47 protein-coding genes (2 of these 47 running past the window's edge) are annotated in these 57,104 nt (G+C 68.6%); 24 read left to right on the top strand and 23 right to left on the bottom strand.

Annotated elements, in window-relative coordinates; all coding sequences use genetic code 11:
- Nucleotides 1-556: the 5' portion of a DUF3667 domain-containing protein gene (locus AC1DW0_RS21045; RefSeq protein ID WP_056193418.1), read on the bottom strand. It extends 395 nt beyond the left edge of the window; only the first 556 of its 951 coding nucleotides appear in the window; it begins with the start codon at nt 554-556; its stop codon lies off the left edge, out of view.
- Nucleotides 553-1,107 carry a helix-turn-helix transcriptional regulator gene (locus AC1DW0_RS21040; RefSeq protein ID WP_477947779.1) on the bottom strand — a complete coding sequence of 185 codons (555 nt, stop codon included), beginning with the start codon at nt 1,105-1,107 and terminating at the stop codon, nt 553-555. Before AC1DW0_RS21040 ends, AC1DW0_RS21045 begins: the two co-directional genes overlap by 4 nt.
- 78 nt (nt 1,108-1,185) lie before the next feature.
- Between AC1DW0_RS21040 and AC1DW0_RS21035 the strand changes: the two genes are divergently transcribed.
- The 8 genes from AC1DW0_RS21035 (at nt 1,186) to paoC (ending at nt 11,447) form a co-directional block, all read left to right on the top strand.
- A complete protein-coding gene (locus AC1DW0_RS21035) occupies nt 1,186-1,947 on the top strand; it encodes a CoA transferase subunit A (protein ID WP_477947777.1) in 762 nt (253 codons plus the stop codon).
- A 1-nt stretch (nt 1,948) separates the two neighbouring features.
- The gene (locus tag AC1DW0_RS21030) at nt 1,949-2,587 is read left to right on the top strand and encodes a 3-oxoacid CoA-transferase subunit B (RefSeq protein ID WP_477947775.1); all 639 of its coding nucleotides are present in this window, start codon (nt 1,949-1,951) and stop codon (nt 2,585-2,587) included.
- 104 nt (nt 2,588-2,691) lie between these two features.
- Nucleotides 2,692-4,410 (top strand): DUF1800 domain-containing protein, encoded by a 1,719-nt coding sequence (locus AC1DW0_RS21025; protein ID WP_477947773.1) that lies wholly within the window; start codon nt 2,692-2,694, stop codon nt 4,408-4,410.
- A gap of 10 nt (nt 4,411-4,420) precedes the next feature.
- Complete coding sequence (locus AC1DW0_RS21020) at nt 4,421-5,797, top strand: DUF1501 domain-containing protein (RefSeq protein ID WP_477947771.1); 1,377 nt, start codon at nt 4,421-4,423, stop codon at nt 5,795-5,797.
- A gap of 27 nt (nt 5,798-5,824) precedes the next feature.
- Nucleotides 5,825-7,585, top strand: coding sequence for a gamma-glutamyltransferase family protein (locus tag AC1DW0_RS21015; RefSeq protein ID WP_477947769.1), 1,761 nt, complete (start codon nt 5,825-5,827; stop codon nt 7,583-7,585).
- Nucleotides 7,586-7,675: 90 nt separating this feature from the next.
- Nucleotides 7,676-8,305: an aldehyde dehydrogenase iron-sulfur subunit PaoA gene (gene paoA / locus AC1DW0_RS21010; RefSeq protein ID WP_056193435.1), complete on the top strand. Its 630-nt coding sequence runs from the start codon at nt 7,676-7,678 to the stop codon at nt 8,303-8,305.
- On the top strand, nt 8,302-9,255 hold the full coding sequence (locus AC1DW0_RS21005; RefSeq protein ID WP_477947767.1) for an FAD binding domain-containing protein: 954 nt from the start codon (nt 8,302-8,304) through the stop codon (nt 9,253-9,255). Before paoA ends, AC1DW0_RS21005 begins: the two co-directional genes overlap by 4 nt.
- Complete coding sequence (gene paoC / locus AC1DW0_RS21000; RefSeq protein WP_477947765.1) at nt 9,255-11,447, top strand: aldehyde oxidoreductase molybdenum-binding subunit PaoC; 2,193 nt, start codon at nt 9,255-9,257, stop codon at nt 11,445-11,447. Before AC1DW0_RS21005 ends, paoC begins: the two co-directional genes overlap by 1 nt.
- Here paoC and AC1DW0_RS20995 read toward each other — a convergent pair.
- Nucleotides 11,444-11,938, bottom strand: a complete 495-nt coding sequence (locus AC1DW0_RS20995; protein WP_457353210.1) for a disulfide bond formation protein B — start codon at nt 11,936-11,938, stop codon at nt 11,444-11,446. The genes paoC and AC1DW0_RS20995 overlap by 4 nt on opposite strands.
- Nucleotides 11,938-12,405 carry a RidA family protein gene (locus tag AC1DW0_RS20990; RefSeq protein ID WP_457353208.1) on the bottom strand — a complete coding sequence of 156 codons (468 nt, stop codon included), beginning with the start codon at nt 12,403-12,405 and terminating at the stop codon, nt 11,938-11,940. The genes AC1DW0_RS20995 and AC1DW0_RS20990 overlap by 1 nt, the downstream gene beginning before the upstream one ends.
- Before the next feature lie 81 nt (nt 12,406-12,486).
- Here AC1DW0_RS20990 and AC1DW0_RS20985 point away from each other — a divergent pair, with 81 nt between their 5' ends.
- Nucleotides 12,487-14,889, top strand: coding sequence for a DNA internalization-related competence protein ComEC/Rec2 (locus tag AC1DW0_RS20985; protein WP_477947762.1), 2,403 nt, complete (start codon nt 12,487-12,489; stop codon nt 14,887-14,889).
- 45 nt (nt 14,890-14,934) lie between these two features.
- The gene (locus AC1DW0_RS20980; protein WP_457353204.1) at nt 14,935-16,002 is read left to right on the top strand and encodes a cyanophycinase; all 1,068 of its coding nucleotides are present in this window, start codon (nt 14,935-14,937) and stop codon (nt 16,000-16,002) included.
- On the opposite strand, the gene mltB is transcribed toward AC1DW0_RS20980, so the two are convergent.
- The 8 genes from mltB to AC1DW0_RS20940 all read right to left on the bottom strand — a co-directional run bounded on the left by mltB (nt 15,996) and on the right by AC1DW0_RS20940 (nt 26,890).
- The gene (gene mltB / locus AC1DW0_RS20975) at nt 15,996-17,060 is read right to left on the bottom strand and encodes a lytic murein transglycosylase B (protein ID WP_477947760.1); all 1,065 of its coding nucleotides are present in this window, start codon (nt 17,058-17,060) and stop codon (nt 15,996-15,998) included. The genes AC1DW0_RS20980 and mltB overlap by 7 nt on opposite strands.
- Nucleotides 17,057-19,078 (bottom strand): transglutaminase TgpA family protein, encoded by a 2,022-nt coding sequence (locus tag AC1DW0_RS20970; protein ID WP_477947758.1) that lies wholly within the window; start codon nt 19,076-19,078, stop codon nt 17,057-17,059. Before AC1DW0_RS20970 ends, mltB begins: the two co-directional genes overlap by 4 nt.
- Nucleotides 19,075-20,058, bottom strand: a complete 984-nt coding sequence (locus tag AC1DW0_RS20965) for a DUF58 domain-containing protein (protein ID WP_056193455.1) — start codon at nt 20,056-20,058, stop codon at nt 19,075-19,077. Before AC1DW0_RS20965 ends, AC1DW0_RS20970 begins: the two co-directional genes overlap by 4 nt.
- A gap of 50 nt (nt 20,059-20,108) precedes the next feature.
- On the bottom strand, nt 20,109-20,936 hold the full coding sequence (locus AC1DW0_RS20960; protein WP_477947755.1) for a ParB N-terminal domain-containing protein: 828 nt from the start codon (nt 20,934-20,936) through the stop codon (nt 20,109-20,111).
- A gap of 92 nt (nt 20,937-21,028) precedes the next feature.
- Entirely contained in the window at nt 21,029-24,157 is a 3,129-nt protein-coding gene (locus AC1DW0_RS20955; protein WP_477947753.1) for an ATP-binding protein, read from the bottom strand.
- Nucleotides 24,154-25,215, bottom strand: coding sequence for a hypothetical protein (locus AC1DW0_RS20950; RefSeq protein ID WP_477947751.1), 1,062 nt, complete (start codon nt 25,213-25,215; stop codon nt 24,154-24,156). The genes AC1DW0_RS20955 and AC1DW0_RS20950 overlap by 4 nt, the downstream gene beginning before the upstream one ends.
- A gap of 21 nt (nt 25,216-25,236) precedes the next feature.
- Complete coding sequence (locus AC1DW0_RS20945; protein ID WP_477947749.1) at nt 25,237-26,334, bottom strand: trypsin-like peptidase domain-containing protein; 1,098 nt, start codon at nt 26,332-26,334, stop codon at nt 25,237-25,239.
- A 10-nt stretch (nt 26,335-26,344) separates the two neighbouring features.
- Nucleotides 26,345-26,890 (bottom strand): hypothetical protein, encoded by a 546-nt coding sequence (locus tag AC1DW0_RS20940; RefSeq protein ID WP_477947747.1) that lies wholly within the window; start codon nt 26,888-26,890, stop codon nt 26,345-26,347.
- A 234-nt stretch (nt 26,891-27,124) separates the two neighbouring features.
- Between AC1DW0_RS20940 and AC1DW0_RS20935 the strand changes: the two genes are divergently transcribed.
- From AC1DW0_RS20935 to AC1DW0_RS20915, 5 genes are all read left to right on the top strand, one after another.
- Nucleotides 27,125-27,655 (top strand): CbrC family protein, encoded by a 531-nt coding sequence (locus AC1DW0_RS20935; protein WP_477947745.1) that lies wholly within the window; start codon nt 27,125-27,127, stop codon nt 27,653-27,655.
- Between the two features lie 29 nt (nt 27,656-27,684).
- On the top strand, nt 27,685-28,101 hold the full coding sequence (locus tag AC1DW0_RS20930; RefSeq protein ID WP_477947743.1) for a DUF5990 family protein: 417 nt from the start codon (nt 27,685-27,687) through the stop codon (nt 28,099-28,101).
- A 290-nt stretch (nt 28,102-28,391) separates the two neighbouring features.
- A complete protein-coding gene (locus AC1DW0_RS20925) occupies nt 28,392-28,700 on the top strand; it encodes a luciferase domain-containing protein (RefSeq protein WP_235531859.1) in 309 nt (102 codons plus the stop codon).
- A 155-nt stretch (nt 28,701-28,855) separates the two neighbouring features.
- Entirely contained in the window at nt 28,856-29,011 is a 156-nt protein-coding gene (locus AC1DW0_RS20920; protein WP_082532451.1) for a DUF3096 domain-containing protein, read from the top strand.
- A gap of 189 nt (nt 29,012-29,200) precedes the next feature.
- Complete coding sequence (locus AC1DW0_RS20915) at nt 29,201-30,532, top strand: MBL fold metallo-hydrolase (protein ID WP_457353192.1); 1,332 nt, start codon at nt 29,201-29,203, stop codon at nt 30,530-30,532.
- Between the two features lie 143 nt (nt 30,533-30,675).
- Here AC1DW0_RS20915 and rsgA read toward each other — a convergent pair whose 3' ends face one another.
- The 4 genes from rsgA to AC1DW0_RS20895 all read right to left on the bottom strand — a co-directional run bounded on the left by rsgA (nt 30,676) and on the right by AC1DW0_RS20895 (nt 35,529).
- Nucleotides 30,676-31,746: a ribosome small subunit-dependent GTPase A gene (gene rsgA / locus AC1DW0_RS20910; RefSeq protein ID WP_056201371.1), complete on the bottom strand. Its 1,071-nt coding sequence runs from the start codon at nt 31,744-31,746 to the stop codon at nt 30,676-30,678.
- A gap of 322 nt (nt 31,747-32,068) precedes the next feature.
- Nucleotides 32,069-32,788: a general secretion pathway protein GspB gene (locus AC1DW0_RS20905; RefSeq protein ID WP_477947740.1), complete on the bottom strand. Its 720-nt coding sequence runs from the start codon at nt 32,786-32,788 to the stop codon at nt 32,069-32,071.
- A 26-nt stretch (nt 32,789-32,814) separates the two neighbouring features.
- Complete coding sequence (locus tag AC1DW0_RS20900; RefSeq protein WP_477947738.1) at nt 32,815-34,485, bottom strand: ExeA family protein; 1,671 nt, start codon at nt 34,483-34,485, stop codon at nt 32,815-32,817.
- Nucleotides 34,486-34,590: 105 nt separating this feature from the next.
- Nucleotides 34,591-35,529: an AAA family ATPase gene (locus AC1DW0_RS20895; RefSeq protein ID WP_056201379.1), complete on the bottom strand. Its 939-nt coding sequence runs from the start codon at nt 35,527-35,529 to the stop codon at nt 34,591-34,593.
- A 23-nt stretch (nt 35,530-35,552) separates the two neighbouring features.
- On the opposite strand from AC1DW0_RS20895, the gene AC1DW0_RS20890 reads away from it, so the two are divergent.
- On the top strand, nt 35,553-36,488 hold the full coding sequence (locus AC1DW0_RS20890; RefSeq protein WP_477947735.1) for a histone deacetylase family protein: 936 nt from the start codon (nt 35,553-35,555) through the stop codon (nt 36,486-36,488).
- A 121-nt stretch (nt 36,489-36,609) separates the two neighbouring features.
- Nucleotides 36,610-37,920 (top strand): mechanosensitive ion channel family protein, encoded by a 1,311-nt coding sequence (locus tag AC1DW0_RS20885; RefSeq protein WP_056201386.1) that lies wholly within the window; start codon nt 36,610-36,612, stop codon nt 37,918-37,920.
- On the opposite strand, the gene ahr is transcribed toward AC1DW0_RS20885, so the two are convergent.
- From ahr to AC1DW0_RS20865, 4 genes are read right to left on the bottom strand one after another with little or no spacing between them, the layout of a single operon-like run.
- A complete protein-coding gene (gene ahr, locus AC1DW0_RS20880) occupies nt 37,917-38,930 on the bottom strand; it encodes an NADPH-dependent aldehyde reductase Ahr (RefSeq protein WP_457390445.1) in 1,014 nt (337 codons plus the stop codon). The two genes, AC1DW0_RS20885 and ahr, sit on opposite strands and share 4 nt — an antisense overlap.
- A gap of 23 nt (nt 38,931-38,953) precedes the next feature.
- Nucleotides 38,954-39,799: a CE1 family esterase gene (locus AC1DW0_RS20875; RefSeq protein WP_477947733.1), complete on the bottom strand. Its 846-nt coding sequence runs from the start codon at nt 39,797-39,799 to the stop codon at nt 38,954-38,956.
- A 16-nt stretch (nt 39,800-39,815) separates the two neighbouring features.
- Nucleotides 39,816-40,274, bottom strand: coding sequence for a GNAT family N-acetyltransferase (locus tag AC1DW0_RS20870; RefSeq protein WP_457325365.1), 459 nt, complete (start codon nt 40,272-40,274; stop codon nt 39,816-39,818).
- Between the two features lie 38 nt (nt 40,275-40,312).
- Entirely contained in the window at nt 40,313-41,851 is a 1,539-nt protein-coding gene (locus AC1DW0_RS20865; RefSeq protein ID WP_477947731.1) for a fumarate hydratase, read from the bottom strand.
- Nucleotides 41,852-41,962: 111 nt separating this feature from the next.
- Here AC1DW0_RS20865 and fumC point away from each other — a divergent pair, with 111 nt between their 5' ends.
- A complete protein-coding gene (gene fumC / locus AC1DW0_RS20860) occupies nt 41,963-43,351 on the top strand; it encodes a class II fumarate hydratase (protein WP_457353174.1) in 1,389 nt (462 codons plus the stop codon).
- 8 nt (nt 43,352-43,359) lie between these two features.
- Here fumC and AC1DW0_RS20855 read toward each other — a convergent pair whose 3' ends face one another.
- Nucleotides 43,360-43,980: a TIGR00645 family protein gene (locus tag AC1DW0_RS20855; RefSeq protein WP_056201399.1), complete on the bottom strand. Its 621-nt coding sequence runs from the start codon at nt 43,978-43,980 to the stop codon at nt 43,360-43,362.
- Between the two features lie 49 nt (nt 43,981-44,029).
- Nucleotides 44,030-46,915, bottom strand: a complete 2,886-nt coding sequence (locus AC1DW0_RS20850) for a protein kinase domain-containing protein (protein ID WP_477947728.1) — start codon at nt 46,913-46,915, stop codon at nt 44,030-44,032.
- Between the two features lie 115 nt (nt 46,916-47,030).
- Here AC1DW0_RS20850 and AC1DW0_RS20845 point away from each other — a divergent pair, with 115 nt between their 5' ends.
- The 6 genes from AC1DW0_RS20845 to AC1DW0_RS20820 all read left to right on the top strand — a co-directional run bounded on the left by AC1DW0_RS20845 (nt 47,031) and on the right by AC1DW0_RS20820 (nt 54,536).
- Nucleotides 47,031-47,591 carry an ECF-type sigma factor gene (locus AC1DW0_RS20845; protein ID WP_457323246.1) on the top strand — a complete coding sequence of 187 codons (561 nt, stop codon included), beginning with the start codon at nt 47,031-47,033 and terminating at the stop codon, nt 47,589-47,591.
- A gap of 91 nt (nt 47,592-47,682) precedes the next feature.
- Entirely contained in the window at nt 47,683-48,492 is an 810-nt protein-coding gene (locus tag AC1DW0_RS20840) for a hypothetical protein (RefSeq protein ID WP_477947726.1), read from the top strand.
- Entirely contained in the window at nt 48,489-50,510 is a 2,022-nt protein-coding gene (locus AC1DW0_RS20835) for an amidohydrolase family protein (protein WP_477947724.1), read from the top strand. Before AC1DW0_RS20840 ends, AC1DW0_RS20835 begins: the two co-directional genes overlap by 4 nt.
- A 102-nt stretch (nt 50,511-50,612) precedes the next feature.
- A complete protein-coding gene (locus AC1DW0_RS20830; RefSeq protein ID WP_477947722.1) occupies nt 50,613-51,239 on the top strand; it encodes a PEP-CTERM sorting domain-containing protein in 627 nt (208 codons plus the stop codon).
- 93 nt (nt 51,240-51,332) lie between these two features.
- Nucleotides 51,333-53,294 (top strand): acetate--CoA ligase, encoded by a 1,962-nt coding sequence (acs, locus tag AC1DW0_RS20825; RefSeq protein WP_477947720.1) that lies wholly within the window; start codon nt 51,333-51,335, stop codon nt 53,292-53,294.
- Between the two features lie 291 nt (nt 53,295-53,585).
- Complete coding sequence (locus AC1DW0_RS20820) at nt 53,586-54,536, top strand: PEP-CTERM sorting domain-containing protein (RefSeq protein WP_457353160.1); 951 nt, start codon at nt 53,586-53,588, stop codon at nt 54,534-54,536.
- Nucleotides 54,537-54,553: 17 nt separating this feature from the next.
- Here the strand turns inward: AC1DW0_RS20820 and AC1DW0_RS20815 are convergent, their stop codons facing one another.
- On the bottom strand, nt 54,554-57,104 hold the 3' portion of the coding sequence (locus AC1DW0_RS20815; RefSeq protein ID WP_477947718.1) for a protein kinase domain-containing protein. It continues 221 nt past the right edge of the window; 2,551 of the gene's 2,772 nt are visible here — the last part of the coding sequence; its start codon lies beyond the right edge, outside the window — the gene reads right to left on this strand; it ends in the stop codon at nt 54,554-54,556.

The raw sequence follows: 57,104 nt of genomic DNA, 5'->3' as shown, positions 1-57,104 counted from the left end.
CCGTCACCAAAAGCTCGCTGCGGCTGCAGGCCTCGGGATGCTGCTCATCGCAGCCCAGCTTGGTGTTGACCGATTTCTTGCCCTGGCCGGCCGTGCTTGCCGCCTCGGCCTCAGCCTCGGCCGGCGTCTGCCCAGGCTTGACTTTCACCTTCACTGGCTTGCCGGGCGCGGCCGGTTGGCTGGACTCGACGTCTGCCTCCTGCTCCTCGTGTTTTCCGTGCTGCAGCAGGTGATAGCCGACGAAGAACAGGAAGCTGGCGGTCAGATAGACCCGCAGCGGCAGCACATAGCGCCGCCGCTGGCCGCGGAAATAGGCGTTGGTCAGATGACCCGGCAGGCAGACCAGCGCCCACAGCGTGCGCCACAGCGGCCCGTCGAAGGCGACGTAGTGCCCCAGGTACTCGGTGAACATCTCGCGCACCGAGGGCGGATGCAGGTCAGTCTCCTGGCCGCAATGGCCGCAGTAGACCGGGCGCGGCGTGGCCAGCGTGAAGTGGCAGTTGCGGCAGTAGGGCAGCTCGGGCGCGCCGTGGCTCTTGGGGCTCGTTGGGCTCATGCGGACAGCAGTTTGTTGATCAGCTCGGGCGTGCTGCCCGCCTGGTATTTCTTCATCAGCCGGCCGCGGTAGATGTCCACCGTGCGCGGGCTGACGCCCAGGCGTCGGCCGATCAGCTTGCTGGTCTGGCCCTCGACGAGCAGGGCGGCGATCTCGCGTTCGCGCGGCGTTAGCTCGGCCGTGATCTGGCGGCGCGCCGACAGGTCCTCAAAGCTCCAGATGCCGCGGGCATGCGGGTCGGACGGGTCCAGCGCGCGGCCGGTCACGTGGCACCAGAACAGCTCGCCGCTACCCAGGCGACGCATGACGCGGTCGTCGGCATAGTGGCCCTGGGCATCCAGGCTGGCGACGATGCGCGCGCCGGTGCGCTCGAACTCGACGGCGCTGGGGTACATGACGGCAAAGCTTTTGCCCAGGAGCTGCTCGCGCGTGGCCGCGAACATCTGCAGCACGCGCTGATTGCAGTCGACGATCTGGCGCTGGGCGGACAGCACCAGGCCGATCGGGGCGAGCTGGAAGGCGCTGCGGTAATCGAGGACGGCGGGTTCCACTTAGGCGAATTCGCTTAATCGACTTCGGAAGGCGCGCGATAGTACCCTTCGCGCTTCACCCGAAAGGCAGGAGACGGCATGAACAAGGTGTACCCGAGCGCTGAAGAAGCGCTGCGCGGCGTCGTGAAGGACGGGCAGATGCTCGCGGTCGGCGGCTTCGGCCTGTGTGGCATCCCCGAGGCGTTGATCACGGCCCTGCGCGACAGCGGCGTCAAGGACCTGACGGTCATCTCCAACAACGCCGGCGTCGACGGCTTTGGCCTCGGCGCGCTGCTCGTCACGCGCCAGATCAAGAAGATGATCTCCAGTTACGTGGGCGAGAACAAGGAGTTCGAGCGTCAGTACCTGGCCGGTGAGCTGGAGCTTGAATTCACGCCACAAGGCACCTTGGCCGAGAAGATGCGCGCTGGTGGCGCCGGCATCCCGGCCTTCTTTGTGCGCACCGGCGTGGGCACGCTGATCGCCGAGGGCAAGGAATCGCGCGAGTTTGACGGCGAGACCTACATCCTGGAGAAGGCCCTGGTGCCCGACGTCGCGCTGGTCAAGGCCTACAAGGCCGACAAGAGTGGCAACCTCGTGTTCCGCCGCACCGCGCGCAACTTCAACCCGGCTGCGGCCATGGCCGGCAAGCTGACGGTTGTCGAGGTCGAGCACCTCGTTGAGACGGGCGAGATCGACCCGGACGACGTGCATCTGCCGGGCATCTATGTGCACCGCATCGTTGTCAATGCCAACCCCGAGAAGCGCATCGAGAAGATGACTCTCTCGCCATCTAAGGTTTTGGGGACAGACCGCCCGAGCGAAGCGAGTAGCTCTGCGCCCCACACTTCAAAGGACTGACATGCCCTGGACCCAAGATCAGATGGCCGCGCGCGCGGCCCAGGAGCTGGAAGACGGCTTCTACGTCAACCTCGGCATCGGCATCCCGACGCTGGTGGCCAACCATGTGCCCGCGAGCAAGGAAGTCTGGCTGCAGAGCGAGAACGGCATGCTGGGCATCGGCCCCTTCCCGACCGAGGACGAGGTCGACGCCGACCTTATCAACGCCGGCAAGCAAACGGTGACCACGCTGCCCGGCAGCAGCATCTTTGGCAGCCACGACAGCTTCGCGATGATCCGCGCCGGCAAGATCAACTTGTCCATCCTGGGCGCCATGCAGGTCAGCGGCAGCGGTGACCTGGCCAACTGGATGATCCCCGGCAAGATGGTCAAGGGCATGGGCGGCGCGATGGACCTTGTCGCCGGCGTCAAGCGCGTCATCGTGCTGATGGAGCATGTGGCCAAGAAGAAGGACGGCAGCGAGGACATGAAGATCATCCCCAGCTGCACGCTGCCGCTGACAGGCGTGGGCGTCGTCGACCGCATCATCACGGACCTCGGCGTCTTCGACGTCGTGCCCGGCGGCATCAAGTTGGTCGAGCTGGCCGAGGGCGTCACGCGTGAACAAGCGCAAAGCAAGACAGGGGTTCCGTTGCTCTGAGGTAAATCAAGCCTCGCATCCCCAGTTCATGGGCCAGGACGGGTCAGCGCAAGCTGGCCCGTTTGCGTTGGGCGGAGCATTCTTCGAACAACAGCGAGGCCACCATGCGCGCACCACCGACGCCTGAAGTCGAGACCATCGCCCCCGCACTCGAGACAAGTGCAGACCTGAACCCCGGCGGCATCGCGGCCACCGCTACGGCAGCGGCTTTGCTGGCTGCCTGCGGTGGAGGAGGGGGAGGCGATGCGCCGACCCCATCGCCGTCACCACCGCCTCCGCCGCCACCTCCACCCCCGCCGCCACCCGGCATCACCGACGCCGAAGCCGCGCGTTTCCTGGCCCAGGCCGGCTTTGCCGCGAGCGCAGCCGACATCGCCACCGTCAAGGCCAATGGCTACGCCGCGTGGCTGGACGCGCAGTTCGCGCTGCCGGTCAGCGATGGCCATTTCGACTGGATGGTGGCCAATGGCTATGCCATCGTTGACCACCGCAACGACTTCGGCGGCGCCGACAACACGCTGTGGCGCAAGCTGCTGTCCGCGCCCGATTCGCTGCGCCAGCGCGTTGTGCTGGCCCTGAGCGAGATCTTCGTCATCTCCATGAGCGGCCTGCCCATGCCCTGGCGGGGCTTCGCCATCGCCTGCTATGTGGACATGCTGGAGCAGCGCTGCTTTGGCAGCTACCGCGATCTGCTGAACGCGGTGACGCTGTCCAATGGCATGGGCGTGTATCTCGCCACGCGCGGCAACCTCAAGGAAGACACCAACACTGGCCGCGTCCCCGACGAGAACTACGCCCGCGAGGTCATGCAACTGTTCAGCATCGGCCTCTACCAGCTCAATGCCGACGGCACGCTCAATCTCGACGGCAGCGGCAAGCCCATCGAAACCTACAGCCAGACCAATATCACCGACCTGGCGCGTGTCTTCACCGGCTGGGACTTCGACAGCTACAGCGGCAGCGACCCGGCTTTCATGAAAAAGCCCATGGTCAACATCGCCTCGCGCTTCTCGACCGGGGCCAAGAAGGTGCTGGACGTCGACATCCCGGCCTCGGCCGACGGCCCGGCCGCATTGAAGATCGCGCTGGACACACTGGCTGCCCATGCCAACGTCGGCCCCTTCATCGGCCGGCAACTGATCCAGCGCCTGGTGGCCTCCGACCCCAGCCCCGCCTATGTCGGCCGCGTCGCCGCCGTCTGGGCCGATAACGGCGCCGGCGTGCGTGGCGACCTCAAAGCCGCTATCAAGGCCATCCTGCTGGACACCGAAGCGCGCACCGCATCCGCCGCTCCGGGTGCCGGCAAGCTGCGCGAACCGTTGCAGCGCTTCATCCAGTGGGGGCGCAGCTTCGGCGTCACCTCACCCAATGGCCTCTGGAACATCGGCAACACGAGCGACTCCGGCACCCGCCTGGGCCAGAGCCCGCTGCGCAGCCCCTCGGTCTTCAATTTCTTCCGCCCCGGCTATGTGCCGCCCAACTCGCAGCTGGGTACGAACGACGTCACGGCGCCTGAGTTCCAGCTCTGCAACGAGAGCACGGTGGCCGGCTACATCAACTACATGCAGAAGGCCATTGCCGACGGCATCAACGATGTGAAGCCCAGCTACACGGCCGAGCTTGTGTTGGCCGGGGACGCGCCCGCCCTGGTTGCCAGCCTCGCGCTGCGCCTGGGCGGCGGCGACATCTCGACGACGACGCAAGCCACCATCGCGACCGCCGTGGCCACCATCTCCGCCGCCAGCGACACCGGCAAGGCCAACCGCGTGCAGGCCGCCATCCTGATGTTGATGGCCTGCCCCGAATACCAAGTGCAGAAGTAAGGGGACGACCATGAAGCTCAACCGACTCCCCGAACTGCAGCGCCGCGAGTTCCTTCGCCGTGCTGGCGCTCTTGGCATCGCGGGCAGCGCCGCGCCCTGGGCGCTGAACCTCGCCGCACTGGGCGAAGCCGCCGCGGCCACAGCGCCTGGCGACTACAAGGCCCTGGTCTGCGTTTTCCTGTACGGCGGCAACGACCACGGCAACACCCTGGTCCCGTACGACCAGGCCAGCTACAACGCCTATGCCGGCATCCGCCAGACTCTGGCCACGCCGCGCGAGCAACTGGCCGCGACGGCCCTTGCACTGAACGTCGGCGGCCGTCAGATGGCCCTGGCGCCCCAGCTCGGCAAGCTCAAGGGCCTGTGGGACAGCGGCCGGCTCGGCATCCAGCTCAATGTCGGCACGCTGATCCAGCCGACCACGCTGGCCCAGTACAACGCCAAGAACGTGCCGCTGCCGCCCAAGCTGTTTTCGCACAACGACCAGCAGTCCGTCTGGCAGAGCAGCTCGCCCGAGGGCGCCACCTCGGGCTGGGGTGGCCGCATGGGCGACCTCTTCCTGGGCGGCAACGGCACGGCCACCTTCACCTGCATCAATGCCGCGGGCAATGCCGTCTTCATGGCCGGCAAGCAGGCCGTGCAATACCAGGTGTCCACCAGCGGCGCCGTGCCCATCAACGGCATCCTCAAGCCGCTGTACGGCTCCCAGGCCTGCGCCGATGCGCTGCGCGGTCTCATCACGGCCGACCGCACGCACTGGATGGAGGCCGAACTGAACAAGGTCGTCGCCCGCTCCGTCAGCGCCCAGGGCGTCGTCACCTCCGGCCTGGCCGGTGTGCCAGCGCTGCAGACGCCTTTCGATGCGGCCAGCAGCCTGTCCGCCCAGCTGCTGATGGTGGCCAAGCTCATTGGCGCCCGCCAGGCCCTGGGCGCGACGCGCCAGGTCTTCTTCGTGTCACTGGGCGGCTTCGACACCCACGATTTCCTGCTCGACGAGCACCCGGGGCTGCTGACCGCTGTCAACGACGCGCTGGCCAGCTTCTACGCGGCCACCGTCGAGCTGGGCGTCGCCAGCCAGGTCACCGCCTTCACGGCCAGCGACTTCGGCCGCTCGCTGACCAGTAATGGCGACGGTTCCGACCACGGCTGGGGGAGCCACCATTTCGTGCTGGGCGGGGCGGTGCAGGGCGGCAAATACTGGGGCACGCTGCCCTCGGTCAGCATCAACGGCCCCGACGACGTCGGCCAGGGCCGGTTGCTGCCGACGACGGGTGTGGATCAGCTCGGCGCGACGCTGGCCACCTGGATGGGCGTCGGCGCCGGCGACCTGCCGCGCGTGCTGCCGCAGATCGTCAACTACAGCCAGCGGGATATGGCTTATTTCTGAGTTCGGGGGCATGCCTAAGATGGCCCCATGCTCCGCCTCCTGACGCCTCTTCTCCTGGCCAGCCTGCTGGCCCCGGCCCATGCTCTCGACCAACCCGAGGCCGCCACCAGCCGCACTGCCAAGCAGGGCAGCCTGACGGCGCCTGCCAAGCGCTTTGCGGTGACGGCGGCCAACCCGCTGGCTGTGGACGCGGGCATCGAGATGCTGAGGGCCGGGGGCTCGGCCGTCGACGCGACCGTGGCCGTGCAGGCCGTGCTCGGCTTGGTCGAGCCTCAGTCCAGCGGCATTGCGGGCGGCGCCTTTCTGATGCACTGGGATGGCCGCCAGGTGCAGACCCTGGACGGCCGCGAGGCAGCGCCGGCCGCAGCCACGCCCGAGCTCTTCTTGAAGGCCGACGGCAAGCCCCTGCCGATGCGCGAGGCCATCATGAGCGGCCTGTCTACCGGCGTGCCGGGCGTGCTGGCCATGCTGGCGGAGGCGCACCGCCAGCATGGCCAGTTGCCCTGGGCCAGGCTGTTCGAGCCGGCCATCCGCCTGGCCGAGCGGGGCTTTGCGATCAGTCCGCGGTTGTTCGAGCTGGCCTCGGCCGAGGCGCAGTTGCGAAACGATCCGCAGGCCGGGTCGTACTTTTTCGATGCGACCGGCGCGCCCAAGCCCGTCGGCACCGTGCTGAAGAACCCCGCCTATGCCGCCGTGCTGCGTGGCATCGCCATCAAGGGCCCCAAGGCCTTCTACGAGGGCGCCGTGGCCGAGGACATCGTGCGCCGCGTGAAAGGCCATGCCCGTCCGGGCCTGCTGAGCGCGGCCGACCTGGCCGGCTACAAGGCCCTGGCTCGCCCGCCGCTGTGCAATGACTGGCGCGCTTACCGCATCTGCGGCTTCGGTCCGCCGACCTCGGGACACCTGACGCTGATGCAGATCCTCGGCATCCTCGACACCCAGCCGGCCGCCGTGACGGCCAAAGGGATCACGGCCGACTGGATGTACGCCTATGCCGAGTCCGCCAAGCTGGCCTTTGCCGACCGCGCCCAGTACATAGCCGACCCGGCCTTTGTGGCCGCGCCAGGCGGTGACTGGCAGAACCTGCTTGCGCCGGTATATCTGAAGCAGCGCGGTGCGCTGATCGGCCCCAAGGCCATGGGCGTGGCCACGGCGGGCCAACCCGCGGCCATCAAGCAGGCCCTGGCGCCCCAGGCCGAGCAACTCGAGGCCGGCACCAGCCAAGTCAGCGTCGTCGATGCCGAAGGCCATGCGGTGGCGATGACGACCAGCGTCGAATCCGCCTTCGGCAGCCGCGTCATGAGCGACGGTGGCACGGGCCTGGCCGGCGGCTTCATGTTGAACAACACGCTGACGGACTTCTCGCTGAACCCGGTCGGTGCCGACGGCAAGCCGGTGGCCAACCGTGTCGAGGCCGGCAAGCGACCGCGTTCCAGCATGGCGCCGACATTGGTCTTCGACCGCGACGGCAAGCTCGTCATGGTGGCCGGCTCACCCGGTGGGCCGGTCATCATTCATTACGTCGCCAAGGCCATCACCGGCGCCCTGGCCTGGGGCCTGCCGGCCCAGCAGGCGGTAGACCTGCCCAACTTCGGCCATTTCAACTCGGGCCAGCTCATCGTCGAGCGCGGCGCGCTGACGGCCGAGCAACTGGCCGACCTGCGCGGTCGTGGCCAGCAAGTAGTCGAGACCGACCTGACCAGCGGCCTGCAGGTGCTGGTGCGGGTCAAGGAAGGTTGGGTCGGCGGCGCCGACCCGCGCCGCGAGGGCGTCGTCCGTGGCGAGTAAGTCGTCCTGCCGCCGCGCGGCATCTTGTCTGACACCGCTGCCCGCTAGCCGCCCACTAGGCTGGTTAGGTTGTGAGCCGCGGGGTCAGCGATGGACGAAGTGCAAGGATGTTGTCTTTCACGCCGGGACGTCTTGATTGCGGGCGCCGGCACGGCAGCCGCCTCAGCCGTTGAGGCCGCTGAACGGGAGCCGGCCATGTCCAATGGAACGACGGGACGCGTGACCCTGGAGGTCAACGGCCAGTCCCACAGCGTCGATGTCGACACGCGCACAACGCTGCTCGACCTGCTGCGCGAGCACCTCCACCTGACTGGCACCAAAAAGGGCTGCGACCACGGCCAGTGCGGCGCCTGCACGGTGCTGCTGGACGGCCGGCGCATCAACAGCTGCCTGATGCTGGCCGTCATGGCGCCGGGCGCCAAGGTCACCACCATCGAGGGCCTGGGCACGCCGCAGCAGCTGCATCCGCTGCAGGCCGCCTTCGTCGCGCATGATGGCTACCAGTGCGGCTACTGCACGCCGGGCCAGATCTGTTCGGCCGCCGGCATGCTGGACGAGCTCAAGCGCGGCGTGCCCAGCCACGTGACGACCGACCTGACCGCCAAGCCGTTGCTGAGCGCCGACGAGTTGCGCGAGCGCATGAGCGGCAACCTCTGCCGCTGTGGCGCCTACTCCAACATCGCCGAGGCGATCACCAGCGTTGCCAAGGAGGCCGCATGAAAGCCTTCAGCTTCGAGCGAGCGCGCACGCCAGCGGAGGCCGCCGCGGCCGTCGCGGGTTGGCCCGACGCCAAGTTCATCGCCGGCGGCACCAATCTGCTGGACCTGATGAAGCTGCAGATCGAGGCGCCCGGCCACGTCGTTGATGTCAACGCCCTGGGTCTGGACCGCATTGAGCCGATCGACGGCGGCGGCCTGCGTATCGGCGCCCTGGTGCGCAATGCCGACCTCGCCAGCGACGCCCGCGTGCGCCAGGACTACGCCGTGCTTTCGCGCGCCTTGCTCGCCGGTGCCTCGGGCCAATTGCGCAACCGGGCGACGACGGCGGGCAACCTGCTGCAGCGCACTCGCTGCCCCTATTTCTACGACACCGCCCAGCCCTGCAACAAGCGCCAGCCCGGCAGCGGCTGCAGCGCCATCGGCGGCGTGGCGCGCTCGCTGGCCATCATCGGCACGAGCCAAGCCTGTATCGCCAGCCACCCGAGCGACATGGCCGTCGCCATGCGCGTGCTGGATGCGCAGGTCGAGACCATCAAACCCGATGGCCAGGTGCGCCGCATCCCCATCGCCGACTTCCACAAGCTGCCCGGCGATACGCCCCACGTCGAGCACACGCTGGCCCACGGCGAGCTGATCACTTCGGTGCTGCTGCCGCCACCCGCGGGCGGCACCCAGGTCTACCGCAAGGTGCGCGACCGGGCATCCTATGCCTTCGCCCTCGTGTCGCTGGCCGCCATCGTGCAGCGCGACGGCAGCGCACGCCTGGCCTTCGGCGGCGTGGCGCCCAGGCCCTGGCGTGTGGAGGCGGCCGAGCCGCAACTCGCGCGCGGCGCGCACACATTCTTCGGCCAGGCCTTCAAGGGCGCTGCGCCTCAGCAGGACAACGCCTTCAAGCTCAAGCTGGCCGAACGCTTGCTGGTCGACACCTTGCAGCCGACACGGAGCGCATGATGAGATTCGACCAGCCCGCCACCACCAACCCCATCGACCAAGGCCGCATCGTCGGCCGCCCCACGCCGCGCATTGACGGCCCGTTGAAGACGACGGGGACCGCGCCCTATGCCTACGAGCACCACGACCTGAAGCCGACGCCGGCTGTGGGCTATGTCGTCGGTGCCGGCATCGCCAAGGGCCGCGTGGCTGCCATGGACCTGAAAGCGGCGCGGGCGGCCCCCGGCGTGCTGGCCATCGTCACGGCCCAAAACGCCGGCAAGCTCGGCAAGGGCAACATGAACACCGCCAAGCTACTCGGCGGCCCGCAGATCGACCACTACCACCAGGCCCTGGCCGTCGTCGTGGCCGACAGCTTCGAGCAGGCGCGCGCCGCGGCGGCGTTGATCGACATCCGCTACGAGGCCGCCAAGGGCCGCTTCGACCTGGCCGCCGAGAAGCCTCATGCGCCGGTGGCCAAGAGCGATGGCTTCGGTGGCGAGGCCGAGACCAAGCATGGCGACTTCGAGGCCGGCTTCGCCAAGGCGCCGGTGCAGCTGGACGCCAGCTACACGACGCCCGACCAGGCCCACGCCATGATGGAGCCGCATGCCACCATCGCCTGGTGGGAGGGCAAGAAGCTGTCGGTGTGGACGTCCAACCAGATGATCGACTGGGCCGTCGGCGACCTCGCCAAGACGCTGGGCATTCCCAAGCAGGACGTGCGCGTGCGTTCGCCCTTCGTCGGCGGCGGCTTTGGCGGCAAGCTCTTCCTGCGCGCCGACGTCGTGCTCGCGGCCCTGGGCGCCAAGGCCACCGGCCGGCCCGTCAAGATCGCGTTGACCCGGCCGCTGATGTTCAACAACACCACGCACCGGCCCGCCACCATCCAGCGCATCCGCATCGGCGCCAACAAGGACGGTCGTATCCAGGCCATCTCGCACGAGAGCTGGTCTGGCAACCTGCCGGGCGGCGGCCCCGAGACGGCCACGGGCCAGACGCGGCTGCTCTACGCCGGCGAGCATCGCTACACCGCAATGCGCCTGGCCGTGCTGGACCTGCCGGAAGGCAACGCCATGCGCGCGCCCGGCGAGGCGCCGGGCCTGATGGCGCTGGAGATCGCGATGGACGAGATGGCCGAAAAGCTCGGTCTGGACCCCATCGAGTTCCGCGTGCGCAACGACACCCAGGTCGACCCCGAGAAGCCGCAGCGTCCCTTCTCGCAGCGCCGCCTGGTGGAGTGCATGAAGCAAGGCGCCGAGCGCTTCGGCTGGAACCGGCGCAATGCCAGACCGGCGCAGGTGCGCGAGGGCGCGTGGCTCATGGGCCTCGGTATGGCGGTGGCCTTTCGCAACAACCTCTTGATGAAGTCCAAGGCCCGCGTGCGCCTGGAGGGTGAGCGCGTCATCGTCGAAACCGATATGACTGACATCGGCACTGGCAGCTACACCATCATTGCGCAGACGGCGGCCGAGACCATGGGTGTGACCCTCGACAAGGTCGTCGTGCGCTTGGGGGATTCGAGCTTCCCGGTGTCCTGCGGCTCGGGCGGCCAATGGGGCGGCAACAACTCGACGGCCGGCGTGTATGCGGCTTGCATGAAGCTGCGCGGCATGGTCGCCCAGAAGGCCGGCATGGCCGACGCGGAGTTTGCCGGCGGCGAGGTGCGTGGCGGCGGCAAGGCCGCGCCGTTGAAATCATTCGCCGGCCTGGTGGCCGAGGACGGCATCGAATACGGCGACCTCGACAAGCGCTACCAACAGTCCACCTTCGGCGGGCATTTCGCCGAGGTGGCGGTGGACGCGACGACCGGCGAGGTGCGTGTGCGGCGCATGCTGGCTGTGTGTGCGGCGGGGCGCATCCTGAACCCGACCTCGGCGCGCAGCCAGGTCATCGGCGCCATGACCATGGGCGTTGGCGCGGCGCTGATGGAAGACCTGAAGGTGGACCACCGCCGCGGCTTCTTCGTCAACCACGACCTGGCCGGCTACGAGGTGCCGGTGCACGCCGACATCCCGCACCAGGACGTCATCTTCCTGGACGAGACCGACCCGATCTCGTCGCCGATGAAGGCCAAGGGCGTGGGCGAGCTGGGCATCTGCGGCGCGGCCGCTGCGGTGGCCAACGCCGTCTACAACGCCACCGGCGTGCGGGTGCGCGACTACCCGCTGACGCTGGACAAGCTGCTCGCCGGCCTGCCCGCGCTGACTTAGCGGCGCTGGTTCAGGACGACCAGGCCCAGGGCGGCCAGCGCGGCGAACAGCAGGCCGCTCCAAACCTCGTAGGGCAGGCCGACGAGGCGATAGGCCGCCGCCTCCGCGCAGTTGGCCGTGATCATGAAGACCGAGGGCCACAGCTCCTCGAGCCCGAGCGCCGTGACGATCTTGTCCGCCAGGCCCATCGCGCAGGTGGCGCTCTGCGAGGCCACCTCATGCTGGAAGACGGCCGCCGTGAGGCCCGCGGCGCACAGCATCAGCACGACCACGAGGGCCGTCTGACGCAGCGCGCGCTTGGCGCTCACCAGCCAGCCCAGCAGCGAGACGGCGCCGATCACCAGGAAGATGGCCCGCTGCAGCACGCACCACGGGCAGGGCTTGACGCCGAACTGGTGCTGGGCGATCAAGGCGATGCCGACGGCGCCGAAGCTCGCCACGGCCATGCCGGCCAGCGCACGGGCCGGCAGCTTGGAAGGGGTGGTGAACATCAGTCCTGAACTTCCGCGATCAGCTCGATCTCGACGCAGGCGCCAAGCGGGATCTGGGCCACGCCGAAGGCGCTGCGGGCATGCTTGCCGGCGTCGCCCAGCACCGCGGCGAACAGCTCGGAGCAGCCGTTGGTGACGAGGTGCTGCTCGGTGAAGTCGGGCGTGCTGTTCACGAGGCTCATCACCTTGACGATGCGCACGATCTTGCCCAGGTCACCGGTGGCGGCCTGCAGCGTGCCGAGCAAGTCGATGGCCACGGCGCGTGCGGCCGCCTGGCCGGTGGCGGTGTCGACATCCTTGCCGAGCTGGCCCACCCAGGGCTTGCCGTCCTTTTTGGCGATATGGCCCGACAGGAACAGCAGGTTGCCGGTGCGTGTGAAGGGCAGGTAGGCGGCGGCGGGAATGGCCAGCGGCGGCAGGGTGATGCCGAGTTCGGCGAGCTTGGCTTGGATGGCAGAAGAGCTCATGCGTAGAAGCGCGGTGGCGCAAGCGAAAAACCGCGGCATGCTACACCCCGCGTCCCAATAAGGCGGGACAGGGGAGGGGCATTGGCTCAGCGGCCGTGGGGCGTGCGCGAACTGGTGGCGACGGGCCTGGCCTGGCTGGGTGGCCTGGTGCTGCTGCAATGCTGCGAGCGACTGCCGATGGCGGCCGAATATGCGCTGCTGGTCTTGGCGTTCTTGCTGTTCCTGCTGCTGCACCGTCGCCATTGGCTGGCCTTGGCCGCAGCGGTCGCGGTGCTCGCATTCACACAGGCCGGGTTGCGCGCCGAGCTGCGCATGAAGCCCGAGCTGCATCCGGCCTGGGAAGGCCGCGATCTGGTGCTGGGCGGCCGCATCGATTCGCTGCCCATCGCCGTCACCGGCCAGGGGGGCGCGCCGGGTTGGCGCTTTGAATTTGCCGTGGACTCGGTCGGCGCAACGGGCACAGCGCTGCCGCCCGAAGTGCCGCGACGTTTGATGCTGTTGGCCTATGACTCAGCGCCCATCACTGCGGGCGAGCGCTGGCGCTTTACCGCCCGCCTCAAGCGCGCCCATGGCCTGGCCAATCCGGGCGGTTTCGATGTCGAGCTGTGGCTGTTCGAGCAAGGCCTGCGTGCCAGTGGCGTCGTGCGCACGGCCGAGCGATTGCAGGCGGCGCCCTGGTGGTCGCTGGACGCCGCGCGCCAGCGCCTGCGCACCGCCATCCGCGAACGCGTGGCCGACCCTGGTATGGCCGGCGTGCTGGCGGCGCTGAGCCTGGGCGACCAGAACGCCATTACCCACAGCGACTGGAATCTGTTTCGCGATACCGGGGTGAGTCATCTCCTGTCGGTCTCAGGAAGTCACGTCGTCCTGCTCGGTTGGCTGGCCTCTGCACTCGTCGCGCCGCTGTGGCGCCGCAGCCGCTGGCTCTGCCTGCGCATGCCCGCGCCCACGGCGGCACGTTGGCTGGGCGTGGCGGTGGCCTTCGTCTATGCGCTGTTCTCGGGCTGGGGCGTGCCGGCGCAGCGCACCGTCATCATGCTGGCCGCCGTCGCCGCTCTGCGCAGCCTTGGCCTGCGCTGGCCCTGGCCGCTGATGCTGCTGGCGGCCGCCGTCATCGTCACGGCAGCCGACCCCTGGGCGCTGATGCAGCCGGGCTTCTGGCTGTCCTTCGGCGCCGTGGGCCTGTTGATGGCGGCCGGCGGCGAGCACGCAGACGGCTGGCGCGCCAGATGCAAGGCGGCGCTGCGCACCCAGGCCATCGCGACCATCGGCCTCGCGCCGCTGAGCCTGATCTGCTTTGCGCAGCTCTCCGTCGTCGGCCTGCTGGCCAACCTCGTTGCCATCCCGCTGATCAGCTTCGTCATCACGCCGCTGGCTTTGCTGGGCGGCCTGTTCACGCCGCTGTGGGCACTGGCCGCCGTGCTGATGCAGGCCTTGATGGCCTGGCTCAAGCTGCTGATCGCCTGGCCAGCGGCGGTGTGGTGGCTGCCGGCGGCGCCACTGTGGTCGCAGGCACTGGCATTGCTGGGCGCCGTGCTGATCGCGCTGAGGCTGCCCTGGCGGTTGCGCGCTGCAGGTCTGCTGATGACGCTGCCGCTGCTGTGGCCGGCCGTGCCGCGCCCACCTGACGGCGAGTTCGAACTGCTGGCGCCGGACATCGGCCAGGGCAACGCGGTGCTGGTCCGTACCCGTGGCCATGCGCTGCTTTTCGACACCGGCCCGGTTTATGCGCCGGGCTCGGACGCTGGCGAGCGGGTGCTGCTGCCACTGCTGCGTCGCCTGGGCGTGCACCGGTTGGACATGCTGATGCTCAGCCACCGCGATGGTGACCACGTCGGCGGCGCGGCGACTTTGATGCAGGCGCTCTCGGTGGGAGAGCTGCGCAGCTCGCTGGAGCCGGGCCATCCGCTGCTCGGCGTCGGGCTGCCCGTACAGCGCTGCGAAGCCGGCCAGACCTGGACCTGGGACGGCGTGCGCTTTGACGTACTGCACCCCACGCTGGCCCATTACGGGGGCGGCTTCCGGTCTAACGACCTGTCTTGCGTATTGCGCATCACGGCGGCTTCGGGCCGACGCGCGCTGCTGGCGGGCGACCTGGAGGCCGAGCAGGAGCGGCAGCTCGTGAAGCGCGAGGCTGATCTGCATGCCGAGGTGCTGCTCGTACCGCACCACGGCAGCAAGACCTCATCCAGCGCCGAGCTGTTGGCCGCCGTTGCGCCGAGCGTCGGTGTCGTGCAGGCCGGCTACCGCAGCCGCTTTGGCCATCCCGCGCCGCCGGTGCTGGCGCGCTACCAGGCCGCGGGCATCGCCGTCGTTGCCAGCCCGGCCTGCGGCGCCTGGCGCTGGCAGAGCGCGACGCTCGAGTCGAGCTGCGAGCGCGAGCTTCGCCAGCGCTATTGGTTGGACCGCAGTCCGGTCATTTCGGGCCTGGACGGCCCTCTGGTTGAAGAGGCGCCAACGGCCGAGGCCGAGCTGGCCTTCTGACGCCGGGGCTGCCACACTCGCCCAGCCATCACCTGGGAAAATCACATGAAGCGCTTGGATATCTGGGCCCGTCGCATCGTCTCGTTGGGCCTGCTCTGCGTGAGCCTGGCCGCCGCAGCGGGCGGTGGCAGTGCCGGCAGCGGCGCCAAGGCCACGGCCGGCAACAAGGACTACGACCTCTACCGCAGCGGCAGCGCCGCCGATGCGCTGCCTCCCCAGCCAGCGAGCAACCAGCTCGTGCTGATGGGCGGTGGCCTCGACGTCGACGACGCCTTCCGCGCCATGATCGCCAAGGCGCGTGGCGGTACGGCGGCCAAGGTCGACGTTGTCATTCTGCGCACCTCGGGCGCCGACGGCTACAACGCCTATCTGATGGCCATGGACGGCGTCGACTCGGTCGAGTCCATTGTGCTCAAGACACGGGCCGGCGCCAGCGCGCCCGAGGTGCTGGACCTGGTGGCGCGGGCCGACGTGCTGTTCATCGCCGGTGGCGACCAGTCCACCTATATCGCCCAGTGGGCTGGCACACCGCTGGAGGCCGCGATGAAGGCAGCGGTGGCGCGCAAGGTGCCCTTTGGCGGCACCAGCGCCGGCTTGGCCGTGCTCGGGCAGTTCGACTACTCGGGCGCCAACCAGTCGGTGTCGTCGGCCACCGCCATGGCCAACCCCTATGACCGCGGCGTCACGCTGGACCGCAGCTTCCTGAATGCGCTGCCGCTGATGGCGAACGTCATCACCGACGCCCACCTCGTCGCTCGCGACCGCATGGGCCGCCTTGTCACCTTCCTGGCCCGCCTGTCGGCTGACGGCTGGGCCGGCTGGCAGACGCTGCGCGGCATCGGCGTGGATGAGCAGACGGCCGTCGTTGTCGACGGCGATATCGCCACCGTCATGGGCAATGACGACGGCCTGGGCGGCCGCACCGGTCGCGCCTACTTTCTCAAGCCGACGCTGGCGCCGACGACGGTGCAGGCCAAGAAGCCGCTGACCTTCCGCAGCCTGCAGGTCGAGAAACGCACGGCCGGCGGGCAATACAACCTGGCCACTTGGCCGACCGTGTCGCCGTATTTCATCTCGGTGGAGACGGGCGTGTTGATGCCCAACCCCTACTGAGCTTTGGAGGCTTGGCGCGCCCGGGCCACGGCCTGGCCGAGCTCGATGACGGCCAGCGCGTAATAGGCCGACCAGTTGTAGCGCGTGACCGTCCAGAAATTCCGCGTGCCCAGCAGCACGGTGGTCGCTTTCTTCGGCCCGTTCTGCAGTTCGATGACGGCCAGGGGGCCCTCATGGGCGAGTGCGGCCTCGGAGGGCAGGGCGCCGGCGGCGCTGAGGTCGGCGGCAGTGAAGCTGGGCTTGATATCTGGCGCCAGCAGGCGCGCCCGCTCGCGGCGGTCAGCGGGCAGTTTGACGCTGTAGTGCGTCGCCTCGCCGGGCTTCCAGCCGTACTCGGACAGGTAGTGGGCCACGCTGCCGATGGCGTCCACCGGGCTGGCGATCAAGTCGATGCGGCCATCGCCGTCGAAGTCCACCGCATGCTGGCGCCAGCTGCCGGGCATGAATTGCGGCCAGCCCAGGGCCCCGGCATAGCTGCCGCGCACCTCGCCGGCGTCCAGGCCGTTCTCGCGGCAGAGCTTGAGGAACTCGGCCAGCTCGCCGCGGAAGAAGGCCTGGCGTTCGGCGGCGCGCGGGTGCTCGGTGGGAAAGTCGAAGGCCAGCGTCGCCAGCGCGTCCAGCACCTTGAAGCCCCCGGTGATGCGGCCATAGAAGGTCTCGACGCCAATGATGCCGACGACGACCTCGGCCGGCACGCCGTAGGTGCTCTCGGCACGCGCCAGCGCGGCCTCGTGCTCGGCCCAGAAGGCCACGCCGGCGTCCAGGCGCCTGGGCTCGATGAAGCGGTCGCGGTAGGCCGTCCAGTTCTTGGCTGTGCCGACGGCCGCCGGCAGGATGAGCTGCCGCACGCGCGGCAGGTCCAGGGCCTTGCTGAGCTGCTCGCGCAGCGCGGTGGCGTCCCAGCTTTGCGATGCCGCAAGCTCGTCGGCAAAGGCGACGAGGGCGGGGCGGTTGCCCAGCGGTTCAGGAGGCGGCGCCGGCTTGGCGTGGCGGGGTTTGGCGTGGACGGCACAAGCCAGCAGCAGGCCGGCCAGCAGGGGGAGGTATCGGAAATTCACGGCTGCAGCATACGGGCCGCGGCGCGGAACTCGCCCCAGGCGGGCGCCGATGCGTCAGGGGCGTAGCGCGAGCGCTCCAGCTTCTCCAGCCACTGCGCGGCCGGCTCGGCCTTCTGGCCATGCTGGCGGCGCAGCGCGCGCGCCCAGGCGGCCGGACTCTCGTGGGCGGGGATGCTCACGCCCGCACGGGTCAGCAGGGCGGCTATGCGCGCCCGCTGGCGGCTCCAGGCGTCGTGCGGCCGGCTGCTCCAGCGTATCCAGGCGGCGCCTGCCACGGCCAGCACGAGGATGACGCCGGCCAGGGCCTGGCCCAGCGCCGTCCAGTCGGGTTGGCTGAAGCCCAGGCGCTTGAGCAGGTCGAACTGGTTGTCGCGCGAATAATTCAGCACCAGTTGCTGCCAGCGGTTGTTGACGGTCTCCCAGCCATTGCGCATGGCCCGCCACAGCGTCGGGTTGAACTGGCCCAGCACGCCGGGCTGCGGCCGCAGCGCCAGGCCCTGGGTGACGCGGTTGGGCGCCACGGCGGCGGTCGGATCGCTGCGCACCCAGCCGCGGCCTTCGACCCAGAACTCGGCCCACGCATGGGCATTGGCGTTGCGCACGACCTGATAGCCGTCCTGGGGTTCGGCGTCCCAACCCTGGAAGCCGGTGACGATGCGCGCCGGCACGCCCATGGCGCGCATGACGACGACGAAGGCGGAGGCGAAGTGCTCGCAAAAGCCCAGGCGCCGGTCCAGCCAGAACTCGTCGATGACGTGGGGCGAGGTCTCGCCATAGCGGCCGGGGGTGAGGGTGTAAGTGAAGTCCTGGCTGCGGATGTGTTCCAGAAGGGCTGCGGCCAGAGCCTCGGCACGCGGGCCCGGCCCCAGCGTGGCAAAGCGCGCCTCGCCGGCCAGCAGCTCGGCCCAGGCACGGGTGCGCGGATTGAGACCGGCGGGCAGGTCGAGGTCGGTGGTCAGTTGCAGGCGGTTGCGGCGCTCGCCGGCCCGCCAGGCCGTGTGGGCGCTGGTTGCCACCCTCAGCCTCTCGGTGATGGGGCGTGGCGACAGCCATTGCAGCTCGGGCCCGCGCACGACGGTCAGGTCGGTCAGGTTCAACTCGCTGCCGACGCCGCCTGGGCTCATCTCCAGCAGGGGCAGCACCGAGATGCGCAGCGGCTCCAGCGTCATTTCATAGCGCAGCGCCGGGCCGGCCGTGGCCAGGTCGTCGCGGCCGCGCAGCCAGCTCTGGCTGGAGCGGGAGTCATAGGCGCGCCAGGTCTTGCCGTCGAAGCGGGTCAGCACCGGGCCGCGGAAATAGCGCTGGTCGGGCGGCGGCAAGGCCCCCTCGAACTTCAGCCGCATCGCGATGCTCTCGTCGTTGGCGATCTCGTTCATCGCGCCGAACTCGAGCTGGTTGGACAGGCCCGTGCGGCCGATGGCCTCGGTCGGCACGCCCCACAGCGGCGCGATGCGCGGGAACAGCACGAAGAGCAGCACCATGACGGGCAGGCCCAGCGCCGTGGTGCCGGCAGCGTGCCTTGCCGCGATGCCGATGCTGGGGATGCCCGTGGGCATCTGCGCCAGCACGACGGCGGCCAGCAGCCCCCACAGCGACGCCAGTGACCAGACCGCCATCAGCAGCGACTGCGAGTACAGGAACTGCGTCAGCACCAGGAAGAAGCCGAGGAAGAAGACGACGAAGGCATCGCGGCGCGCGCGCAGCTCCATGGTCTTGAGCGCCATCAGCATGACCAGCAGCGTGATGCCGGCCTCGCGGCCGATCAGCGTGCGAAAGGTCAGCCAGGTCAGGCCCGTGTAGACCGCGATGACGGCGGCCAGCCACCAGCGCCCAGGCAGCGGCCGCTGGCGCCAGGCCAGCGAGGCGCGCCAGGCCAGCACGACGGTGGTCAATGCGCTGCTCCACCAGGGCAGGTGGTCGGCATGCGGCGCGATGACGGCCGTGATGACGCCGAGCAGGAAGAAGCTGTCGCGCGCGTCACGCGGCAGGCGGGCCCACCAGGCAGCTAAACCATTCATGCGTCAAACCCCGCGAGGGCTTCGAGGCAAGCTTGGCGGTGGGCCGCCCCGAGGGAAGGCGTGAGGTCACGCCCCGCCATGCGCAAGCCATAGGGCTGGCCCAGGCGTTCAGCCGCCAGAACCCAAGCGGCCAGGCGCGACAGGCGTGCCTCGACATCGCGACCCTGGGTGTCGCGCCAGTCCAGCCACAGGTCCTGGGCCAGCGGCGCCTCGGTCTCGCGCACCCACAGCGGCAGGCCCTGGTCCAGCGCCAGCGCGGACTTGCGCCACAGGATCTGCTTCATCGAGTCGCCGCGGCGGTAGCTGCGCACGCCGGAGAAATCGGTGCCGCTGGAGGACTGGCGTGTCGACGCGGCTTCGCCAGCGCCTGCCTCGGCCTGGGTGGGGAAGGGCGCCAGCACCTCCTCGGCCCGCGGGTAGACCCAGACCTTGGCTGCAGGCCGCCAATAGCTCCAGGCGCGGAAGAAGCCGAGCGGAAAGCGTGTCGTGACGATGAGGCGGGGCAGCTCGCGCAGGCCACGCTTGTCAGCCGGCAGGCGCAGTTTCAGCACTGCATGGCCCAGGGCCGGCACGTCGATCCAGGCCGGCTCGGTGGCGCCGCTGTCGAGCTGCGCGCTGACGGCGATGCCGAAGCGCGCGCTGCCCGGGTTGTGCAGGCGCAGCTCCAGCGCGTACTCGTCACCGGCGTGCACGCCCTCAGGCGCCTTCAGATCCATCTGCAGGCCGCGCAGGTTGGCGTGGGTGGTGTGCATGGACGCCAGGCCCGCGCCGGTCAGCGCAAAGGTCAGCGCGTAACCCAGACTCAGCTGCTCGTTGATGCTGGCCAGCAGCAGCACGCCCAGCGTGCCGCAGAAGGCCACGCCGGCCCAGGTCGGCACGATGTAGACGTTGCGCTGCGTCGTCTGGTGGGTGTCGGCCGGCGACTGGCGGGCCTGCCACCAGGCTTGCCAGCGTTGGCGCAGGGCTTGGACGGGAGCCATGGGTCAGAGGATACGTGGGGTTCGCAAGCCTCAGCGTGACCTGGGGGTGTTCAGAAAGGTGCTTGCGCTTCCTCGACAGGGTGGGGCGAGGACGGCTGTGGGCGAAGCGCTGCCAGTTCCTGCCGCAACGCCGCGTTCTCGGCCTCCAACGTGGCAATACGCTGGCGCAGAGACTCCACCGTGTGCTCCGGCGCGGCAGCCTCGGCCGCATCCGGCGCCAGGTCGGCCGCGGGCGGCTTGCGCTTGGTCTCGCGCACGCGCTTGGCTGCCTGCTTGAGCTCTTGCGCGCCGGCCGCCGCAGCAGCTGCCTGTTCCTCGGCCGGCAGGGTGGCGACGGCCGCGGCCGCATTGATCGAGATCGCGCCGGCCTTCACCGCGGCCACCACCTCGGGCGTGGCCTGCTTCTGGATCTTCTCGATCATCACCACCTGGTTGCTGCTCAGGCGCGCGGCCTTGGCCAGGGCCTCGCGCGTTTGCAGGGCGTCCTGGGCGGGTGCCGGTGCCGCTGCCTGGGCGACGGGCTCAGCCGCTTCCACAGCCGCGCTGCGCGCACGCCGCTCGGCCACGATCTCGCGCTTGCGCAGCGCCAGCACGCCGCGCTGGAAGTCCGAGATGCTGCGCCGGCCCAGGTGCTGGTCGATCATCCACAGATGCACGTCCTCCATGGACTTGAAGCGAGGGTTCTGCACCGTCTGGAAGGGCAGCCCGTGCTTGCTGCAGATGCCGTAGCGGTTGTGCCCGTCCACCAGCACGTCGCCCCACAGCACCAGCGCATCGCGGCAGCCCTCGGCCAGGATGCTGCGCTCCAGGGCCTCGTGTTCCTCCGCCGTCAATGGATCGATGTAAGCCTTGAGTTCTTCGTTGACGACGATGTCCATGGAGCCGGGTGCAGGGAGCTGGGAGAAGGGGCGCGAATTCTAGGGAGTGCCGGAATGGGGCGGTCATTTCGACGATCTCAGTGCGCAGTCCTTCAGCGGCGCTGCCGCCTGGCACTCAAGCGCAGCAGGTCGTCGTCGTCGCGGTGGCTGTCGGCCAGCCTGTCGATGAGCTGTGGCAGCCAGCCGCGCTGCGCGGCGTAATGGAGCAGATCCGACGCACGCTGCCGGTGTGACGCGCCAGGGCTGGAGATGTCGTCGAGACTTTGGTCGAAGGAGTCGCGCACGAGAAGTTCGAGGTCTCTTGGCGAGAAGCGCATGGTGACCAGCTCGGTCAATGAGGCCATCTGGTACGGGTCCGGTCCGGTGGAGCGTTCCGGGCTGGCGGTCGCGCCGCGTGGGTTGACCGTGCGCGTGAGCGAGTCCTCCACGGTCAGGCGCAGCCGCTCGGTGAAGAAGCCGGGAATCACGGGCACGAGTTCGGCGACCTGGCGGCCAATGCCGCGCGAGGTGTCGGCGTCGTAGACCCAGGCCGGCAACACCTGCTCTTTTTGCAGTGATTGCGCCGCGTAGTCCCGCAGGGCGAGCAAGTCCTCGGGCGTGATGCCGCGCTGGGAAATGGCTTCGAGCAGCAGCTCCAGATTGTCCTCACCCAGTTCGGCGGCCACCTCGGTGTGCAGCGACGGCCGTGACCGCAGGTCCACGCGCACCTCGTTGCTGTGCGTCAGTGCTAGCACCGCTTGGTGCACGCCTTTGGTGAAGGTTTCAAAGGCGCGTTGCTCCACGACGTGGCCAAGCGCGCGGGCGCCCTGCTTGTCCAGCCCCTTGGCTTCGACCTTGCGCTTGAGGCGCAGCACGGCCGCCGCCGCGCTGAGAAATTGCAGCGGATCGTGCACGGTCTGCGCGAGCTCCAGGGCCAGCAAGGCTTGCGGCCAGGCGGTGACGAGGTCGTCGGCCGCCTCGTGGAGGAACATCAGGCGCAGCACCATCTGCAGCCGCGCGCCGGCATCGCCCGCGCGCTCGGCGATGCCCAGCCCTTCGGTGAGCGTGGCGAAGGCCGCGGCCGTGTCGCCCATGAGCTTCTGGATGTCCGCCTCCAGCGCGTGCAGGGGGCTGGGGTGCTGCAGGCGGTCGCGCTCCCGCACCGCGGCCAGGGCCTCGACCAGCAGGTTGCGTCCCAGCAGCGTGCGTACGCGCCGCTCCGTCTGGCGTTCCCAGACGTCGTCCTCGGCCTGCTCGCGCAACTCGGTGGGCAGCTCGACGCCCAGCTTGTCGGCCAGCCAGATGCGCGCGCGCGGCTTGAACTCCTCCAGCGTGCCGCGCAGATAGGGCTCCAGTTCGGTGCTCCACAGCGCGTCCAGGGTGTCGGCATCCTCGTCGAGCCAGAGGCGGTGATAGATCTCTTCCGCGCGCTCGATCGTGCCCGGCTTGCCTCGGTAGTAGCCGGCCGCTGCCGCGTGGATGGCCTGCGGCAGCTCGCCCAGCGTGGCCAGCAGGTCGGGCAGCATGATGCGGCGCACGGCAGGCAGATGCCACAGCGCGCCGGGCTCGCGGTACGGGTCCATCAGGCCCACCTCGCGTGCCAGTTGATGGAACAGCTGGTTGGCCGTATGGCGGTCCGGCAGCGCCAGGCCGCAGGGCTCGGCGAGCACCTCCTCGATGATGTCCACCGTGATGCGCCTGACCACCAGCCCTGGGTTGGCGACCTTCCAGAGCTCGAGATCGTGCATGCGCACATGGTTCAGGATGCGCCGATGCAGCATGCCCTGCTGCTGCTCAGCCTTGATCTTGGAGAACATGCGATGGCGCGAGACCGCGTAGCGCAGGCCGATGACGCCCTCGTTCAGCACGACCTGCGAGGCCAGCGCGAGGCTCAACGGCACGGTGCCCACCATGCCCACGATGGCTTGTGCATCCTCCCGGCTGACCGGGCCATTCGGGTCGCTGCCGGTGCGCTGGATGATGAGGTCCACGGCGGCATCTAGCGGCAGGCCCAGCAGCTCAACGGGCTCGCGCTTCAGCTCGCTTGGGAGTGCGGAGCGGCCGGCCGTGACGATGCGCAGCCGGTCCACCCGGCGCAGCAGGTCGGCCAGCAGGTCCCAGGTGACCAGCATGGCGCTTAGCCCCTGGTACTCGGCCTCTTCCAGCGTGTCGAGCACCATGAGCACGGGCTGGTCGTTGCTGGACGCGATCAGCTCCAGCACCCGGCAAAAGCGCCGCACCAGGTTCTCGTGCGCATCGAAGGCGCTGCTCTTGGAGATCTCGACGCCATCGAAGCGCGCGCTCTGTTCGCGTGCTTCATCGCCCAGGCTTTCCAGGCCCAGCTCAGCGGCCGGGAACTGGATCAGCAGCTGGCGGATCGACTCCTCCAGCAGGGTATCGGGCCGCGCCGGGTCGAGCGAGGCGCGGTCGAAGTCCAGGTAGACGAAGGGCAGTGGGTGCGGGTTGTCATCAGGCCGTGTGTGGTCCAGGATGAAGCGCGCCAGCAGCGCCGACTTGCCGATGCCGCCCGGGCCGTGCAGGTGTAGGGGCGGGCGCTGGTCCATGCGGTAGGCCACGTACTTGAAGCCGCGTCGCAGCCCGCGCCAGAGCTGGCCCGGCGGCAGTGTGCCCACGTAGTCGGCCAGGTCCTCGCGATTGGGCTTGCGGTCCACGAAGCCCTCAGCGATCTTGCGTATGGGCGCGAGTTGCTGCTCGCGCGCGATGCGGGAGGCCAGCTCGTCCCGCGACGGCAGCTGCGCGACGACGCCATCCAGCCAGCGCACGACCTGCTCCATGCCGAGCAGCTCCTCCAGCGACAGCTTCTCGATCGCGGGCACACCCTTGGCCTGGATCAGCTTGTCGAAGGCCTGTTGCACGGGGTCGACCGCGGGTCTTGGGTTGGCTTCGCGCGCAGCGCGCATCCTGGACCGGCTGCCCAGCCGGCGTAGCGCGACGCGTCGGCAGGACTCCTGCAGCTGCCAAACGTCGGCGCGCGGATCGCCTACCACGATACACCGGTTGGTCAACTCCATCAGCGCGTCCATGCGCTCCCCAGCGTGCGGTTTGCCCGCTGGTTGCAGCAGGCTCAGCTGGAATGCGGAGAGCACGGCGGCCGCGTCTACATAGGGCTGCACCAGCCATTCAGCCTCCTGGTCGAGCTCGGTGTTGCGCAGCCATGCGAGCGCGTCTTCGCGCGGCGAGCCTGACGGTGCGTCGCCGCCTTCGTAGCCGGCGGCCTTCATGACGCCACTCCCGCGGCGATGGCACTGCATTGCTGCCTGAGCACGGCATGGAAGGATTGCCAGGTCTCGTGATTGGGGTCGGCGGTCAGGGCGGCGTCCAGTTGCGCGACGGAGGCCGCCAGGGCCGCCGGCGGCGGTGTTTTCTTGATGCTCTGCGCGAACCAGGTGAGGTAGTCCTCGATGTCCTGGGGTTGGGGCCGAGCCACTTGGTCCACAACGAGGAAGCTGCCGCGGGAGCCCAGCTTGCTCGGGTTCAGTCCGAACAGCAGCAACCAGACGTTGGGGCACTCGCTGCCGTCCACCGCCTGGCACAGCCGGCCCAGCAGTTCAATGGCCGACTGATCCAGGTTCACGAGGTTCAGCTCGTCGATGACCAGCCAGGTGGGCTGTTCCAGCGCCGCCAGGCGCTGCACGATCACGCTGCCGACGTCCCTGCCAATGCGGTTGGCCGTGGCCAGGTTCTTCTCCTTGCCCAGCTTGGTGTCGCCCCACAGCCGGGTCGCGATCAGGTTGGCCAGGCGCCCTGCGTCGACGCTGGTGACCCCGCTCTCGTTTGCATCCACGCAGGCCAGTTTGGCCTGCTGCTGAGGCGGGCCGCAGAAGTAGCTGACGGGCCAGCGCGAGTACGTCTTGCCCACGCCGCCGGTGACCACCAGCACGCGGTTGTTTGTGGTGCCGTTGGCGAAGGCCTGCAAGTGCTGCCAGAGCGTTCCCCGGTCCACCATGGGCCGCAGGTTGACCATATAGGGTCGCGAATTGGCGCCCGGCGCCGCGGTCGGCTGAGGGGTGGCGGCGGCGAGGGCCCCGGCGGAATACGTCCTCATGCCGGGGTTCGGATGATTCGCGGCCAGCGCTTCGAGCAGTTCGCGAAACAGGCCTTTGCGTTCGGCCCAGAGGAGGATGCGCTGGCACTTCATCTCGAAAAGGTCTTGAAGCGGGGCGATGTCGTCCAGCGACGTGTTCAGCCAGTCCTGCAGGAACAGGTCGAGCTCGCTCTCCGTGAACGTCTGGGTCATCAGCACGCGGAGTTGGCGTTTGGTGGCGTTGTCGAGTTTCATGATGACTTGCCAGCGGCCGCGTCAGGCCCAGAACTTGGTGACGCCATGCGTTTGCATGAGCGCCAGGATGCGCGGCAGGGGGATGCCTTGGTTGTAGGCGCCGAACGTCTTCGTGTAGTCGGGGTCGCCGCCGTGGTGCAGCGCGACAACGTTCAAGGCCTCGTCGAAGCAGGGTGCCCCGGATGAGCCGCCCTCGGTGTTGACGTCGTAGCGCAGGCGCGTGCCGTTGGCGTTCGCTGCGGCCACCGTGCCCGCGGCCATCTTCAGCGGCTGAAGGTTGGGGTGCTGGCCGATGAACAGGATCGCCTTGTGATCGGGTGGCGGCAGGTCCTGGCGCAGTTCCATCCAGCCTCGCGCCGCGCCGTCCAGCATGTCTTCACCCACGGCGCGCTCCAGGCGCAGCAGCGCGTAGTCGAGCTCGCCCGCGTCTGGCAGGCCGCCCTCGTCGCCGGGGTCGTGCGCGCTGTACGGGCTGTGGTCCACTAGCCAGTCATGGGCCAGGCCCACCGGCGCGGCGGGCGCGGTGGCGCCGACGGCGAAGTCGAAGCGGCAGCGGATGTCCTCGGGCTTGAGTTGGCCGCCCAGATGATCCTCAATGACGTGATGGTTGGTCAGCAGCAGGTCCGGCGCGACAAGGAAGCCGGTGCCGCCTGCCGTCTTCACGCCCATCGGGTATTCGATGCGGCAGATGCGATGGCCGATCTCCGCCATGCGCGCCACCCACAGCCCCCAGTCCGCAAAGGCGCTGCCGGGGCGCACGATGCGCTCCAGGCCGCTGGTTTCCGGGGCTTGCTGCCGCAGGCGCCTGTCGATGCCGGCGACGTCCAGCGCGGCGCTCGCCTCCAGCGTCTTGCGCAGCCGACGCAGCCGCGCGTTGCCGCTGGCGGCCTCGGCGGCTTCGATCAGCGCTGAAGTCCAACCCTGGCGCCTGGACAGGTTGACCAGGTCGAAGACCATGAACTGGAACCCCCCCTTGTTGGCCACAAGCTGGGCCAGCGGAGGTCGATCCATGTCGTCCTGGAGCAGCATGTCGAGCGCGGCCTCGTCGAACGCGGCCAGCAGCGCGTCGCGGACGATCTTTCGCTGTGGGCCGTCCAAGTCGTTCAGGTCGAGTGCCACGCCGTCCTCCTCAGGCCTTGGCGGACTTCTTGCCGAAGATGCTATCCAGCAGAGGCAGAACGAAGGCGCTGCCCATCGCCAGCAGCGCGATCCACCATTGCTGCCCGGCGAACATGCCCGGCACCGACGCCCCCCACACGGCGAAGGCGATGGTTGCCAGAACGCATTCGAAGAGGGGCGGCGTTTTCCACGCGTTGGCCGTTCCGTTCTCCGTCGCCTTGGCGAGGTAGATCAGGAACACCGCGACGGGCGTTGTGATGATGAAGCCGATGTAAAGCAAGAGCGACACATCCGTCGCCTGCACGCCGCGGTCCTTGGCGATGGCGAGGAAGGGCAGGTACAGCGCGAGGAACTCGGTAGGGATATAGCGCTTCAGCGTTTCGAGCGCGCTGCTGAACTGCTTGGCGGCCGACGCCGGGACCGATGACGGCTGCGGCGGTGGTTGCCCGTCAGAGCCTGACTGCCCTACCTCCAGGCCTGTGCGCTTGACGGGCGGTTTGACCCCCACTGGATTCCGACGTTCGTATGCGACGCCGGCAATGGCCTGCAAAGACATGTTGTACTCCCCAATCTCTTTCGAAGGATTCGACGGATGGCGTCTGGTCCGGACCGGGAAGTGTTTGCGATCCGTCGCAAGCTTGCATACTCACGAATGGGGATGACAGACCTCGAAAAATCTCTGGAAGGTTGTAGCCCGAAGGGGTTGAAAACGAGGACCGCCACAGATACGAATGCGGGCTGGAGGCTCCGTTGATGGCCGCTGAGGCCGGTGCTCTGGTAGCGTGGCGACATGGACCTCCCCTTGTTCCGCTATCACCCCGACCCGCTGGCCACCGGTGCCATCGAGCCGCGACAGATCGATTGCGCCTGCTGCGGCCAGGCGCGCGGCTTCGTCTACGTGCAGCCGGTCTATGCGACCAGCGATCTGGACGAGAAGCTGTGCCCCTGGTGCATTGCGGATGGCTCGGCGGCGAGCAAGCTGGGCGCGAGTTTTTCGGACGCGCATCCGCTCCAGCAGGCGGGGCTGGCGCAGGAGATCGTCGACGAGGTGAGCCTGAGAACGCCGGGCTTCTCGTCCTGGCAGCAGGAAGAGTGGCTGGCTCATTGCAACGACGCCTGCGAGTTCCGCGGTGATGCGTCGGTGCAGGACGTGGAGCGTGCGAGCGAGGCCACCAAGGCGGACTGGCGCCAACATTACGGGCTGACCGAGAAGGACTGGACCCGCGCGACCGCGGACTACGAGCCCGCGGGCGACAACGCCTTCTACAAGTTCGTGTGCCGGCACTGCGGCGTGGTGCGGCTGGGGTGGGATCGCTCGTGAGCGAACGCTTGGCTGCACCCAGCCTTCGCATGCGGATCGTCGTCGTCGATCCGCCGCCTGGCGTCAGCTTCGCCATGCAGCGCGGCAAGTCCGAACTGCTGGCGCCGTTGGCTGAGCGGGGCGAGACGATCCAGTTCGAGTTGTCGCTTCGCCTGGGGTTGCCCTTGCCGGATGGGTCAGTCAACTTCCTGGGCGAGTTCGCTCAGGGCACGCCAGCGGATCGTTTCGTCTACCTCAACTCGGGCACTCTCGCGGGACAGCCGGGCTCCAACTGGACGCGCCGCGCCAAGTTGAAGCTGGCTTCCATTCCCCGCGAGGTCGTGGAGGCCGTGTTGGCTTCCAGTGCGGGCGCCATCGAGGCCCGTGTCCTTGGCACCATGGCCGATGGCGGCCCCATCTGCGCTTCGGTGAAGCCGCACGCGGTGGTGTGGAGCCAGGTGGCCTGACCTGGCGCCAGAGAGGTCGGCTGGCAAGCGGTCACCGGATAGCCAACCAGCGCGCGGGCCTCGGGCAAACAACTTGGTATGGCCGTCATGCAATGTGAAGCAGTCACGCGCACTTCGGTCGCATGGGCATGCGCAGGCCGGATTCGGGTGCGGCAAGTGGTTGGGCAGCGCGGTAGCTGTCATCCGGGAATGCCGGGTCGGTGACCCGCTCCCGGCCATGAGCAGTCAGTTGCGAACGACGGCTTTCAGGTAGGCTCTCCACGCAACTTCGATGTCGGCACCACGTGAACATGCTCAAGCTGAAACTGCTTCAGTCGCTTGTCTCTATCGAAGGACTAGCTGCCGAACCGTCTCCTGTCTCGGGTGGTACAGCTCTATTCTTTAGGGGAAGGGAGTTTGCGCACTTCCACGACGACCATGAACTCGACCTGAGACTCACAAAGAAGGTCATCCGCGCGTTGGGTCTCTCCCATCCAGCCGGCTCCGTTCACCATCCGACCCGTTCTTCGTCCTCGCCTTGGATCGAGGTGCGCTTCCATACCGATGCTGAGGCAGAGCGTGTCGCCGAACTGGTCAAGGTCGCCATCGAGCAGCTATGAGCAGTCCAACGGCGGTTTCAGCTTGCAGGGATCTGAGCGGATGCTCGGCATCGGCCAGGAGACGCCGCTGACGATCGGCAGCTTTCGGGTAGGCTGAAGTGCATGCTTGGCGATGCTCTTGTCGTCGAGGCCGTGCGATAACCAAGGAAATTTCTATGAATCTCCATCTCGGCCTTGCCCCGATCATCTCCCTGCTCGCCGGCATCCTGATCCTCGTGGTTCCCAGGTTGCTCAACTACATCGTCGCAATCTACTTGATCGTGATCGGGCTGATCGGCTTAGTGGGCGCCGGTCAGATGCACCTGGGTTAGGCGGGGTTCACTGCCAATTTCGCGGATCGGCCAGGAGCCGACGGTTGAAGTGGTCTGCTTTCGGGGTGTCTAGCCGCGTCGAAGTGCGCATTGCCGAGGAATACACGCGGCCTATCAACACCCACGAAATGCCCGAATGCCGTATATGCGACGTCTGGAGATGGTTATCCGCCCCACCGGAGAAGTTTGATGAAGCACAAGCTGGTGAGCTGGGTGCCCTCTGCGGCTGTTGCGGCGATCTTCTCGTCGGTCGCCAACGCAGCGCCGCCGTCGGTGGAAATGACCTGGATGTCGATCGCCAATTGGTATTTCAAGGTCGGCGACAAGCGCATCGTCATGGACGGCTACATCTCCCGTCTGCCCGAAAACTTGTTCACGGCGTCTCCGGTCTACGCAAATGACGTGTATGCCTACACGAAGGAGCCGGCAGGCGTCGACGTCGCCTCCATCACCAAGGTGCGCGATGCAATGCTGGGGACTGACAAGCTCGATCTGCTTGTTGTCGGCCACAGTCATTGGGACCACAGTTGGGACACCCCCACGTGGGCGAAACTGACCGGCGCCCCGATGATTGGCGGCTCATCCACTTGCATGCAAGCCGCAGCACAAGGCGTAGCCGGGTCCCAATGCCGCAGCGTCAGCGGCGGCGAAAAGATCTCACTGGGCGACGGCATCACCATGCGTGTCGTTCGCTGGAACCACAGCGGCGACTCAAGCAATCCGATACAGCACTTTGCGCGAGAGCTGTATCGACCGCCGATTCCCGACCCGAAGTCCGGAGGCCTTCGCGCCGGCGTTGGAGAGGACTACCCCAACGGGGGCGGTAACAGGGCCTACCTGTTCACGGTGGACAGTCCCGAGGGCCAGCTCTCATTCTTCGTCAGCAATTCGGCAAGCGCGTTCGATCTGGACAAGGACATCGTGGTCGACGGTGTGAACTTCGGGCCACCTCTTGGCAACTTGGCCGCTGCAATGACGGATGCCGGACTCACTAAGGTCGACGCATGGATCGGCACAGGCGGAAAGCCGGTGGCGGAAATGGTTGTCCCGGTCATTCATCCGAAGACTTACCTGCCGAGCCACTGGGATGGACTGTTCAACGCTTTTTGGTCGGGCATGCCGTATCCATTCAAGGATGACGCACTCAAAGGGTATCTGGATGGCCAGAAGGTTTCGCTCGTGGCGCAAACGCAGTATTTCGACAAGTACATCCTGTCGTCGAACGGCGTCGTCACGGCTACAAATCACGACGTCAAGAACAAACTGGGATTTGCGGATACAAAGCGATTTAGTCAGCTACTGTTGGATGCCGTCACGCACGTTTCCTCCACCAGCGTCGGTGACGATTGTGGTGAAGGATTTCAGCCACCGAGCGACTGGGCGAAGACCTTTGCCGAATTGCGCCAGTTCGGACCGGGCCAGCACGCTGACGCCGTTGGCCTCACGCGAGGTGCCAGGCGAGACCATCCCTTCGATCCGACACGGCGCATGACTCGCGATTCGACGGCTATGTCCCACTAGCACGCGTGCCACCGCCGATGCAGACCAGAGCAGTCTGCGCAAATGATTGCGTTCTTCTCGGGTCGGAACACCTTCTAGCGATCGGAGGTCGTCATCTGCATGAGATGCTGGCATTGCCAAGCCGCTGTCTTGCTCGAGCCCCCTCAAGCCCTCTTCTCCCGCGCACGCTGGCTGCCCGCCTTGCCGATCTTCTTCCACTTGCTGCGCTGCGCTATGCGCTCCAGCGCCGTCTGCTCGCCGCGCTGGGCGTCGCGCATCAGCTTCTTGTAGTTGTCGAGCCGGTCCGCGTCGACGCGGGCGCGCACGGCGCAGCCGGGTTCGTTCTCGTGGCAGCAATCGCGGAACCGGCATTGCTGCGCGAGCGCCTGCACGTCCTCGAAGGTGGCGGCGAGCGTGCTGGCGTCAGCATCGGGCCGGAAGGTGCGCAGGCCCGGCGTGTCGATGATGCAGCCGCCTTGCACGCAGCGGTGCAGCGAGCGCGCCGTCGTCGTGTGGCGGCCGCGGCCGTCGCCCTGGCGCACGCCGCCCGTGGCCTGGCCGGCGTTGGCAAGCGTGTTGATGAGCGTGGACTTGCCGGCGCCCGAGGAGCCGAGCAGCACCAGCGTCTGGCCTGCATGCAGCCAAGGGCCGATCTCGGTGCTGGCCTGGCGCGTCAGCGCGTTGACCGGTAGCACCGGCACGGTCGCGGGCAGGCGGGCATACATCTCGGCGATGCGTGCCTGCGCTTGCGGCGCGATATCGAGCTTGGTGAGCACGACGACCGGCACCACGCCGCAGGCGCGCACCATCGCAATGTAGCGCTCCATGCGGCGCGCGTTGAAGTCGGCGTCCAGCCCCATCACGAGCAGCGCCGCGTCGACGTTGCTCGCGAGCGGCTGGCGGCGCCCGTCGTTGGCGCGGCGTGCGATCTGCGTGACGGGCTCGACCCGGTCGGCGATCCAGGCCTGGCCGTGCGCGTCGATGTGAACGCCGACCCAGTCGCCGATGGTCAGCTGTTGAACCTGGGCCTGCAGCTGCTGCACCAGCCGGGGCAGCGCGCGAGCAAACAGCTCGGTGTGGCCGTCATGCAGCGTGAAGCAGTCGCGCTGCGCCTCCACCACGCGGGCCAGGCGCAGGCCGGGTTCGTCATGGGGTTGAGGAAGTTGTACCGCACGGCTCGCGATGGCGGGGGTGAGCCCGAGGGCGTGCAGCGTCTCGAAATCGAATTCGATCATGGGAGTCCATTGAAAGTGGGCTTCGTCCGCGCACGGTGGCGCGGAGCAACAGGTGGGAAGCCGGCCGCGCTGTTGCGGCGATCAATGGACCCGCGGTGGACGCGAGGTCAGTCCGAACGCGAGTTCGAACTCAGTGGTGCTGGGCGCTCAGGCAGCCGGCAGGAGGAGGGCGACACGATCTGCTTGTTCCATGGTCTTCTCCTTTGCGGGCTGATTGATGAAGGCCGCCAGTCTGCCTGTGGCGTGCGGTACGCGTCAATGGCGATGCATGGTGCTGCAGGCATGCTGTTGCTTTGCCAGCGACGTGGCGGCCTCGGTGCCCCTACACCGGTTGTCGGTAGCGGTGGCCCCTGAACCTGAACACCAGCTCGCGCGGGCGGATCAGCTCCAGCACGTGGTCGGGGCCCAGTTGGGCGCCTTCGCGCAGCACCTCGCCATTGATCATCGCGAAGCGGCCGCGCGGGTCGTCGGAGTAGACGGAGCCGCTGACGACGATGCGGGGCACGTCGCGGCGGATGGCTTCGGGCAGCTCGGCCAGGCGGGGGATGGGAGCTTCGGCGGCTGGGGTGGGAGCTGGGGCGGGCGGTGCTGGAGGAACGGGGGCAGGCACGGCGACAGCCACGGGTGCCGGCGTCGTGGCCTCGCTGACGGGACGGGGCGCCGGTGCTGTGGTCACCGCGACCGGCGGCGGCACGAGTGGCAGGTAGGGCGAGGCGGACGCGGCGGGCTGTGGCGTTGGCGCGGCGGGTGGCGCGGCGGGTGGCGCGGGCACAGCCACTGGCGCCGCGGTGGCCACCGGGGTGGGCGTTGGCGGCGAAACCGGCGGGGTCGCGTCCTGCGGGCCGCTTGCCCACCAACTGCCGGCGCCGATGCCGGCCAGCAGCAGCAGGCCGCCGCCGGCCCAGGGCAGCCAGCGGCGCGGGCCGGCGGCGCGGGCGGCGTCGCTGGCGGATACCGCTTGGGTGTTCAGGCCCGGCACCTGGCCGCGCTCGCGTTCGCGATCGGCTTCGGCACGGCGCAGGGCGTCGAGGATGTAGGACATGGCGTTAGGTCTTGCGATTCTCGCGTTCAGCGCGCCACGTCCAGGCGCGGCTCGGCTATACCGGCAGCCCGGTTGACTTGCATCAGGGTGATGGGGCCGACGCGGCCATCGGGTTGCAAACCCTGGCTGGCCTGGAAGGCCTGCACCTGGCGGCTCAGCTCGGGCCAGCCGGGCGCGGGTGCGGAGGCCGGCGCGGACGGCGCGCTACCCGGCACGCTGGCGAGCTGTGTGGCCAGCCAGTTGCGCAGGGGAACGATGTTCTCGGCCCGCTCTGCATAGCCCGGTGGCACGCGCCAGAAGGTCGTGAACTCGCCGCGCCAGGCGCCGGCCAGCTCGGGCAGCGTGACGCGGCGGGGCGTGCCGTCCACGACCAGCGTGGCGTGCTGCGCGCCCAGCGCCACCAGCGCGGCCAGGGCCGCCGGGTGGCCGGGGCGCTGCAGGGTCAGCAGCACGGGGCGGTCGATGAGGCGGATGAGCGAGAGGCTGCCGCTGCCGCTGCGGTAGCACTGCAGGCCGCGCTGCGCGGCCACGGTGCAGGGGTCGGCCTTGTCCGGCAGCGGCAGGCCCCAGCGCTGGGCGAGGGCCGCCCAGGCGTCGGCGTCCTGCGGCTTCCAGTCGGCGAGCGTCAGCAGTTCGGGGGCTGGCTCGGCGCGGCTGGCCGCGGAGGCGGGTTGCGAAGCCGCACTCGCAGCCGCAGCCGCTGCCGCAGCAGATGCCGCGCTGGCAGCCGCAGCCATGCCCTCCGCTCTGGCCTTCTGCAGGCGCCCGTCCATGGTGGCCTGCTGCGCCCGCCAGGCCAGCCAGCCGCCCACGATGGCCGCGGCCAGCAGGGCCACGCCAATGCCCGCCGCGACGGGCCTGCGCCTGGGCACGGGCGGCGCGGCCTGCTCGTCGAACATCTCGCGCGCAGCCTGGCGCACTATTGTTCGCGTGACCTGCGCCTGGCCGCTGGCATAGCCACCCAGCAGTGCGCGGTCGCAGAGCAGGTTGATGCGGCGCGGCACGCCGCGGGTGAGCTGGTGGATGAGGCGCAGCCCCTTGCGGTCGAAGGGCAGCGCGCCGGTGAGGCCGGCCACGTTCAGGCGGTGGCGGATGTACTGCGCCGTCTCGGCCTCGGACAGCGCGCCCAGGTGAAAGCGCGCGATCACGCGCTGCGCCAGCTGCTCCAGCTCCGGCCGGGCCAGCATGCCGCGGAGCTCGGGTTGGCCGATCAGCACCACCTGGAGCAGCTTGCGCTCACTGGTTTCCAGATTGGTCAGCAGGCGCAATTGCTCCAGCACGTCGGCCGAGAGGTTCTGCGCCTCATCGATGATCAGCACGTTGTTGCGCCCGGCCGCGTGCTGCGCCAGCAGGAAGGCGTTCAGCGGGTCGACGTAGTCCTTCACCGTCCGCGCGCCCGCCGGCACCACGACATGGAATTCGTCGCAGATCGCCTGCAGCAGCTCTGTGACGGTGAGCTTGGGATTGAAGATGTAGGCGACGTTGCAGTTCGCCGGGATCTGCTCCAGGAAACAGCGGCAAACGGTGGTCTTGCCGGCGCCGATCTCGCCGGTGAGCAGCACGAAGCCGCCGCCCCCGTCCAGCCCGTACAGCAGGTGAGCCAGCGCCTCGCGGTGGCGCTCGCTCATGAACAGGTAATGCGGGTCCGGCGCGATCGAGAACGGCGCTTGTTTCAAGCCGAAGAAGGGCACGTACATGGGGCGGCAGGATAACCATCCCGCCGATCTGCCCGGCCCGAACCCGTCCGGCCAACCGCGACGTGCCGGCTGCGCAGGAGCGCCAGGCCGGCAATCAGCGCCAAGCTAGGGGAGGGCGATGGCTTCGATCATCGCCCGCACCTGCTCGCGAGCGCCGCGGCCCGCGCCGGCGCGAGGCTGCAGGCGGTGGGCGATGGTTTGCGGCAGGATGGCCTGCACGTCGTCGGGCGACACATAGTCGCGCCCCTGCAGCAGGGCCCGGGCGCGGGAGGCTCGCAGCACGGCCAGGCCGGCGCGTGGCGACAGGCCTTCCACGAACCATTGGCCCGAGCGTGTGGCCGCAATCAGTGCCTGCAGGTAGTCCAGCAGCGGCGGCGCGGCGTGGATGGCCTTGACGGCGGCTTGCGCCTGGATCAGCTCCGCCGGCGTCATGAGGGCGCCCAGCGACCGCAGTTGCTCGCGGCTGTCCTTCCCGGTCAGCAGCTCGCGCTCGGCGGCGGCGTCGGGGTAGCCCAGCGAGATGCACATCAGGAAGCGGTCCAGCTGCGACTCTGGCAGCGGGAAAGTGCCGAGCTGCTCGCTGGGGTTCTGCGTGGCGATGACGAAGAAGGGCTCGGGCAGCGGGTGGCTGATGCCCTCGATGCTGACCTGGTGCTCCTCCATGGCCTCCAGCAACGCGCTCTGGGTCTTGGGGCCGGCGCGGTTGATCTCGTCGGCCAGCAGCACCTGGGCGAACACCGGGCCGGGGTGGAAGGCGAAGCCGTTCTTCTCGCGCTCGTAGACGCTGACACCCAGCAGGTCGCTGGGCAGCAGGTCGGCCGTGAACTGCAGGCGCGAGAACTTCAGCCCCAGGGAAATGGCCAGCGCATGGGCCAGCGTCGTCTTGCCGACGCCGGGCAGGTCCTCGATCAGCAGGTGGCCGCCGGCGATCAGGCAGGCCAGGGAATCGGCGATCTGCGCCGGCTTGCCCTTGATGACCGTGCTAATCTGGTTTTGCAGTGCCAGCAGTTGCGCTGCCAGCGTTCGTGATGGAGCTTGCGTCATGAGGCTGGACCATATCAAGAGACATGCCTACCGCCTACTTCAACCCTCCCGAATGCCGCCGCCACGACATGGGCGAAGGCCATCCCGAATGCCCGGAGCGGCTGGCCGCCATCGACGACTGGCTGATCGCCTCGGGCCTGGGCCAGGCGCTCGAGTACTTCGACGCCCGGCCGGTGGACCTGAAGGACGTGGAGCTGGCTCACACCCACGGCTATGTCGCCGAGATCGGCGCCCTGCTGCGGGACTGCGCCGAGACGGGCGAACGTTGCGCCGTCGACCCCGACACCTCGGCCAACGCCCATACCTGGACCGCCGCCCTGCATGCGGCGGGTGCTGCCGTGCAGGCGACCGACCTCGTCATCGACGGCCGTGCCGACAACGCCTTCTGCTCGGTGCGCCCGCCCGGCCACCATGCCACGCGCGACCAGAGCATGGGTTTTTGCTTCTTCAACAACGTGGCCATCGCTGCGCGGCACGCGCTGGACCGGCGCGGCCTCAAGCGCGTGGCCATCGTCGACTTCGACGTCCACCATGGCAACGGCACCGAGGACATCATTGCCGGCGACGAGCGCGTGCTGATGGTCAGCCTGTTCCAGCATCCGCTCTACCCCTACAGCGGTGCCGTCCCCAAGGGCACCAACATGGTCAACGTGCCGCTGCCGGCCTACACGCGTGGCGGCGAGGTGCGCGAGATCATCGAGGCCATGTGGCTGCCGGCCCTGGAGCGCTTCAAGCCGCAGATGATCTTCATCTCCGCCGGCTTCGACGCCCACCGCGACGACGATCTCGGCCAGTTGGGCCTCGTCGAGGCCGACTACGAATGGATCACCCAGAAGATCAAGGCCGTGGCCGACCGTCATGCGCAAGGCCGTATCGTGTCGGTCCTGGAGGGCGGCTATAACCTGCACGCCCTCGCGCGCAGCGTGGGCATCCATTTGCGCGTATTGGCTGATTTGTGAACTTTGCGGGACAGACCGCCCGAGCGAAGCGAGTAGCTCCGTCCCCAACTAAGCTGAGAATTTTGCGGGACAGACCGCCCGAGCGCAGCGAGTAGCTCTGTCCCCAACTGACTAAAACCGTATGCACCAACCTTTGAGCCTGGCCGAACTCCAGGCCTTGCTGACCCGTGTCTTCAGCGCCGACGCGCTGGCCGAATGGGGCCTGCTATTCGGCTGCCTGGCTCTGGCAGGGTTGCTGAGTTGGGCGCTGTCGCGCGCCGTCACCCGGCGCGAGAACAGCGTGCTGTTCGGCGATCGCGTCATCGACGGCACGCTTTTCCCACTGTTCGCCCTGGCCCTGGCCTTTGGCGCGCGCCGCCTGCTGCCGCTGTATGGGTTGGCACCGGCCTTGTTCAAGCTGGCCCTGCCGGTGCTGGTATCGCTGGCCGCCATCCGGCTCATCGCCCGCGTGCTGCGCGCCGCCTGGCCCAACTCGACCGCCTTCAAGGCGCTGGAGAAGCTGGGCTCCTGGCTGGTGTGGATCGGCGCGGTGCTGTGGATCACCGGCCTGTGGCCCGTGCTGATGGACGAGCTGGACGACATCGGCTGGAAATTCGGCACCGTCAAGCTGACGCTGCGCAACCTCATCGAGGGCGGGTTGACGGCCACGCTGGTGCTGGTCGTTGCGCTATGGATCTCGTCGGCCATCGAGGCCCAGCTGCTGCGCCGCGAGTCACTGGACCTGTCCATGCGCAAGATCGCGTCCAACGCGATCCGCTCGCTGCTGCTCTTCATCGGCCTGCTGTTCGCGCTGTCGGCTGCGGGCATCGACCTGACGGCCCTGGGCGTGCTGGGCGGCGCGCTGGGCGTGGGCCTGGGCTTTGGCCTGCAGAAGCTGGCGGCGAATTACGTGAGCGGCTTTGTCATCCTGGCCGAGCGGAGCTTGCGCATCGGCGACATGGTCAAGGTCGACGGCTTCGAGGGCCGCGTGACCGACATCAAGACGCGTTACACGGTGATCCGGTCGCTCGGCGGCAAGGAAGCCATCGTGCCCAACGAGATCCTGATCACTCAGCGGGTCGAGAACTCGTCGCTGGCCGACCCGCGCGTGCTGCTGTCGACGGTGGTGCAGGTGGACTACGACTGCGACGTCGACAACGTCATGCAGGCCATCACCAAAGCCGTCACCGAAGTCCCGCGCGTGTTGAGCGACCCGGGGCCATCGGTGCAGCTGAGCCGCTTTGCCGACAGCGGCCTGGAGCTGAGCGTGTTCTTCTGGATCATGGACCCCGAGAACGGCAGCGGCGGCGTGCGCTCGGACGTCAACCTGGCCGTGCTGCACACGCTGCAGCGCCTGGGCGTGGACATTCCCTACCCGCAGCAGGTGCAGCGCCAGCCGAAGTCGGCGACCACGGCCACGTCGCCGGAGGCACCTGCACCGACTGGCGACTAGAAATCGGCGTCCAACACCACGCGGTAGCGCGCCTTGCCTGAGCGCAGGTGATCCAGTGCGTCGTTGACGCGGCTCATCGGGAAACGTTCCACCTGCGGCAGGATCTGATGCCGTGCCGAGAAGTCCAGCATGGTCTTCAGGACGGAGGGCGGCGGTGTGGGTGAGGCCGACAGGCTCTTCTGCCAGCTCAGCAGGCCGCCACTCTTCAATGCCATCGCGTCGGTGACGACGCCGACCAGATGCATGCGGCCCTTGGGTGCCAGCGTGGCCAGCAGTGCGTCCCAGTTCAATGCGGCGCCCACGGTGATGAGCAGGAAGTCCAGGCTGCCGGCGGCGGCTTTCAGCTCGGCCTTGTCGACGCTGGACAGCGTCTTGTGCGCGCCCAGTGCGAGGGCTTCGTCGCGCTTGGAGGGCGACGACGTGAAGGCCGTGACCTCGCAGCCCCAGGCACGTGCGAACTTGACGGCCAGGTGACCCAGGCCGCCGATGCCGACGACGCCGACGCGGTCGGTCGGCTTGATGGCATGCAGTACAAAGGGCAGGAAGACCGTGCCACCGCCGCACATCAGCGGGCCCGCCGCGACCGGGTCCAGCGCATCGGGCAGGGGCACGGCCCAACTCCAGTGGGCGCGCAGCCGGTCCGCGAAGCCGCCATGGCGGCCGATCAGCGTCGGCTGGCGCTTGCCGCACAGATGCTGCTCGCCGCCGAGGCAGAAATTGCAATGCGTGCAGCTGCTGGCATGCCAGCCCACACCGACGCGTTGGCCGATCTGTCGGCCCTTGGCATGGGCGCCCAGCGCCGTGACGCGGCCAATGACCTCGTGGCCGGGCACCACGGGGTAGGCGGCCGGGAACCACTCGCTGTCGATCATGGCCAGGTCGGAGTGGCAGATGCCGCAGTGCTCGACGGTGACTTCGACGTCCTCGTCGCCCAGCGGGCCGGGGTCGTAGTCGAAGGGTTGCAGGGCGCCGCCGGGGGCGAGGGCGGCGTAGGCGCGGATGTTGGACATGCGAGTCTCCTGTTGTGTTCGACCTACTGGAGCGGGTGAGCCTTGAAGAACTGCCAGATCGTGTCGGTTGCATCGACCTCGGTATGGGGCCAGATGTGGCCCATGCCGTCGATGCGCAGCAGCCTGACCTCTGAGTTGCCCGTGCAGCCCGCGTAGCGGATGGTCTGGAGCGCTCCGGGCTGGGCGTCCTGGACGAGTTTGGGCTGGCAACGGTTGTGGGCGGCCCATCCGGCCAGGGCTTCCGGCACGCTTTCCACCCACTCGGGGCCGCGGTCGGCATGACCTTCGTAGGAGTTGGTCGAGTCCGCCAGGCCGTGCACGGTCAGCACCGGCACGGCGCGGCCCGCGCAGGGGCCGAACCAGCGCAGCCCGCCGACCGGTGCGATGGCTGCGATGCGGTGGTTCAGGCGGCAGCCGAGCAAAGAGGACATGCGCCCGCCGCCTGAGAAGCCGGTCGAATAGACCCGCTTCGGGTCGATGCAGACCTGGGCGGCAATGTGGTCGATGACATCGGACACGTACTGCACATCGTCGGCGCGGTTGCTGGCCACCGGCACATTCCAGCGCGAGTCTTCCGCCTGCAGTGTGGCGACAGCGAAGCCCTCTCGCGCCGCCAGTGTCTCGAAGCCGCTTTCCCTGGCGCGCCCCGCGGTCTTGCCGCCCGTGCCGTGCAGGTCGAAGACCAGCGGGAGCTGGCTGCGGCCCGCGACGGCAGGCGGCACGAAGAGTCGATAAGTCCGCGTGCGGCCACCCGAGGTCAGCTCGCGCATCTCGCCGGCGACCGGCGTCAGGGCGCAGGTCTGTGCCCTGGCGGGCGGCGAGAGGGTGTACAGCGCCAGCAGGACGGCGGCGACGAAAAACAGGCGCACTTGAAGTCCTCCGAGGTCAGGCGACGTCTTGGGCGTAGACGATGAAGCCCATGTGATGTGCAACCTTGTCGTACAGCGCGCGGCCCGTGGCGTTGGTGGTGTGCGTCTGCCAGTAGACGCGCTTGATGCCCGCCTCGCGGGCCGCCGCATACACGGCCTCGATCAGGGCGCGGCCCACGCCGCGGCCACGCGCCTCAGGTGTCGTGAACAGGTCCTGCAGATAGCAGGTCAGCTCGACGCGCGTCGTGCTGCGGTGATAGAGGTAGTGCACGAGGCCGAGCAGCTGGCCGCTTTCATCTTCGGCGACCAGTGCATGAACCGGTTCGGTGGCGTCGAAGAAGCGCGCCCAGGTGGTCTCGGTGACTTCAGCGGGCAGCGCGGTCTCGCCGGCACGGCCGTAGAAGGCGTTGTAGCCGTCCCAGAGGGGCTGCCAGGCGGCGCGGTCGGTGGGCTGGAGGGGGCGGACTTGGGTCATATCGGGTGGTCAAGGTTGACCACCCGATTGTGTAGGCGTCAGGCCGAGGCGACCGGGATGCCGACGGCCTTGCCCGAGGCGATACGCTGCTTCCACTCCGCCGGGCCGGTGATGTGGGCGCTGGTGCCGGTGGCGTCGACCGCCACGGTGACGGGCATGTCCACCACGTCGAACTCGTAGATGGCTTCCATGCCGAGGTCTTCAAAGCCGACGACCTTGGCGCCCTTGATCGCCTTGCTGACCAGGTAGGCCGAGCCGCCCACCGCCATCAGGTAGGCGCTCTTGTGGTTCTTGATGGACTCGATGGCGACCGGCCCGCGTTCGGCCTTGCCGACCATGGCGATGAGGCCGGTCTTGGCCAGCATCATGTCGGTGAACTTGTCCATGCGCGTGGCGGTCGTCGGGCCGGCCGGGCCCACCACCTCGTCTCGCACCGGGTCCACGGGGCCGACGTAGTAGATGGCGCGGTTGGTGAAGTCCACCGGCAGCGGCTCACCCTTGGCCAGCATGTCCTGGATGCGCTTGTGGGCGGCATCGCGGCCGGTCAGCATCTTGCCGTTCAGCAGCAGCGTCTCGCCGGCCTTCCAGGTGGCGACGATGTCCGGCGTCAGCGTGTTCAGGTCGACGCGCCGGCTCTTGTTGTAGTCTGGCGCCCACTTCACATCGGGCCACAGGTCCAGGCTGGGCGGCTCGAGGTAGCTCGGGCCACTGCCATCCAGCACGAAGTGGGCGTGGCGCGTGGCCGCGCAGTTCGGGATCATGGCGATGGGCTTGCTGGCTGCATGCGTCGGGAAGGTCTTGATCTTCACGTCCAGCACGGTCGTCAGGCCGCCCAGGCCCTGCGCGCCGATGCCCAAGGCGTTGACCTTCTCGTACAGCTCGATGCGCATCTCTTCGAGCTTGTTCTGCGGGCCGCGCTGCAGCAGCTCGTACATGTCGATGTCTTCCATCAGCGCTTGCTTGGCCAGCAAGGCGGCCTTCTCGGCCGTGCCGCCGACGCCGATGCCCAGCATGCCGGGCGGGCACCAGCCGGCGCCCATGGTCGGCACAGTCTTCAGCACCCAGTCGACGATGTCGTCGCTGGGGTTGAGCATGTAGACCTTGCTCTTGTTCTCACTGCCACCGCCCTTGGCCGCGACGATGACGTCCACGGTGTTGCCGGGCACCAGCTCCATCTGCACGACGGCGGGCGTGTTGTCCTTCGTGTTCTTGCGCGCAAAGATGGGGTCGTCCAGCACGCTGGCGCGCAGCTTGTTGTCCGGGTTGAGGTAACCCTGGCGCACGCCTTCGTTGATGGCGTCCTCGATGCTGCCGGCAAAGCCTTCCCAGCGCACGTCCATGCCGATCTTCAGGAAGACATTGACGATGCCGGTGTCCTGGCAGATCGGGCGGCGGCCTTCCGCGCACATGCGGCTGTTGGTGAGGATCTGGGCGATCGCGTCCTTGGCCGCCGGCGAAGCTTCGCTCTCGTAGGCGCGGGCCAGGTGGGCGATGTAGTCGGCCGGGTGGTAGTAGGAGATGTACTGCAGGGCGGCAGCAACGCTGTCGATGAGGTCTTGCTGGCGGATCGTGGTCATTTGGAGGGCAGACAAGCTTGGGGGCGGCCGGAATTATCGGTGGCCGCAAAGATGAGAAGGGTTCTCATCCTGGCTATGCTGAAAGCCAACCCCGCCTTCGTGAGAATCGTCATGAGCAGAACCCGCATCGAGCACGACACCTTCGGCCCCATCGAGGTGCCGGCCGACAAGCTGTGGGGCGCGCAGACGCAGCGCTCGCTGCAGAACTTCGACATCTCCGGCGAACGCCAGGCGCCCGAGCTGATTCGAGCGCTGGCCAAGGTGAAGCGAGCGTCGGCCGTCGTGAACCGTGGGCTGGGGCTGCAGGACCAGGCCAAGACCGAGGCCATCGTGGCCGCGGCCGACGAGGTCATTGGTGGCCTGCATGCTGACGAGTTCCCGTTGGTGGTCTGGCAGACGGGCTCGGGTACGCAGACGAACATGAACGTCAACGAGGTGCTGGCCAACCGCGCCAGCGAGCTGCTGGGCGGCGAGCGGGGCGAGGGGCGGCTGGTGCATCCCAATGACGACGTGAACCGCAGCCAGAGCAGCAACGACGTCTTCCCGACCGCCATGCATGTCGCCGCCGTGCAGGCCTTGCAGGAGCGCCTGCTGCCGCCGCTGCGCGCACTGCGCACGACGCTGCAGCAGAAGGCCGAGGCCTTTGACGACATCGTCAAGATCGGCCGCACCCATCTGCAGGACGCGACGCCGCTGACGCTGGGGCAGGAGATCTCGGGCTGGGTGGCGCAGCTGAACCACGGCGAGCGGCATGTGCTGGCGGCGCTGCCGCATCTGTACGAGCTGGCTTTGGGCGGCACGGCGGTGGGCACCGGGCTGAACGCGCCCAAGGGCTATGCCGAGCAGGTCGCCGCGGAGCTGGCGCGACTGACGGGCCATGACTTCGTCACGGCACCGAACAAGTTCGAGGCCATGGCCTCCTGCGACGCCCTCGTCCACGCCCACGGCGCGCTGAAGACGCTGGCGGCCAGCCTGACCAAGATCGCCAACGACGTGCGCTGGCTGGCCAGCGGCCCGCGCAGCGGCATTGGCGAGATCAGCATCCCGGAGAACGAGCCGGGCTCGTCCATCATGCCCGGCAAGGTCAACCCGACCCAGAGCGAGGCGGTGACCATGCTGGCCGCCCAGGTCATGGGCAACGACGTGGCCATCAACATCGGCGGCGCGTCGGGCAACTTCGAGCTGAACGTCTTTCGCCCGATGGTCATCCACAACTTCCTGCAGAGCGCACGCCTGCTGGCCGATGGCATGGCCAGCTTCAACAGGCACTGTGCCGTCGGCATCGAGCCCAATGAGGGGCGCATTGCCGAGTTGGTGGCGCGCTCACTGATGTTGGTGACGGCGCTCAACACGCATATCGGCTACGACAAGGCCGCCCAGATCGCCAAGAAGGCGCACAAGGAAGGCAGCAGCCTGCGCGAGGCGGCGCTGGCGCTGGGCCATGTGACGGCCGAGCAGTTCGACGCCTGGGTGGTGCCGGGGCAGATGGTCGGCCGCTGACTGACGCTCTAGTGCTTCTCGCCGTGGGGCGGCTGCGGCAACAGCCGGTCCGTGAAGGCGATGGCCATGGCCGACAGCAGGAAGGCGACGTGGATGATGGTCTGGTACATCAGCGTCTTCTCGGCGTAGTTGTCGGCGTTGATGAAGGTCTTCAGCAGGTGGATGGAGCTGATGCCGATGATGGCCGTGGCCAGCTTGACCTTCAGCACCGAGGCATTCACGTGGCTCAGCCACTCGGGCTGGTCGGGGTGGCCGTCGAGGTCCATGCGCGACACGAAGGTCTCGTAGCCGCCGACGATGACCATGATCAGCAGGTTGGAGATCATCACCACGTCGATCAGCCCCAGCACGACCAGCATCAGGATCGTCTCGTTGAGTTTGGCGATCGGCTCATAGCCGACAACCAGGCCGGCGGCGTCCTTGATGGTGGCGCTCTTGTAGCCAATGCTCTTGACCAGGATTTCAAGCGCATGCTGGTCGCCGAACGCCGCCTCGATCAGGTGCACCAGCTCGGTCCAGAACTGGAAGACGTAGACGGCCTGCGCCAGGATCAGGCCCAGGTAGAGGGGCAGTTGCAGCCAGCGGCTGGCGAAGATCAGGCGGGGCAGGGGGCGCAGCGGGGCTGTCATGGAAGTCCGGGGTCGGCGAAGAACGCGCGGATTCTAGGGACAGGCCGTGTCAACGGCGCTGCAGTGCGATGTCGAGCTTTTGCAGCGGCAGTTTGGAATACGCCGCCACATCGGGCTGAGCCTTGAAGGCCTGGCGCGTCTGGGCTGCCAGAGCGAGCGCACCAGGGCGGTCGCCTGCGGCCAGGGCGCACAGGCCCGCCTGGGCGCGCAACCAGGCGGGCCGGGGTGAGTTCGGGTTGCGGTCACGCAGGAGGGCCTCGGCCTGGGCGACGAGCTTGTCGCGCCCGGCCCCGGCGCGGCCCTGGATGCAGTCCAGCTGGGCAGCGACGGCCTCGCTGGTGAAGCGCTCGGGTGGCAGGTCAGGCGTGGACCCCGGCGACAGGCCCTGCACGGCGGCCGCGGCTTCGGCCGGTCGACCCAGGTCGAGCAGGATCTGGGCTTTGACCCAGGCCAACATGGCGCGCGAGGCCGGTGTAGGCGACGCGGCCTCGAGCTTGAGCAGGCCTTCCTGAGCATCCCCCGCTGCCGTCAGCCACAGCGCGAAGCGCGCCAGGTCACCGGGCTGGTCCAGCGGCCGCATCTGCCCATCGCGGATGAGCTTCTGCCAGTAGTCACCCACCTCGTGGCCTTGGGTGAATATGGCGCCCACGGCGGCGGCAAAGATGTCGGATGCGGTCCATTGCAGGCGCTGCCAGTACCGGGGCGGCCGGCCTTCCGAGGATGCCGGAAAGCTGGAATGCAGAAAGGTCCACGCCGACTGGATATCGCCGTGGATGTAGGCCAGGCGGCTGCGCGCCAGGTTCAGGCGCAGTTGCAGGGCTTGCGGTGGCTCCGGCTGGACTTCGATCAGGGCCGCGGCCGAGTCGGCGGCCTGCTGGGCATCCGCATGGCGGGCCAGGCCCGCCTGGTAGCGGGCCAGCGCAAATTCGGTCTGGATGACGCGGGCCTCGATGACCGCCTGGCCGCCGCGTGCATTCAGGTTGCGCACGACGGCGTCGATGAACGGCGCCGCGGCCTGTGCGCGCCCATGTTCGATCAGACTCTGCGCGGCGAGAGATCGCAGCCGATGCACGAGCGGCGATGCGTCCCCGTGCGCGCTGAGCGCCAGCGCGACGCTGCGCTCCAGATGGGCGTCGGCCTCGGTGGGCTGGTCTGCCCGCTCCGCCATCTCGGCCCGCAGCACCTGCGTGCGAGCCGGCGCCGTCGAGCTGGCGGGCTGTGCCGGCAGCATGGGCTCAACCTCCTGCAGCGCGGCCTGCGCCGCCTTTGCACGGCCGGCGGACCAGGCAGCCTGCGCCATCGAGGCCAGCGCCTCGGCGCGCAGCAAGGGATCACCGCCTGCCAGCTTCAGCGCCTCTTGCGCGGCAGCATCGGCCTCGGCCCAGCGGCTGGCCGCCAGCCAGGCCTCCGCGGCCAGCAGCCGTGCCGCCGCCAGCGCCTGCCGGCCGGCGTCCGCGCGTTGCAGGGCTTCGACCTGGCGCTGCGCATGATCGGCGGCCAGGTCGGGCCGGTCCATCTCCAGGAAGAGGCGTGCGATCGCGCCCAGCAAGTCGGCCTGCAGTTCGGGCTCTTCCGGGAAGCGCTGCTGGACCAGCGCGGCGCTGTCGGCCAGCGTCAGCTCGGGCGTGGGGCGGCGCGAATCCGTGCGGGCAAAGAAGGCAGCCTGGTCGGCTCGCAGCAAGGCCGCGGTGAAACTGGTCATGACGCGCTGGCGCTGTGCCGCCAGCTCGGCGCGCTGGGCCTGGCGCAGCGCAATGCCGCCGCCCAGCGCCAGCGCGGCGATGACGACCGCCGACGTGCCGAAGGCAAGCCTGTGGCGGCGCAGCGTGCGGCCGAGGCGGTGCCAAGTGCTGTCGGGCTGGGCCAGCACTGCCTCGCCGCGCAGGTGGCGCTCCACGTCCTGGGCGAAGGCGTCGACGCTGGCATAGCGCTCGGCCGGGTCGCGCCGCAGCGCCTTGGCCAGGATGGCGTCGATGTCACCGCGCAGCGCGCGGGCCGTCGCGGTGTCAGTGCAGCGGATGCTGGCGCGCTCGGGCTCATCGACAAGTACCGCTGCTTCCCAGGCAGCGCGGCTGTCGCGAGCAAGGCGATACGGCGTGTGGCCGGTCAACAGTTCGAAGGCCAGCACGCCCAGGCTGTAGACGTCGGTGGACACGGTGACCGGCGCGTCGCGCAACTGCTCCGGCGAGGCGTAGTGGGGCGTCAGATGGCGCTCCGACGCCAGCGTGAGGCCGGCGCCAACGGCAGCCTCGGACAGCAACTTGGCGATGCCGAAGTCCAGCAAATGGGCCTGGCCGTCGGGCGTCACCAGCACGTTGGAAGGCTTGATGTCGCGGTGCACGACCAACCGCCCGTGGGCATAGCCGACGGCGCGCATGACCTGCAACAGCAGCGTCAGGCGCGCGTTCACGCTCAAGGCCTGCTCGCGACACCAGGCGTCGATGGGTTGGCCGGCCACCAGTTCCAGCGCGAGATACGGCCAGCCGCGCATGTCGATGCCGGCGTCGTAGAGGCGGGCGATGTTGGGGTGCTCCAGCATCGCGCCGATGTCCCGCTCCTGGGCCATCAGTCGTGCCAGCCCCTCGCCCCAGGTCAGCCGTGGCAGCTTGAGCGCCACCTCGCGCCGGTAGCTGCCGTCCGCCCGCTCGGCCCGCCACACACTGCCCATGCCGCCGCGGCCGATCTCTTCCAGCAGCCGGTAGGGGCCGATGCGGTCGCCGGCGTGTACGGCGGCGGGGTCCTCGCCCTCCCAGGCGCCCAGGCGCGGCAGTGTCAGCTCGCCGGGCGGGTTCGCCAGCATGTCGCGCAGCGCCGCCACGAGGTGTGCGGCGTCCGGCGGCAGGGCTGCCAGCCAGGCTTCATGGCTTTCGGGCGCCAGCGCCTGGGCCTGGTCGAGCAGTCGGCTCAGCCGGCTCATGTCCGCCGGGGTCAGCATCGTTGGGCTCTTTTCATTGGGTTCGCACACTAGGTCAGACGCAAGCGCATCGCCAGGGCGGACATCCCCAGTAAGGATGATGTCCGTGGCGGCAGTGCGCTGGCACCATGCGCCCGTGCCAGACGATGCCATCGAAACCCTGATCGAACAGGTCAATGCCGGTAGCGCCGGCGCCCAGGACCGGCTCTTCGCTGCCGCTTACGACGAACTGCGCAAGTTGGCCCGCTCCCGCCTGCGCGACGGCGGGCGCAACACCGTGCTCGACACCACAGTGCTGGTGCATGAGAGCTATCTGCGCTTTCTGGGCAGCGGCCGGCTGCGGCCGGACAGCCGGCGCGCCTTCTTCGCCTATGCCTCACAGGTGATGCGCTCCGTCATCATCGACGCGGTGCGCGAGCGCCAGGCCCAGCGCCGTGGCAGTGGTCTGGCTCACCTGACGCTGGACACCCACATCGCCGACAGCACGCCGGCCGGCGAAGACGAGGTGCTGAAGGTGCACGAGGCCCTGGAGGCCCTGGCCGCGGCCGAGCCGCGCCTGGCCAAGGTGGTGGAGATGCGCTATTTCGGCGGCTACAACGACCTCGAGATCGCCGAGGCGCTGCAGCTCACCGACCGCACGGTGCGCCGTGACTGGGACAAGGCGCGGCTGCTGCTGGGAGTGCTGCTGGGCCAGTGAGCGCGCCGGGGGGCGGCGGTCTTGTCCGGATTCGCTGCAAGGCTGCGTCTGAAAGCAGGTGAGCAAGCCGCTCACGCTCTTGGAACGCGCCATGTCCCGCCATCCCCTTCGAGTTGCTCGAACCGTGCTTGCCGCCTGCGCGCTGCAAGGCGCCGCGTCGGCCTGCATGGCCCAGGCCCAGGCCCTGCCAGGCGTGCGGGCGAGTTGGCAGAGCCAGGACCCGGGAGGTACCTTGACGGGGCTGATGGGCGGAGCGCCCGTGGTGAGTTTTGAAAACGGGCAGTGGTTCTTCCAGGGCGTCGGGGCGATCCTGCTGGGCTGGAATCCGTCCCAGCCCAACGCCGGGCTCGGGACCCTGGACCTGCATTTCGACTTCCAGCCCTGGCATCTGACGCTGGATGCGAAATGGGAGCTGGTTCTCACTCCCCAACCCGACCAGATGAGCGTGCGCACTGTCAGCCGCTTCGTCGCGCCGCCCGACGCGCAACTGGCCACCGCCCGGGGCCTCAACCGGTGGGACGTGACGGCCTCTGGCACCGAACACTACAGCGCCGAGGTGAGCCCGGTGGCGCTGGGGAGCCTGGACAGTTCGGTTGGCCTGACGCCGCCCGTCTGGGCCACGGCACCACAGGCTGCGGGGCACTGGGATCTTTCGGTGACGCAGACGCTGATCGGCAGCTACCACCTCGTGGCGTCTTCGGACCCCGACTGTCTGAGCCTGGCCTGCATGCCCGGGCAACGGGCTGCGGCCAGCCTGCAATCTTTGGAGTTTTACCTGCCGCAGAGCGTCGAGCTGCGGGCCATTGTGTCTAGCGTGCCCGAACCCCAGGTGCCGGTGCTGTTGGCGGCAGGCCTGGGCCTGCTGGCGTTGCGGCGCGGCAGGTCGGGAGCGCGGTCATGAGTGCGCCGCGTGTGATCGGGCTGCTGCTTTGGCTCGCGCTCGGCAGTGCGCGGGGCGCCGAGTACACGGTGCTGTCGCAGGAGCATGTGGCCGGCCATCTGCGTGTCGAAACCCAGTCCGACGGCCGCATCGAGACCGACTACAGCTACCGCGACAACGGCCGCGGCCCGGACATCAAGGAGAGCTTTCGCCTCGCCACCAACGGCGCGCCGCGCGACTACCGCGGCCGGGGGCGCAGCACCATGGGTGCCGAGATTGCCGAGGACTTCGATGTCGTCGAGGCCCACGCGCGCTGGCGTTCGCGGGCCGACAGTGGCGATGTGCCGGCGGATGATGACTTCGTCTTCATCCCGCTGGAGGCCTCGCCAGGCTACTACGGCGCCCTGGTGCGCATGCTGCTGGCCCAGCCCGACGGCAGCGCCGGCACGCTGGGCGGGCTGAAGATCCGCGCCGAGATCCTGGCCCGCCTGACGCCCGATGCCGCGACGGGGCCTCTGGCCCTGGTGGCCGTCACCGGCGCGGATGCCCAGCCCTGGTACTACTGGGTGCGCGACGACGCCAGCCACGCGCTGTTCGCGATCACCTGGCCAGGGTTCGCGGTGGCAGAGAAGGGCGCCGAGGCGCTGGTGCCCGCTTTGCTGGCCCGCCAGCAGCAGGCCGCCAACGAGCGCCTCGGCGCGCTGCGCCAGCGCCTGGCCAAACCGTTCGAAGGCGTCACGCTGATCCGCAATGTGCGCTGGTTCGACGCCCCGGCGGCGCGCATGCGGGGCCCCAGCGATGTGTGGATCTCACAGGGCCGCATCGACGCCGTGACCGAGCCCGGCGCGCTGCGCGTGCTGCCCGAGCGCGCCATCGACGGCCGCGGCCAGACGCTGCTGCCGGGCCTGTGGGACATGCACGCCCATCTGTGGAGCGAGGACGGCCTGGCGCATCTGGCCGGCGGTGTGACCAGCATCCGCGACCCCGGCAACGACAACCAGGAGTTGCTGCGCCTGCGCGACCGCATCGAGCGCGGCGAGGTCATCGGCCCGAACGTCTACGCCGCCGGCTTCATCGAGGGCAAGAGCCCTTTCTCGGCGCGCAATGGCATCGTCGCCGAGACGCTGGACGAGGCACTGGATGCGGTGAGCTGGTATGCCTGCCATGGCTTTGTCGGCATCAAGCTCTACAACTCGATCAAGCCCGAATGGGTCAAGCCGTTGACGACCAAGGCCCGCAGCCTGGGCCTGCACGTCAACGGCCATGTGCCGGCCTTCATGCTCGCCGAGCAGGCGGTGCGCGCCGGCTACGAGGAACTGACCCACATCAACCAGGTCATGCTGAACTTCGTCAGCCGCCCGGGGGACGACAGCCGCACCTTGCTGCGCTTTCAGCGCGTGGGCAGCGACGCCCAGGCCGTGGACCTCGCCAGCCCGAAGGTGCGGCGTTTCATCGCGCTGCTGCGTGAGCGCCAGGTCGTCGTCGACCCGACGCTGATGACCTTCGAGGCCATGTTCACCCAGGCCCAGGGCGAGCTCGACCCGGTGCTGGGCGACGTGGCTGGGCATCTGCCCGTGCTGTGGCAGCGCCAGCTGCGCGTGGCGCCGATGGACCTGGCGGGTGACAAGCTAGCCACCTACCGCGCCTCCTACGCCAAGCTGCTGGCGCTGACGCGCGACATGCACCGGGCCGGGGTGCCGCTGGTGGCGGGCACCGACGGCACGGCCGGCCTGGGGCTGCACCGCGAGCTGGCGCTTTATGTGAAGGCCGGCATTCCGGCGCCCGAGGTGCTGCGCATCGCGACCTGGAACGGCGCGCGGGTGGCGGGCGCCAGCGCCGAGCGTGGCCGCATCGCGCGTGGCTATGCAGCCGACCTGCTGCTTGTCGAGGGCGACCCGTCCCAGGACATCGAGGCGCTGCGCCGTGCCAGCCTCGTCATTCAGGGCCGCGTGGCCTATGCGCCGGCCGAGCTTTATGAAGCCATGGGCTTCAAGCCTTTCGTGGCGGCGCCGGGCATGTTGGTGCGGCCGCGGCCATGAACTAGGGGTGTATGTCCGGATCTGCCGCGGTGATCCGTCCTGAAGAGGGACGGCGCTGCCGCTCCGTCCCCTTCAACCTCCTGGGAGTCCCTGATGATCCAAATGAAATTGCGACTTGTGCCGCCTGCCCTGCTCGCCGCGCTGGCGCTGCTGAGCGGCCCCGCCCGGGCCGAATTCTTCAATGCAGACACCGGGCTGACCACGCCAGACCTCACCGTCGACTTCGAATCGGTTGCGCTGCGGGCGAGCGAGGTCGTGTCCGATCAGTTCGTCAACCTCGGCCTGAAGTTCGATTCCGCTTTCGCCAACGCCGACATGAATCCGGCGTTTGTGCATTTCAGCGGCAACCGTGTGAGCAACTTCCGGTCGAATGTGGGTGCCTCGACCGACTTCGCGATCCATTTCGTCAAGCCCGTTTCAGCCGCAGCCTTCGCGATGGTGACGGCGGACAACGGCGTCTCGACTTTTGACGCCTACTTCCATGGTGGCTGGGTCGAATCTGCCGCCGCGCCCTCATCGCTGACGGGCTCGACCAATATCTATGGCTTTCGCGACATCGTCTTTGACGAGTTGAGGATTCACACCAACACCACGGATCACGCGCTGCTGATCGACAACCTGCAATTCATCAACGCCCCGGTACCCGAGCCGGCGAGCGCGGGCCTGCTGCTGGCCGGCCTGGGCCTGCTGATGGGGCTGAAACGCCGGCCCCGCGCCGAGCCGCGCTAAGCTTGCGCCGCGGGGCGCAGAGCCGAGAGTAAGGGCATCGTCAGTGACTCCTCGCACAGTGCGCGCCAAGCAGCCAGAACGAGGAGACACACGATGAGTACGCTGAACACCTACGCCCCCAGCCCGGAATGGGTCGCCAACGCCCATGTGAAGGGCGAAGCGGGCTATGCCGCTCTTGTGGCCGAAGCCGAGGCCGACTACGCCGGCTTCTGGGCCCGCCAGGCCCGCGAGCTGCTGAGCTGGCAGACGCCGTTCACGAAGACGCTCAACGACAGCGACGCGCCCTTCTTCAAATGGTTCGAGGACGGCAAGCTCAACGTCTCCTACAACTGTCTGGACCGGCATGTGGAAGCCGGCAAGGGCGGCAAGACGGCGCTGATATTCGAAGCCGACGACGGCACGGTCACCAAGGTGACCTACGCCGAGCTGCTGGCCAAGGTCAGCCAGCTCGCCAACGCGCTCAAGGGGCGCGGCATCCAGAAGGGCGACCGCGTCGTCATCTACATGCCCATGTCCGTCGAAGGCGTGGTGGCCATGCAGGCCTGTGCGCGCATCGGCGCGACGCACTCGGTCGTGTTCGGCGGCTTCTCGGCCCAGTCCCTGCGCGACCGCGTGCAGGACGCCGGCGCCGTGGCCATCATCTGCGCCGACGAGCAGGCCCGCGGCGGCAAGGCGCTGCCGCTCAAGGCCATCGTCGACGAGGCGCTGGACGGCGGCGCCTGCCCGACGCTGAAGGACGTCATCGTCTACAAGCGCACCGGCGGCAAGATCGCCTGGGTCGACGGCCGCGATGTGTGGCTGCACGACCTGATGTCGGCCGAGTCGACGAGCTGCGCGCCGGAGTGGGTCGAGGCCGAGCATCCGCTCTTCCTGCTGTACACGTCGGGCTCCACCGGCAAGCCCAAGGGCGTGCAGCACAGCACGGGCGGCTATCTGCTGCATGCGGCACTCACCACCAAGTGGACCTTCGACCTGAAGGACGACGACATCTTCTGGTGCACGGCCGACATCGGCTGGGTCACGGGCCACACCTACATCACCTACGGCCCGCTGGCCCTGGGTGGCACCGAGATCGTCTTCGAGGGCGTGCCCACCTACCCGGACGCCGGCCGCTTCTGGCAGATGATCGAGAAGCACAAGGTCACGATCTTCTACACGGCGCCCACGGCCATCCGCTCGCTGATCAAGGCCGCCGAGAGCAACCCCGCCGTGCATCCCGCGCGTTCCGACCTGAGCAGCCTGCGCCTGCTGGGCTCGGTGGGTGAGCCCATCAACCCGGCGGCTTGGGAGTGGTACTACGAGCATGTGGGCGGCAAGCGCTGCCCCATCGTCGACACCTTCTGGCAGACCGAGACCGGCGGCCACATGATCACGCCGCTGCCCGGCGTGACGACGCTGGTGCCGGGCTCCTGCACGCTGCCCTTCCCGGGCATCACGGCGGCCATCGTCGACGAGACCGGCAACGACGTGCCCAATGGCCAGGGTGGCATCCTGGTCGTCAAGAAGCCCTGGCCGAGCATGATCCGCACGATCTGGGGTGACCCGGAGCGCTTCAAGAAGAGCTACTACCCGGCCGAGCTCAAGGGCTACTACCTGGCCGGTGACGGCGCCATCCGCGACGCCGAAACGGGCTACTTCACCATCACCGGCCGCATCGACGACGTGCTGAACGTGTCCGGCCACCGCATGGGCACGATGGAGATCGAGTCGGCGCTTGTCAGCTGCACCGAACTGGTGGCCGAGGCGGCGGTGGTGGGCCGCCCGGACGACACGACCGGCGAGGCCATCTGCGCCTTCGTCGTGCTGAAGCGCCCGCGCCCGAGCGGCGACGAGGCCAAGGCGATTGCCAAGCAGCTGCGCGACCACGTGGCCAAGGAGATCGGCCCCATCGCCAAGCCCAAGGACATCCGCTTTGGTGACAACCTGCCCAAGACGCGCTCGGGCAAGATCATGCGGCGGCTGTTGCGGTCGGTGGCCAAGGGGGAGACGGTGACGCAGGACACGTCGACATTGGAAAACCCAGCCATCCTGGAGCAACTGGGCCAGGCTTACTAGACTGGACCGGTTGCTCTAGGCAGCGCGAAGCGCGGTCGGCGCAGCCGATGGGCTGGGTTTGGGGCTTGCTCATATCGCTTGCGATGTGAGCGAGCACCAAAATCCCGCAATCCTTGAGCACTTGGGTCAGGCTGACCGAGGTGTGCCGAGGGCATGACCTGCGTCTTGCCCGACGCCTCACTAAGGACTCGCCTCAGGCCCCAAGTTCTAGGGGGTGGTGATCCCTTCTGCGGGCTTAGTGCGGTTGAACGTGTGCAGACGCCCATCAACCCCGACCCGGAGCTTCAAGCCATGCCTTCATCCCGCTATTTCCTGTGCTTGGCACTGGCCGGCCTGGCCAGCAGTGTGCAAGCCGCCCCGAGGCACCAAGACGTCACCGGCCCCGGTGGCTTCATGAGTTCCTGCGCTGCGCCGTCGAGTCCCGGCGCGCCGAGAACGGCAGGTACCGACTTCACCGGCGGCTTCGCGTCTGGCCACTGCACGGTGGCCTACTTCACCGGCAACAGCAGCGCCACCACGAGCGACAGCTACAGCAGCGGCAACATCAGCAACTCGACCTGGGGTGCGGTGGGCATCGGCCACATCCACATGCGTTCAGACAACAACTCGCCCAACAACGCCTTCTTTGCCGTGGCGGGGTCCAACGGCGGCTTCGAGGACAAGCTGACCCTGCAATGGGCCGGGCATACGGGGCAGACGGTCTACATGCTGGTCGACATGTCCATCGACGGCACCCTGGCCGCCGCGGGCTTTGCCGGGCGCAGCCAGATCCAGGTGACCGGTTACATGAACACCTTTGAGTTGTCCTCGTCCAACCCGGGCTACAGCCGGGGCAACTCCGATCTCTTCGCCACCGACCGCCAGCGCGTGGCCTGGGGTGTGGCCAGTTCGCCCGCCACCTCGCGCGTGGTCGACGGGCACTGGACCTTCAGCGTGCCGGTGGTGGTGGGCACGGCCTTCGACCTGGGCATCTACGCCCGCGCCGAGTCGGGGCAGCGCAGCTTCAGCGCGGTGTCGGGCAACTCGAACAGCCAGCTTGATTTCTCCAGCAGCGTGCTGGTGCAGGGCGTGACCGGCCTGCTGGTGGGCGGCAGTTTGGTCACCGATGGCTACACGCTCAGCGCGGCCAGCGGGCTGGACTGGACAACGGCGCTGCCCGTGCCCGAGCCGGGGAGCGCCCTGCTTCTCGCGGCTGGACTCGGGTTGCTCTGCTTGCGCCGTCTGCGCAGGGACTGCCGATAGCGCCGCAAACCGTGCGGTCAGGCCCCGGGCACTGCGGACCCCTGCTTGACGCCCTTGGCTTCGGTCTCCTGCAACTGTGACAGGACCTGGCGTTCTCGCAGGGTGACTGGAGCGGGCAGCAGAGCGCTGCCCTCGCGAGCCAGGCGTGCGGCCTCCTGCGGGCGGGTCGACAGGCTCAGGCGGGCCAGGCCGGCCAGGGCGCGGGCCTTCTGCAACTGCCTGGAACGCGGCGGTGTCGCGGAGTCTGCACGGGCGGTTTCAAGCACCCTGCGGAACTGTTCCGATGCTGCGGCATCGCCTTGCCGTGCCAGGACTTCGGCCAGCACCAACCGGGCCTGCCTCGCCAGCAGGGTGTCGCTGCCCGCAGCCTCGTAGATCGCTGCGGCGCGCTCGGCCGCCTGGCGCGCCAGCGCGGGCTGCCCGGCTTGCCGCTCGGCCTCGGCCAGGAGCATCCGGTTGGCGGCGTAGCTCGAACCCGTGGCGTCGGCCGGCCAGCGTGCGGCCAATTGGCGTGCGGCGACCAGGGCGGCAGCCGCGTTGCCATCGGCCAGGTCGAGTGCCACCTGGGCCGACAGGACGCGATCGCTCAGGGTTCGGCCGGGCTCACCCGTCGGGTGGTGCTGCGCCAGCGCCAGCGCCTCGCGCAGCTCCGCCCTGGCCGCTTCGGGCTGGCCCAGCTCATGGCGCGCCCGCGCGGCATTGACGAGCACGACCACGCGGTCCGGGTTGCGGCCGCTGTCGGTGCGCTGCATGAGGGAGAGCGCCCGGTCGTAGGCTGCCAGCGCTTGTTCCATCTCGCCCCGGCGGGTTTGCAGGTCGCCCAGGTAGAGCTGCAGCAGCGCCTCGGCCTGCTCCGGGTGCTCGGCACTGGGCGTGAGCGCAAGCGCCTTCGTCAGGGCGGCCTGCGCCGCATCGAACTGGTCGCGCATCGAGTGCACGTTGGCCTGCCACTGCAGGGCGAAGGCGTGGGTGGCGTCGTGGGGCCGGTGTTGACGGCAGGCGAGTTCGGCGCGCTCAAACAGGCTCAATGCAAGTTCGTACTGGTCGGTGCGATAGGCGTTCACGCCGCGCATCCACAGCGCAAAGGGGTAGCTCTCGGTGTGTTGCTGGCCGATCCTCTCCATCAGGGCAATGGCGTCGTCGTAGAGCTGGTTGGATTCAGCGCGCCGCCCCAGCTTGGGCAGGTTGGTGGCGCGCTCGACCAGGGCGTAGACGTACTTCTCACTGGTCGCGCCGAAATGCTGCTTGGCCAGTTCGAGCGCTTTGAGCTGCAGGGGCTCGGCCTGCGCATGCAGGCCGTTGATGCGCTGCAGTTCCCCGAGCGCGGTCAGCAGTTCCAGGCGTGCCTCCGGGTCGATCTTGAGGTCGTCCTTGAGCAGTTCGGCACCACCGCTTTCGATCAGCTGCAGCACGGTGGTCGCGGCACCGTTGGCCTGGGTTCGCTGGCCGATCTGCGCCGTGTTGAAGGACTTGAGGAGGAAGTCCTTGATGGCCGTGGCCTTGGCGGCCTCGGTTTGCGCCAGCACGGCCTGACGCCGGGCCCTGTCGGCCTGCCAGAGTGTGGCGCCGACGCCGGCCGCCAGCGCCGACGCCAGCAGCACGCTGCCGGCCACGGCGAGTCGGTTGCGGCGCACGAAGCGTGCGGCCCGGTAGCGCCAATCCCCGGCCCGGGCGCTGACCGGTTCGTGGCGCAGGTAGCGTTGCACATCCTCGGCCAGGGCCTGCACCGAGGGGTAGCGCGCGCCGGGTTGCTTGCGCAGGGCGCGCGCCGTGATGAAGGCCAGATCGCTGCGCAGGGCCCGGGCCAGCTGGGCTGCTGAAGTGCCCCGCGCCGCAGCGGCCTGCACGCTGGGCTGAGCCCGGGAAAGCGACAGGGGCTCGGCCTCGACGATGTCGCGTACCCACTGCGCCGGCGTGCTGTCGGTGCCAGCATAGGGGCGCTGGCCGCTGAGCAACTGGAACAGCAGCACACCCAGGGCATAGACGTCGGTGGCCGTGCTGATGGCGCCGCCGGTGAGTTGCTCGGGTGCGGCGTAGGCGGGTGTCAGGCCCGCGGCGGCGGCCCGGGTGAGGTCGCTGTCGGGACCCGTGTCGTCGGCCAGCAGCTTGGCGACGCCGAAGTCGAGCAGCTTGACCTGGCCGTCCTCGCTCACCAGCAGGTTGGCGGGCTTGAGGTCGCGGTGCACCACCAGGTGGGCATGCGCGTACGCCACGGCCTCGCAGACCTGCAGGAAGAGCGCGAGCCGCTGTGCCAGACCGACGCGACGGACGTCACACCAGTCATCAATCTGAGCGCCGGCCACGTATTCCAGCACCAGATAGCGTGCGCCGTCCGGCTGCACACCGGCATCCAACAGGCGCGCGATGTGTGGATGCCCAAGCCTCGCGAGCAGCTCGCCCTCCCGGGCGAAGCGGGCGCGTTGCGCGGGCGTGGTGGCGCGGGCATGCAACAGCTTGATCGCTGCATGGGCGTCGTAGAGCCCGTCACTGCGTTCGGCCAGCCAGACCTCGCCCATGCCGCCGCTGCCAATCGGCTCCAGCAGCTTCCAGGGACCGAGGCGCTGCCCG

It is taken from the genome of Roseateles sp. P4_D2 (genome assembly GCF_056401875.1).
The sequence above is the reverse complement of the archived record's forward strand: the minus strand, read 5'-3'. Positions and strand labels throughout refer to the sequence as shown.

Bases quoted from the DNA above. Each gene is read 5' to 3' on its own strand.
- AC1DW0_RS21035 (WP_477947777.1), top strand. From the start codon at position 1,186: ATGAACAAGGTGTACCCGAGCGCTGAAGAAGCGCTGCGCGGCGTCGTG.
- AC1DW0_RS21030 (WP_477947775.1), top strand. From the start codon at position 1,949: ATGCCCTGGACCCAAGATCAGATGGCCGCGCGCGCGGCCCAGGAGCTG.
- AC1DW0_RS21025 (WP_477947773.1), top strand. From the start codon at position 2,692: ATGCGCGCACCACCGACGCCTGAAGTCGAGACCATCGCCCCCGCACTC.
- AC1DW0_RS21020 (WP_477947771.1), top strand. From the start codon at position 4,421: ATGAAGCTCAACCGACTCCCCGAACTGCAGCGCCGCGAGTTCCTTCGC.
- AC1DW0_RS21015 (WP_477947769.1), top strand. From the start codon at position 5,825: ATGCTCCGCCTCCTGACGCCTCTTCTCCTGGCCAGCCTGCTGGCCCCG.
- paoA (WP_056193435.1), top strand. From the start codon at position 7,676: ATGGACGAAGTGCAAGGATGTTGTCTTTCACGCCGGGACGTCTTGATT.
- AC1DW0_RS21005 (WP_477947767.1), top strand. From the start codon at position 8,302: ATGAAAGCCTTCAGCTTCGAGCGAGCGCGCACGCCAGCGGAGGCCGCC.
- paoC (WP_477947765.1), top strand. From the start codon at position 9,255: ATGAGATTCGACCAGCCCGCCACCACCAACCCCATCGACCAAGGCCGC.
- AC1DW0_RS20995 (WP_457353210.1), bottom strand. From the start codon at position 11,938: ATGTTCACCACCCCTTCCAAGCTGCCGGCCCGTGCGCTGGCCGGCATG.
- AC1DW0_RS20990 (WP_457353208.1), bottom strand. From the start codon at position 12,405: ATGAGCTCTTCTGCCATCCAAGCCAAGCTCGCCGAACTCGGCATCACC.
- AC1DW0_RS20980 (WP_457353204.1), top strand. From the start codon at position 14,935: ATGAAGCGCTTGGATATCTGGGCCCGTCGCATCGTCTCGTTGGGCCTG.
- AC1DW0_RS20970 (WP_477947758.1), bottom strand. From the start codon at position 19,078: ATGAATGGTTTAGCTGCCTGGTGGGCCCGCCTGCCGCGTGACGCGCGC.
- AC1DW0_RS20965 (WP_056193455.1), bottom strand. From the start codon at position 20,058: ATGGCTCCCGTCCAAGCCCTGCGCCAACGCTGGCAAGCCTGGTGGCAG.
- AC1DW0_RS20960 (WP_477947755.1), bottom strand. From the start codon at position 20,936: ATGGACATCGTCGTCAACGAAGAACTCAAGGCTTACATCGATCCATTG.
- AC1DW0_RS20955 (WP_477947753.1), bottom strand. From the start codon at position 24,157: ATGAAGGCCGCCGGCTACGAAGGCGGCGACGCACCGTCAGGCTCGCCG.
- AC1DW0_RS20950 (WP_477947751.1), bottom strand. From the start codon at position 25,215: ATGAAACTCGACAACGCCACCAAACGCCAACTCCGCGTGCTGATGACC.
- AC1DW0_RS20940 (WP_477947747.1), bottom strand. From the start codon at position 26,890: ATGTCTTTGCAGGCCATTGCCGGCGTCGCATACGAACGTCGGAATCCA.
- AC1DW0_RS20935 (WP_477947745.1), top strand. From the start codon at position 27,125: ATGGACCTCCCCTTGTTCCGCTATCACCCCGACCCGCTGGCCACCGGT.
- AC1DW0_RS20930 (WP_477947743.1), top strand. From the start codon at position 27,685: ATGCGGATCGTCGTCGTCGATCCGCCGCCTGGCGTCAGCTTCGCCATG.
- AC1DW0_RS20925 (WP_235531859.1), top strand. From the start codon at position 28,392: ATGCTCAAGCTGAAACTGCTTCAGTCGCTTGTCTCTATCGAAGGACTA.
- AC1DW0_RS20920 (WP_082532451.1), top strand. From the start codon at position 28,856: ATGAATCTCCATCTCGGCCTTGCCCCGATCATCTCCCTGCTCGCCGGC.
- AC1DW0_RS20915 (WP_457353192.1), top strand. From the start codon at position 29,201: ATGAAGCACAAGCTGGTGAGCTGGGTGCCCTCTGCGGCTGTTGCGGCG.
- rsgA (WP_056201371.1), bottom strand. From the start codon at position 31,746: ATGATCGAATTCGATTTCGAGACGCTGCACGCCCTCGGGCTCACCCCC.
- AC1DW0_RS20905 (WP_477947740.1), bottom strand. From the start codon at position 32,788: ATGTCCTACATCCTCGACGCCCTGCGCCGTGCCGAAGCCGATCGCGAA.
- AC1DW0_RS20900 (WP_477947738.1), bottom strand. From the start codon at position 34,485: ATGTACGTGCCCTTCTTCGGCTTGAAACAAGCGCCGTTCTCGATCGCG.
- AC1DW0_RS20895 (WP_056201379.1), bottom strand. From the start codon at position 35,529: ATGACGCAAGCTCCATCACGAACGCTGGCAGCGCAACTGCTGGCACTG.
- AC1DW0_RS20890 (WP_477947735.1), top strand. From the start codon at position 35,553: ATGCCTACCGCCTACTTCAACCCTCCCGAATGCCGCCGCCACGACATG.
- AC1DW0_RS20885 (WP_056201386.1), top strand. From the start codon at position 36,610: ATGCACCAACCTTTGAGCCTGGCCGAACTCCAGGCCTTGCTGACCCGT.
- ahr (WP_457390445.1), bottom strand. From the start codon at position 38,930: ATGTCCAACATCCGCGCCTACGCCGCCCTCGCCCCCGGCGGCGCCCTG.
- AC1DW0_RS20870 (WP_457325365.1), bottom strand. From the start codon at position 40,274: ATGACCCAAGTCCGCCCCCTCCAGCCCACCGACCGCGCCGCCTGGCAG.
- AC1DW0_RS20865 (WP_477947731.1), bottom strand. From the start codon at position 41,851: ATGACCACGATCCGCCAGCAAGACCTCATCGACAGCGTTGCTGCCGCC.
- fumC (WP_457353174.1), top strand. From the start codon at position 41,963: ATGAGCAGAACCCGCATCGAGCACGACACCTTCGGCCCCATCGAGGTG.
- AC1DW0_RS20855 (WP_056201399.1), bottom strand. From the start codon at position 43,980: ATGACAGCCCCGCTGCGCCCCCTGCCCCGCCTGATCTTCGCCAGCCGC.
- AC1DW0_RS20850 (WP_477947728.1), bottom strand. From the start codon at position 46,915: ATGCTGACCCCGGCGGACATGAGCCGGCTGAGCCGACTGCTCGACCAG.
- AC1DW0_RS20840 (WP_477947726.1), top strand. From the start codon at position 47,683: ATGTCCCGCCATCCCCTTCGAGTTGCTCGAACCGTGCTTGCCGCCTGC.
- AC1DW0_RS20835 (WP_477947724.1), top strand. From the start codon at position 48,489: ATGAGTGCGCCGCGTGTGATCGGGCTGCTGCTTTGGCTCGCGCTCGGC.
- AC1DW0_RS20830 (WP_477947722.1), top strand. From the start codon at position 50,613: ATGAAATTGCGACTTGTGCCGCCTGCCCTGCTCGCCGCGCTGGCGCTG.
- acs (WP_477947720.1), top strand. From the start codon at position 51,333: ATGAGTACGCTGAACACCTACGCCCCCAGCCCGGAATGGGTCGCCAAC.
- AC1DW0_RS20820 (WP_457353160.1), top strand. From the start codon at position 53,586: ATGCCTTCATCCCGCTATTTCCTGTGCTTGGCACTGGCCGGCCTGGCC.